Genomic DNA, 55,989 nt, shown 5'->3' with positions numbered 1-55,989 from the left:
AAATGATTGCTTCTAAGAGACGAACAATAGCTGTTCCCATCTCTTTAGTTTGTCTGAACACGTTCGTTCCATTGCGCTACGGCCACTCGCTTTCCGCGGGGAGGAACCTGAGCTTCCTCGCTGCGCTGCGGGATCTCCGTTTTCCCTCTCTTTCCCGCAGGAGTCGAGTGTCCTACGCTCCATTCCACCCTGTTTCCAACATTGTTTTCACAATCAACCAAAAAACCTGAACGATTAAAAGTGAGAAACTCTCAATCGTTCAGGTTTATCATTGGCTGAATTACTTATGTCCCAGCCTCTTTTACATATTTATCGTTGAATCTTCTTTTTTGGATTGATAAAGCCTAATCTTATAAATAATTAAAATAAGCGCTGCCACAACTAACCCTTCTGCTACCGGCAAAAAGATACCTAAAAACGTAAGCACAGTACAGCCGAACCCTAGGAACAGATAAATAATAATGGATTTTAAAAGCGGCAATTTTTTCGCAAACCCCAGCTTATATACAACAATTGACAGCAATAAAATTGTAAGATAAAGCATCCACATTCCGACATCCGAGTTTTTATCAACACGATATAGAGCTGCAAAAAAAGACAGACGATCTTCTACGTTCACCCTATGTTTCCTCCTTTATGTAATCCCACTGACTTCTCTCTTATGAAGTAGGCTTCTTTTTACTTATCAACATATACAATATTCGACAATGAGCTTCCTTTTACCTCTATAAAAAACAAAAAAGTTGCTAGAGCATAGCGCTTTAGCAACTTCTTTACTGCTTATTTCATATCAGCATATTTTTTCTTTTTCGCGATTTTTTCACGCTCGTTTTTATCTAGAATCTTTTTACGTAAACGAATCGATTCTGGCGTAATTTCGCAATACTCGTCATCGTTTAAGTATTCAAGAGATTGTTCTAGAGACATGATACGCGGCTTTTTCATACCTGTTGTTTGGTCTTTGTTAGCTGAACGCATGTTTGTCATTTGTTTCATTTTACAAATGTTAACAACAAGATCATTTTCACGCGTATGCTCACCAACGATCATTCCTTCATACACTTCCGTACCAGGCTCTAAGAAGATTGTACCGCGGTCTTCTACACCTTGGATTCCGTAAGTCGATGATTTTCCTGTCTCCATTGATACAAGCACACCTTGACGACGTCCGCCTACTTGACCAGCTTGCATTGGCTGATAGCTATCAAATGAGTGGTTGATGATACCAAAACCACGAGTTAATGATAAGAACTCTGTTGTATATCCAATTAATCCACGAGCCGGCACCATGAAAATAAGGCGAACTTGACCGTTTCCATTGTTGATCATATCAACCATTTCACCTTTACGAGCACCCATAGATTCCATAATAGAACCAGTATGCTCTTCTGGCACGTCAATTTGAACGCGCTCTACAGGCTCACAGCGTACACCGTCAATTTCACGTACGATTACTTCTGGTTTTGACACCTGAATTTCATAGCCTTCACGACGCATATTTTCAATTAAGATAGATAAGTGAAGCTCACCGCGTCCTGATACAACCCATACGTCAGGAGAATCAGTGTTTTCAACACGAAGACTTACGTCTGTTTCAAGTTCAGACATTAAGCGCTCTTCAATTTTACGAGATGTAACAAACTTACCTTCACGTCCTGCAAATGGTGAATTGTTTACTAGGAACGTCATTTGTAATGTTGGCTCATCGATACGTAATACAGGAAGTGCTTCTTGGTGTTCTGACGGACAAACCGTTTCACCCACGTTAATGTCTTCCATTCCTGATACGGCAATTAGGTCTCCTGCTTTTGCTTCTTCGATTTCTACACGCTTTAGCCCTAAGAAACCGAACATCTTCGTTACGCGGAATTGCTTAACTGAACCGTCAAGCTTCATTAAAGCAACTTGCTGTCCTACTTTCATTGTTCCGCGGAACACGCGTCCCACTCCAATACGACCAACGTAATCGTTATAGTCAAGCATTGCTACTTGGAATTGAAGCGGTTCTTCACTGTTGTCAATTGGTGCTGGAATGTGCTCAATAATAGAATCAAATAATGCTTCCATGTTGTCATCTTGCTTCTCAGGATCTACGCTTGCAGTTCCGTTGATTGCTGATGCGTATACAACCGGGAATTCAATTTGCTCTTCTGTTGCACCTAACTCAATAAATAAGTCAATTACTTCATCAACAACTTCAGTTGGACGAGCAAAGTCACGGTCAATTTTGTTTACAACAACGATTGGTGTTAACTTTTGTTCTAAAGCTTTCTTTAATACAAAACGTGTTTGAGGCATACAACCTTCATATGCGTCAACAACAAGTAGAACACCATCTACCATTTTCATAATACGTTCAACTTCTCCACCGAAGTCGGCATGTCCTGGCGTATCCATGATATTGATACGCGTATCTTTATAATTAATAGCTGTATTTTTAGCTAAAATTGTAATTCCACGCTCACGCTCTAGGTCATTTGAGTCCATCGCACGCTCTTCCACGTGCTCGTTTGTACGGAAAGTTCCGGACTGATGTAATAATTTATCTACTAACGTTGTTTTCCCATGGTCTACATGGGCAATAATGGCAATATTACGTAAATCTTTACGAATGTTCACGCATTTCACTCCTATGCTTGTAATAACTAAGCTATTATATCACACTAAATCTAGAATTGCTGAATGATTTTGTTGTACACTATACTTATTGAATAAATTTGGGAGGAATCAACATGAAAAACATTAAGTGGGTATTTGTTTTATATGCAATGCTAGCAACTTTTTCAATTATGGCAATTGGTATATTTATCGGGGAAGGAAGCGCTACCGGTGTTATTGGATCCATCGTTGCCCTCGTTGCAATTATGGGCTTCGGATTCACAACAAAAAAGAAAATGAGAGAAAAAAATCAACTGTAATTTTTTTCTGAAATAGCACAAAAACGAAACGAGGTTGAGACATAAGTGTTTCAGTCAATGATCTATCCGAACCATTGAGAGTTAACGACTCTTTTATAGTTCGGATTTTTTCTTGATTGGGAAACCAATTTTAGAGAATTAGTGGAATGGAGCGTAAGACACGTGACTCCTGCGGGAGATAGAGGAAAGGCTGAGACCCCGCAGCGTAGCGAGGAGGCTCAGATTCCTTCCCGCGGAAAGCGAGTGTCTGTAGCGCAATGGAACGAACCGGTTAGTATAACCTAACGACTTTAAAAAAGGCATCATTCGTCCTTTAGAAAGGAACATTTTGTTTTGTCCCAGACTCGTCTTTTTTCAGCCTTTATACTTAGAAAGATACGTAGACAAAATTTCTTCGTGTAAACCTGGCTTGGCAACGAATACGCTGCTTCTGTCTAAAATATCTAAAGGCTTCCCTTCTAAGTCTGTTACGACGCCTCCAAGCTCTTCAATTAAAACTTTCCCTGCCGCAAAGTCCCACGGTGCTAAGCGCATCGTAATATAAGCATCTAACCTTCCTGCTGCAACATATGCAAGCTCAATGGCTGCGGACCCATATGACCTTGTTCCTCTCACACGCGTTACTAGAGGTGAAAGCACCGATGGATCAATTCTTCTATTTTCCGTTACCCACGTTGCGTTTAAGCTGACAATAGACTCTTCAATGCTAACTTGCTTTAAAGGTGGCAGCTGTTGGTCATTAATATATGCTCCCTTCCCTTTTCTAGCATGGTACAGCTCATCATGTACAACATCATATATGAATCCAGCTTGTCCAACTCCATTTTCAAAAATACCTACGGAAATAGCAAAATTTCGCTGTTGATGAACAAAGTTCATTGTTCCATCAATTGGATCAATTACCCAAATAACACCTTCAGATGTTTCAATTTTTTCGCCATACCCTTCTTCACCTAAAATCCGGTGGCCTGGAAATACTTCTTTAATCTTTGAAATAAAGAACTGTTCAATATCTTTATCCATATTGGTTACTAAATCGTTAGGGTTTGATTTTGTTTCAATCACGAGCTCTCTACTAAAAGAAGCTTTAATTCGATCACCTGCTTCTTTAATCCATTGCTTTGCATATGTATCAACCTGATTCCAAAAATCCCTCATTTAGTGTTCCCCCTTTTTTGAAAGTCCTGTATTAAGCTTAAAAAAACGACTGCAAGATGTCAATTCACAGAACAAAGGAGAGAAGTATTTACGCTTCTCTCCATTCCCTTTACTCTTATATTCACCAGTTTTTTCTACTCTCATTCCAGCATCAGCTATCTTTATTGCAAGGAGATCATTTCTTGGCGAAGCTTCTCTAACTTTTGCTTGCACTGATTCTTTTTCTCTTCGTTATTTTCAACCATTGCTTCATACAGCGTAGCTAATTCGTAATCAAGCTCTAATCGAATAACTCCTAGTCTCTTTTGCCCATCATTCTTCTTATACATATTCACCACTTGTTTCATTGATGAAACACCCCTCTCAATAATAATGAATGGTCCTCAAAACGGCTTCAATAAAACTAAATTTTCAGAATTTTTTCGGTTAGAATAGTCTATGTTGAAGCTCAATTTCATGTAACTAAATTGTGTGATTACCTATAAAAAAATGATAGACGTGTTTTTGACAAGCATATGCGAATAAATTGGTGATTATGCCCTTTCTATGGTAAAATTACTACGAAATACGAGATGAATTATCTATTATTGGATATTGGAGGTATTGAATTTGTTTGAAGGATTTTCAGAAGCTGATTTTAACGTATTTACAATAGATGGTTTAGATGAACGAATGGAAGCAATAAAAACACAAATTCGTCCTAAATTCGAAGAGTTAAGCACGCACTTTGCTCCTACACTTTCCTCATTAGTGGGCGATGAAATCTTTGTCCATGTAGCAAAACATGCGCGTAGAACGGTAAATCCACCAAAAGATACATGGGTAGCGTTTGCTACTAACAAGCGTGGCTATAAGATGTTACCTCACTTCCAAATTGGTCTTTGGGGCACTCACGTTTTCGTTTGGTTTGCGGTTATTTATGAAGCACCGATTAAATCAGCGTACGGCAAAATACTAGCCGACCAGATAGACCACATTAAAGAGCAAATTCCTCAATCATTCGTTTGGTCAAAAGACCATACAAAACCTGCTGTCGAAAAAATGAGTTCCTTATCTACCACAGAACTTAAGGGATTATTTGAACGATTAGAACATGTTAAAAAAGCAGAGATTTTATGCGGAATTAATGTATCAAAAGAAGAAGCAGTTAAGATGACTGGCCAACAATGGATTGATTTAATTGATGATACATTTAAGACATTAGCTCCTTTATATGAACTTAGTAAAAAAGCGCACGCGTAAAAAGAGATGCTAAGAGATAAATATTTCAGCCACTAATATATCCGGACTATCAAAAGTTAACTACTTTTGATAGTCCGGATATTTTTTGTTGGTTCGGAAAACATGTTAAAGAATTTTCTTTACTTTTTCATGCGAATAATGTCACCAGATTGGCCAGCTTTTGCTTGTTGAATTGTTCGATAGGATGAATACCCACTTTGATCTTCAAAGTCATTGCAAATTGTTTTTTCTTCTGCTTTGCTTGGAACAATTTCTTTAAAACGACGATAGATACCCATTAGCTGTTCGCGCTCAATTCCTTTTTCATAAGCTTTTTCAATGCTTTCAAAAAATTTAACCACATCAATGATTTCTTCTGTACTCCAATCAAGGGAGATAGGATATTGATATTCCATCTAACTCCTCCGCTCACTTTTTATGTATTTGTTCTAAGACTTTCAAGTAATACTTTATCATATGAATTCAGCTTCACAAAACTTTATCGCTACGCGTAAGTTTAGATTGATTTCTTATAATGCGAATATGTTTAAAAAATCCCTTTGCAAACATATTAATAAGTGCTATAATTCATTTGTTTTATTGAATACATAACGAAGAAACTGTATGAAATTACATTTCTTCTTATTGTTTTTATTTTTATAAAACAGTTTACATGTCATGCACATTTAATCAGTGGAGAATGAATCTTCACTGATTCTTAGTTATAGCAATATAGCGCACGGGAGACCTTCGTACAAAAGCTGGCTCCGCTCATTATTTTTATTAAAGAGGTGTTTAGCAAAGTTGACTTCTCAATTCTCAACTCCATTATTCACAGGGTTAGTGGAACATGCAAAAAAAAATCCCATTCAGTTTCATATTCCTGGTCATAAAAAAGGAAATGGCATGGACCCTGAATTTAAAGATTTTATTGGCGACAACGCACTTTCAATTGATTTGATTAACATTGGACCACTTGATGATTTACATCAGCCAAAAGGTATTATTAAAGAAGCTCAGGACTTAGCTGCTGAAGCGTTCGGAGCAGATCATACTTTCTTTTCTGTCCAAGGAACAAGCGGGGCTATTATGGCAATGGTCATGACAACTTGTGGGCCTGGAGATAAAATCATCGTTCCTAGAAACGTTCATAAATCCGTTATGAGCGCCGTTGTCTTTTCTGGAGCTACGCCTGTTTTCATTCATCCTGAAATCGATGAAAACCTCGGTATTTCTCATGGAATTACGACTGATGCAGTTGAAAAAGCGCTAGCTCAGCATCCTGATGCAAAAGCGGTACTCGTTATTAATCCTACCTACTTTGGAATTTCAGGTGACTTACGTAAAATTGTTGAAGTTGCTCACTCTTATAGGGTACCTGTTTTGGTTGATGAGGCTCATGGTGTTCATATTCATTTTCACGATGAATTACCGCTATCAGCTATGCAAGCAGGCGCAGACATGGCCGCTACAAGTGTTCATAAGCTTGGGGGATCAATGACTCAAAGCTCTATTTTAAACGTTCGCGAAGGGCTTGTATCGCCACAGCGTGTTCAAGCAATCCTAAGTATGTTAACAACAACATCTACATCATATGTGCTACTAGCTTCTTTGGACGTAGCTCGTAAGCGATTAGCCACAGAAGGCGAAAAATTAGCTAATCAAGCTATTGCACTGGCTGAATATGCTCGTACAGAGCTTAACAAGATTGAGCATATTCACTGTATTGGTCGAGAGATTTTAGGGACAAAAGCAACGTACGACCTAGATCCTACAAAGCTTATTATTTCCGTATCAGACCTTGGTATTACAGGATATGACGTAGAGAAGTGGCTGCGCGAGACGTACAATATTGAAGTGGAAATGTCTGATTTATATAATGTTTTATGTATTGTAACACCAGGAGATAGTAAGGAAGACATCGATTGCTTACTTACCGCTTTACAGCAGCTGTCAAGAGAAGTTCATCACTTAGCTGAAAAAGCAACAAAACCAGCTATTTTACTACCTGATATTCCAGTCTTAGCAGTTACTCCTCGCGATGCTTTTTATGCTGAAACCGAAGTTGTGCCATTTCATGAATCAGCTGGCCGAATTATCGCTGAGTTTGTAATGGTATACCCACCGGGAATTCCAATCTTTATTCCTGGAGAAATTATTACGGAAGAGAATCTGAGTTATATTCAAACAAACCTAGAAGCTGGTCTACCCGTTCAAGGACCGGAAGATTTTGAGTTAAAAACATTACGTGTAATTAAAGAACATAAAGCAATTCAATAACAAAAAGGTGCGCTATAATGCGCACCTTTTTCTATTTATTAGTCTAAATCTTCATGGACTGCTTGACATTCTCCCTCTTTACATTTTGAATATAGCCGCGTCACTTTCTCATCTTCAAAATGTTCAATTGTGCAGTTGCAAGTTTGACATACAATAGTTCCCATGTGTAACTCCCCTTTGGTTTCAAAGATTTTTGAAAGCGTTTTATTCTTCTTGATATTATAATAGTATGTAACATTTATTCTGTCAATACTAAAATAGTATGTCACATTTAATTTTTCGACCGCCTTTTTTCGACATTCAAACGTAAAAAAAGAGTTTGGGATATAACAAAATGATTGCTTCTAAAAGACGAACACTAGCTGTTCCCATCTCTTTAGTTTGTCTGAACACATTCGTTCCATTGCGCTACGCTCCATTCCACCCTGTTTCCAAACTGGTTTTTCCCAATCAAAAAAAACCTGAGCGATTAAAAGTTGTGAACTCTCAATTGTTCAGGTATAGTAGGGGCTGAACTACTTATGTCTCAATCTCTTATAGGATGAGCTATTCGTTATTATTCAGTTGGCTAATTAATACATCTTTAACGTCTTCTTGTGATAACCCTTTCCAAAACAGGGTACCGTTAATCAACAAGTCTACATGCAAATGTAATTCTGTATTATCTTTTTGCACCTCTCCGCTTGTACCAGAATTTCCAACGTAGCCGATTAGCGTATCTTTTGTAATAGTATCACCCACGTTTAACTCTTCATCGACTTGATCTAGATGAGCAAATCGCGCCTGCATGCCATTGTCATACTGAATCCATACTTGTCTACCACGTAGCTTATCCAGGATATAAGCAGGAGTCTTTTGAACCTCTTTACAATATGCTAAATCTTTGTTTCGTTGCTCCACGGATTCATACGGCTTATAATTATGATCCACTCGTACCACTTTGCCTTTTCCCATTCCATACACTTCAGTTTCTTTATTGACAACTACGCCCGCTGAGTATGTATACCAGTCTAACCCTTCATGGAAACCATGGCGATATGTACGATCAGCTCCTGGCAAATGAGATGGAAACGTATCAGCTTTAGCGTTTTCTAGTGGTGGTGTTAACCCACTCATATACTGCATCACTTCTTCTCTTGTAAACTGCTTAGTACTAACTGCTTGAGCTGCTTTTTCGCTTGATTGAGATGACTTTAAAATAGCATACGCTGCTTTAAGTTTAACGTAGCTAGGTTCTTGTTTTTCTAAGAACGATGCTGATATAAACGCTCGATTGTTTTGAATGAAAAAATCTTGTTCAGCGAGTGGAAAAAGTTCATTATTAATTTGGACGACGGGAACATTTTCAATAAACATATAAACGTTATCCGCGACAACAAGCTGAAGCTGACGGTCGACCGGGCTGTATGTAGAATCATAAGCCGCCGATTGAATCGTCATATCTAAATAGGCCTTTCCTTCCCTGTATACATATCCTGCTTTTTCTTCCGTGCTTAACTTCATAAATAAAAAAGCGGTACATGCCATTAAAACAACTACCGTAAGCCACACTCTTTTTTTCATACGGACTCCCCTTTCTATTATTACGTCATTTTGTCCTCTTTGACATTGTCTTAAACGAAAGATGAATCGTACTGCACGAGGAAAGTGTAAAAATGGTTTCATGTATAGTAAAAAAGGTTAAAAGAGAAACTGTACATAAGAGGTTTTTTCACGAAAGGAGTGCGAGCTAATTGAAAAAGCTGACGCCAGTGTTTCTGTTTTCTGTGATTATTGCGGCTTTGTTTATTATTTGGGGAGTCATTCCAGAAAGCACGCTAGGAAATGCCGCTTTAACGCCTGTTACCAGTGCTATTCATCAATTTATTATTGAAAAATTCGGTTGGTATTACCTATTAGCCGCTACCCTATTTTTAGGCTTTACACTATTTTTAATTTTTTCACGGTATGGAAATATCAAATTAGGTAAGACAGAGGATGAACCTCAATATAGTTATATATCCTGGTTTGCCATGCTGTTTAGTGCAGGGATGGGGATCGGTTTAGTATTCTGGGGCGCTTCTGAACCTATTAACCATTTTCATACCCCACCTTCTGGAGATGGAAATACAGCAGAAGCCGCTCGAGCAGCAATGCGATATTCTTTTTTTCATTGGGGATTACATCCTTGGGCTATTTATTCAGTGCTTGCTTTGGCACTTGCGTACTTTCAATTTCGTAAGGGATATCCTTTTGTAATTAGCAATATTTTACGTCCTCTTTTAGGTAAGCGCGTAGACGGAGGGTTAGGTACTCTTGTTAACGTTATCTCCGTGTTTGCAACTGTGTTTGGCGTAGCCACATCACTTGGGTTAGGAGCCATTCAGATTACAGGTGGAATGGCTTACTTATCTCCAGCCATTGATAACAACTTTACTACACAGCTAATCGTCATTATTATTGTTACGGTACTATTTATGTTATCCGCTCAAACGGGTCTTAATAAAGGAATTAAATATTTAAGTAACATTAATATCCTATTAGCTATTCTTTTAATGCTTTTCTTACTATTTGCGGGTCCTACAAACTTTATAATGGACTTATTCGTCACAACAATCGGGTCTTACATTCAGTATTTACCATCTATGAGCTTCCGATTAAGTCCGTTTGATAACAACACGTGGGTTCAGGACTGGACGATTTTCTACTGGGCTTGGTGGATTGCTTGGGCTCCATTTGTTGGAACTTTTATAGCTCGCATTTCTCGCGGACGTACGATTCGAGAGTTTTTAATTGGTGTGTTAGCCGTCCCAACAATATTTGGTGGCCTATGGTTTTCTGTATTCGGTGGATCAGCCATTCATTTAGACTTCTTTAAAAACATACCAGTTATGGATGTCATTAACGAGCGAGGCTCAGAAGTAGCTCTGTTTTATGTATTAGAACAATTTCCATTAGGAACGGTTATGTCAATTATCGCTATTTGCTTGATTGCTACCTTCTTTATTACATCAGCCGACTCTGCAACATTTGTTCTCGGCATGCAAACGACGAATGGTGACTTAAACCCGTCAAATTCTGTGAAGTTTATTTGGGGTATGATTCAAACTTTAACTGCGGTTATCCTGCTTTGGACTGGTGGATTAGATGCGCTTCAGACAGCCGCCATTATTGCAGCATTACCATTTTCAATCGTACTGGTACTCACGGTCTTCTCACTCATCAAATCGTTTAGAGAAGAATTAAAAAAAGCAGATGTACATCCTAAAAAAATTTAAGAAAAGAAGCATTCCCGTTTTCGGAATGCTTCTTTTACTATGTTATAATTTCACATTAAACGAAATAGTCCTTTTATTATCATCTAATAAATAAAAAAATGACGGTGTAGCCTAGAAAAAAAACAAAGAGCGAGCTACACGTCACAAAGAACGCTTTTTTCTTCGAGTGTACATTCATTTTAGCAATTCCATATGCTAAATAGGCAAATACAAAGAAAAGAATAATTTTTGCTGTTAATTCATCACGTTTTGATAAAAGCTCAACTGTCGCATAGCCGCTCCAAATCATAAGCTGCAAGCTGTACAAAAAAGGTTTAACCATCGCTCATTCCTCACTTTTATAACGGCACTTACATCACTTATATGCAGCTTGACCACGTTTTACAACAAAAAAGCTCATGCCGGAGGCACGAGCTTTTTCATCTATTATTTTACAATGTGAATTGGGCTTCCGATTGCTACTTCAGCTGCTTCCATTGTAATCTCACCTAATGTTGGGTGAGCGTGAATTGTTAATGCAATATCTTCAGCAGTCATACCGCTCTCGATTGCAAGACCAAGTTCAGCGATCATGTCAGATGCACTTGGACCAGCAATTTGAGCACCGATTACAACGCCATCTTCTTTACGAGTGATTAGCTTTAAGAATCCTTCTGCAGCGTTAAGTGCAAGTGCACGTCCGTTAGCTGCGAATGGGAATTTAGAAGCTTGAATTGCTAAACCTTCTTCTTTCGCTTGTGCTTCTGTGTAACCCACGCTCGCAAGCTCAGGCTCAGAGAATACAACAGCTGGAATTCCTAAGTAATCAATTTCAGCTGGTTCACCAGCGATTGCTTCAGCAGCAATTTTACCTTCGTATGAAGCTTTGTGTGCAAGTGGTGGTCCAGAAACGATATCACCGATTGCATAGATGTTGCTTACAGATGTACGGCATTGTTTGTCAGTTTCGATTACACCGCGGTCAGTCATTTTTACGCCAACTTGCTCAAGACCAAGCTCGTCAGTGTTTGGACGACGACCAACTGTTACTAATACGTAATCAGCTTCAACTGTTTTTGCTTCTCCACCAACTTCAAACGTTACTTTAACGCCATCAGCAGTTTCTTCTACACCTTTAGCCATAGCTTTAGTGAAGATTTCAACGTTTCCTTTTTTCTTAAGGTTACGTTTTACAAGAGAGCTCATTTGTTTTTCGAAACCAGCTAAGATTTCATCAGCTGCTTCAACAAATGTTACTTCAGTTCCGAAATTAGCATAAGCAGTACCAAGCTCAGTACCGATGTAACCTCCACCGATTACAACTAATTTTTTAGGAACTTCTTTAAGCGCTAATGCACCTGTAGAGTTGATTACGCGCTCAGAGAATTTGAATCCTGGAATCTCGATTGGACGAGAACCAGTTGCAAGAATTGCGTTTTTGAACTTGTACGTTTGTGCAGAATTTTCATCCATTACACGTACAGTTTCGCTATCCACGAAGTAAGCTTCACCTTTTACGATATCTACTTTGTTACCTTTAAGTAAACCTTCAACACCGCCAGTAAGTTTGTTTACTACGCCGTTTTTGAACTCTTGAACTTTTGTGAAGTCAACAGTTACATTTTCAGCAAAAATACCCATATCTTCTGAGTGTTTTGCTTCTTCAAAACGGTGACCTGCTGCGATTAATGCTTTTGAAGGAATACAACCAACGTTTAAGCACACACCACCAAGGTTACCTTTTTCAACGATTGTTACTTTTTGTCCTAGTTGAGCTGCACGAATTGCTGCAACGTAACCACCAGGGCCAGCACCAATGACAAGAGTATCAGTTTCGATTGGGAAATCTCCTACTACCATTTATTACGCCTCCATTAATAATAATTCTGGATCATTTAATAAACGCTTGATTTGGTTAAGAGCGTTTTGGGCTGTTGCACCATCAATGATACGGTGGTCAAAGCTTAGAGATAATGCTAATACTGGAGCAATTACAATTTCACCGTCACGTACAACTGGTTTTTCAGCAATGCGTCCGATACCTAGAATTGCAACTTCTGGGTGGTTAATTACTGGAGTGAACCATTGTCCACCAGCAGAACCGATGTTTGTGATTGTACAAGAAGCGCCTTTCATTTCAGCAGGAGCTAATTTACCTTCACGTGCTTTTCCAGCAAGGTCATTAATTTGGTCAGAAATCTCAAATACAGACTTGCGGTCAGCATTTTTCACTACAGGTACTAAAAGACCTTTTTCAGTATCAGCCGCGATACCGATGTTGTAGTAGTGTTTTTGGATTACTTCATCAGTAGAATCATCAATAGATGTGTTAAGAGCTGGGAACTTCTTAAGTGCAGAAGTTAATGCTTTAACAACATAAGGTAAGAATGTTAATTTAATACCTTGGTCAGCTGCTACTGATTTGAACTTCTTACGGTGTGCAACAAGTGCTGTAACATCAATTTCGTCCATTAATGTTACGTGAGGAGCCGTTTGCTTAGAGTTAACCATTGCTTTTGCAATTGCACGACGAATACCGCTCATTTTCTCACGAGTTTCTGGTAAGTCACCTTCTGGAATTGCTGTAGCTGTAGCTTTTGGTGCTGCCTCAGTTGCCGCTGGAGCCTCTTCAGTTGCTGTTGAAGCTGCTGCAGTTGAACTACCAGATAAGAAGCTATCGATGTCTTCTTTTACGATACGGCCGTTTTTAGCTGATCCTGGAACTGCTTTAATGTCTACGCCTTTTTCACGAGCATATTTACGAACTGAAGGCATAGCAATAACTTTGCGGTTTGGATCTACTTCAGCTTGTGGTTGCGCGCTAGCTGCTGCTTTTTCTACGTCTTGTCCAGCTTCAGCTGTTGCTTGAACTTGCTCTTCTTCTTTTGGAGCTTCTTGTTTTGGCGCGTCGTCATGATCGTCGCCTTTGAATTTTAGATCTTCGTAACCAGGAGCATCAAAAGTTACGATAACTTGACCTACAGTTGCTACTGTACCTTCGTCAACCTTAACTTCTAATACTTTACCTTTTACAGGAGATGGGATTTCAACAACAGCTTTGTCGTTTTGTACTTCGGCAAGTACATCATCCTCATCGATTTCATCTCCAGCTTTTACGAACCATTTTACGATTTCACCTTCGTGGATACCTTCACCGATATCCGGCAGTTTAAATTCAAATGCCACGTGTCTTCAACCTCCTAGTTAGTTGCAATATGTTTAGTTGGTTTTTATACCTTATTTACAATAGAAATCAGCATTTTGCTGATTTCTATAGAGTAACAATCAATTAAAATTCAAGAACTTTTTTAGCAGTTGCTACAATATCCTTGTGGTCTGGTAACCAAACGCCCTCTGCTTGAGAGAATGGGAATACTGTATCTGGAGCAGCTACGCGTAATACTGGAGCTTCTAAGCTTAAGATTGCGCGGTCATTGATTTCAGCTACAACGTTTGAAGCGATACCAGCTTGCTTTTGAGCTTCTTGAACAACAATTGCACGACCAGTTTTTTCAACTGATGCGATGATTGTTTCGATATCTAAAGGCTGAACTGTACGTAAGTCAACAACTTCTACAGATACGCCTTCTTTTTCTAATTCTTCAGCTGCTTTTAATGATGAATGAACCATTGCACCATAAGCGAAGATTGAAACGTCAGTACCTTCACGTTTTACATCAGCTTTACCAATTTCAATTGTATAAGCTTCTTCAGGTACTTCTTGACGGAATGAGCGGTATAATTTCATGTGCTCTAAGTAAACAACAGGATCGTTGTCACGAATTGCTGAAATTAAAAGACCTTTTGCATCGTATGGAGTTGAAGGAATTACAACTTTCAAACCAGGTTGAGATGCTACTAAACCTTCTAAGCTATCAGCGTGAAGTTCTGGTGTGTGTACGCCGCCACCGAATGGTGAACGGAACGTGATTGGTGCGTTCCAACGACCGCCAGAACGATAACGCATACGAGCTGCTTGACCAGAAATTGAATCAAGAACTTCAAATACGAAACCGAAGAATTGAATTTCAGGTACTGGACGGAAACCTTGAGTCGATAGACCAACAGCAAGACCGCCGATACCAGATTCAGCAAGTGGTGTATCGAAAACGCGATCTTCACCGAATTCTTGTTGAAGACCTTCAGTTGCACGGAATACTCCACCGTTTACGCCAACGTCTTCACCAAAAACTAATACGTTTTCGTCGTTTTTCATTTCTGTGCGTAACGCATCAGTGATTGCTTGAATCAATGTCATTTGCGCCATGGCTTACTTCGACTCCTTCTCTTTGTAGATTTCATACTGCTCTTTCAAGTTGAAAGGCATTTCTTCATACATGATATCCATTAAGTCTGTAACTTTTTGTTTTGGATAGTCATCTGCTTTTTTGATTGCATTTTTAATATCTTCTTTAGCTTGCTCGATTACTTTGTTTTCTTCTTCTTCATTCCAGATGCCTTTAGCTTCTAAGAATTTACGGAAACGTACTAGTGGATCTTTCTTTTCCCACTCAGTATCAAGCTCTGCTGTACGATAACGTGTTGGGTCATCTCCAGCCATTGTATGTGGACCATAACGGTAAGTTAATGTTTCAACTAATGTTGGACCTTCGCCGTTTACTGCGCGCTCACGAGCTTCGCTTACAGCAACATAAACTGCTAATGGATCCATTCCATCCACTTGTACCCCTGGGATACCTACTGCAGCTGCTTTTTGAGCAATTGTTTTAGCAGCAGATTGCTTTTCAACTGGTGTTGAAATCGCAAAGCGGTTGTTTTGAACAACAAAAATTGCTGGAGCTTTGAACGCACCTGCAAAGTTCATACCTTCGTAGAAGTCACCTTGTGAAGCTCCACCGTCACCAGTGTAAGTGATTGCTACTGCTTTTTTACCACGTTTTTTAAGACCTAATGCAACACCCGCTGCTTGAACGATTTGTGCACCGATGATAATTTGTGGTGAAAGTGCGCCTAAATCCTCTGGCATTTGGTTACCGTGGAAGTGACCACGAGAGAATAAGAACGCTTGGTATAATGGAAGACCGTGCCAGATTAATTGTGGTACATCACGGTATCCAGGTAAAATGAAGTCTTCTTTCTCTAATGCAAAATGAGATGCAATTTGAGAAGCTTCTTGACCAGCTGTTGGTGCATAGAAACCTAAACGACCTTGACGGTTCAATGAAATTGAACGTTGATCAAGAATACGTGTGTACACCATACGAGTCATTAGTTCTTTTAATTGTTCATCAGATAAATCTGGCATTGCTGATTTATTTACTACTTCGCCCTCTTCATTAAGAATTTGGAACGTTTGGTACTGCTCAGCAATTTTATCAAGTTGCTTTGATACATCAATAATAGCTTTTTTAGTTTTAGCAGCCATCTAAGTCACCTCTTCCTTTCATTTAAGCCTTACTTTTCAATGTGCTAATCAAACAAAAAAATACACATTGCTAGGATACCCAAAACAAGCACCTAAAAGTCATTTTTTGTCGACTAGAATTCCATTTGAGTCCGCTACGTATTTCAACATGTTTTATGTATTCCCGGGCGCACTCGATTCAAACATTTAAGTAAAAGGAAAGTTTAAGCGAAACTTTCATTCCGTTAAACTGTATTAATTATTTCAACAAAATGATTAATACAACACTTACTACGCTAAATAGTGTACACCACATTAAAACGGTTCGTCAATCTATTTACGCTTATAAATTTAAGCTTTTTGCCTTATTACACTTTTAAAAAATGTTAAATCCATCTGTGCTATTACACAAACATATCCTGTACTACTTGTCTTATAATAACCGTTTAAAAACCTGCTTAATATCACCGTTTAATTTCTTACAAACTCTTTGAATGAAAGCGTTTTACAGACTATTTAATTCATGTCGAATACTGTTGTATATCAAATCAAAAAACAGCCAATGCTTATTACTTTGAGTGTTTCCTGCTTTTATTCTTGATCTGATTTCACCTTTTTGTAGAAGTTCTTTTTTTCTTCATTATAAGCATCCGTTGCTTGATTAAACTTTTCACTATTCTCCTGCACCTTTTGGTACATCTCATTAATAGAAGAAATTTGGTTTTCTAAATCGTTTAGCTTCACGTTTGTTTTTTGAAACATTGTGTATAGCTCTCTGTCTAACTCCACCGATTCTTCATACGAAGCATACATCAAGTCGTATGCCTTATAGCGACTTTCCATTAAAGAAGCGAGTTTGTTGGCTTGCTTCTCTATGTCTTCATCTTTTACCAGTTCGATTTTCTCTTTGGCTTTTTCAAACTCTTCTTTTGAACGCTGCATACTTTCCTGTTCTTTTACTAAATGTTCTTCTCGTTCATCTAATAATTGGAGCGCTTCGCTTGCTTTTTCGTCAACTTTTTCTTTTTCTTTCATTCCAATTGATAAGATTTCTTCATATAGAACATTTTCTTTTTCTTCGAGTGCCGTCATCGGTTGCTGCTCTTTTATAAACTGCTTCTCTTGATCAGCGACTTTCTCAAGCGCTTTATAAACTTCTAGTTCGTCTCCGCTTTCTGCTGAACATCCTGCTAAAAGCATCATACTTATACCTATTGCACTTACTATTTTTTTAGTCTTCATACCTGGTAAATCCTCCCTTATACCAGCACTATTTTATCTTTATTGCCCGAATTAAGCAATTCATCTACACCATTTTATTATCTTTTAATATATTATACTAACCCATCAAGAAAAAACGGTTAAATCGTTTGTGTTTTTTGGGATTCTGTCTGTTCGGGAGTGTGTTAGTTATGTATTACGGAGGATATGGATACGGATGTGGCGGTTCAAATAAAGAATTCGTTCTTTTAATTGTGCTATTTATTTTACTTGTTATTATTGGCTGCAGTTGGGGCGGCTGTTAATTAGTTAACAAAGAGAAAGTCAAGTGGCTTTCTCTTCTACATATAGCAACTCGGATGACTTTTCATATGTCTTTTGATACACTTTATAGTACTAAACTGACAAGTATATGTCATAACTATTAGTACCATATATCGTTAGGGAGATGTGAACAGTGATTACAATGGATAAAATTATTAGGGATGGCCACCCTACTCTGCGCAAAGTAGCACAAGAAGTAAAGCTTCCAGCAACATCTGAAGATAAAGAAACGCTTAGACAACTACTTGAGTATGTTCAAAACAGCCAAGACCCTGAAATTGCAGCCAAGTATAATTTACGTCCTGGAATTGGATTAGCTGCTCCTCAAATCAACGTATCAAAGCGAATGATTGCTATTCAAGCACCTGATGAGCGTGGAAACGTGCAAAGCTATGCCCTTTTCAACCCGAAAATTGTGAGCCACTCCGTTGAAAAAACGTATTTAACAAGCGGTGAGGGATGCTTATCCGTAGATGAAGAAATACCTGGATATGTCCCAAGGTATGCTCGTATTACTGTAAAAGGTACAACGCTAGAAGGAGAAGAGGTTAAAATCCGTTTGAAAGGCCTATTAGCTGTGGTCTTTCAGCATGAAATTGACCATCTTGATGGCGTTATGTTTTATGACCATATTAATAAAGCAGAGCCGTTTAAAGAACCTGAAAATGCAAGCCCTTATATGCGCTAAAAAAAGTAGGAACCCGTCCAGGTTCCTACTTTTCTGTTAAGACAGTAATCCTACAAGTTGAAGACCGTGTGCAATTCCGTTATCAGCTACGTCTTTTGTAATATAATTTGCCACTTCTTTTACTTCATCATGGGCATTTCCCATTGCTACGCCATTTCCTACGTACGAGAGCATTTCAATATCATTTAAGCCATCGCCAAATGCATACACATTTTCTTTCTTATAGCCTAACTTATTGATCATAACCTCAATTCCCTTTGCTTTTGATCCACCAGCAGGAAGCACATCCGTTGAGAATTCATGCCAACGAATATAATCAAATTTTTTAAATTTTTCTTCGTAAGGCTTCTCTTCACCATCCGTACAGAAAAGAAGCGCTTGATAGATTTCGCGGTTTTCATAGTACAAAGGGTCATGAATTGGATGTGTGATGCCAAGCTTTAGCGTGCTAATGCTTGCTTCAATATGTTCATGAAATTCAATATTAGACCTCATATCATCATGATCTAAATAAACGACTGGATGATTTTTTTGAGCAGCAAACGCGGTGAGCGCTTGAAGCTCTTGTACGTCTAATGGATTTTGATACAGAACTTCACCATTTAATACGATGTACTGACCATTAAAGCTAATATATGTATCGATACCAAGCTCATCTCGAAGCTCTTTAAACATAAACGGTGCTCGGCCTGTAGCAATGGCTACTTCATAACCTTTTTCCTTGAGCTGATTTACCGCTTGCTTTGTTGACTCAGGTAATTTTTTATCATGATCTAACAATGTACCATCAATATCAAAGAACACTATTTTTTTGTCCATTGTTTCACCTAACTTTTCTATTTTTTTTCGTTTCTCACGCCATTATAACAAACCACTTCTACTTTCTCCATCTTTCCATATATAACCACGCAAGTCTATGCGCTTTTTTCATATACTACAACTATAAACATAGACAGGCATTCATCAGATATAAAGGAGATGAGATTCATGCTAAAAGATTTTCGAAAGCGCCTTTTAAGACGTTGGAATGAATTATTACGAAAAAAATCAATTGCTTAATTAACGATTTAAGGGCTTTCTATCAATACATTTGCAGGGCGTGTGTCTGCATCGTAAAATAGAATAGCCCTTATTTTCTATTTAAATAAGCAGTCCAGTCAGTCAATTTTTTCACATAGTCATAATTTCATATTAGCTATTCGTATAATTTTTCAATAAAATTTAAGTTTATCGATAGAAATCGTCCCTATTTTGCATTTAACGAATTGACTTGTGTTATTTTGATGTCTAAAATGTAGTGAAAGCAAGTTTCTTTAGAAAATACATGAAATACATACACATTTTATATTATAATAAAATAAGTTATTTGAATTTCGGATTTAAGGAGAGAATGAAGTTATGATTTTTAAAGTATATTTTCAAGAAAAATTAACAGAAGTACCAGTTCGTGAAAACACACAAACTGTTTATGTAGAAGGAGAGTCTGAACGCGACGTTCGTAAAAAGTTAAAAGCGCGTTCAATTAACATTGAATTTGTTCAACTAGTGGACGGAGACTACTTAGAATATGAGCAACACAGCGAAGATTTTAAAGTATTGGAGATATGATAAAAATGAAATTTGTAAAAAATAATCAGACGGCGGTATTCGCTCTAGGTGGACTAGGTGAAATCGGTAAGAATACCTATGCCGTACAGTTTCAAGATGAAATTATTCTTATCGATGCCGGAATTAAGTTTCCAGAAGATGAACTATTAGGTATTGATTATGTAATTCCTGATTACAGCTATTTAGTTAAAAACGCAGACAAAATCCGTGGACTTTTCGTAACACATGGTCATGAGGATCACATCGGTGGAATTCCGTATCTTTTACGCGAATTAAACATTCCAATTTATGCTGGAAAGCTAGCGTTAGGTTTACTACGCAATAAGCTGGATGAGCACGGATTACTTAGAACTGCACAGCTTCATGAAATTACAGAAGACGACGTTATTAAGTTTCGCAAGACGTCGGTAACGTTTTTCCGTACAACACACAGCATTCCTGATTCATACGGTATTGTTGTAAAAACACCAAATGGACAAATTGTACATACAGGTGACTTTAAGTTTGACTTTACACCAGTTGGAGAACCAGCGAACTTAACAAAGATGGCTGAAATCGGTAAAGACGGCGTACTATGCCTACTATCAGATAGTACAAACAGTGAAATCCCTAACTTTACAATGTCTGAGCGTCGCGTTGGTGACAGCATTCATGACATTTTCCGAAAAGTTGAAGGCCGTATTATTTTCGCAACGTTTGCATCTAACATTCATCGTTTACAGCAAGTTGTTGAAGCTGCTGTATTAAACAATCGTAAAATTGCTGTGTTTGGTCGCAGTATGGAAGCAGCAATTGATATTGGTCAGGAGCTTGGCTATATCTCTTGTCCAAAAGATACGTTTATTGAACCATCTCAAATCAATCGTATTCCTGCTAACCGCGTAACAATTTTATGTACAGGTAGTCAAGGTGAACCGATGGCTGCTTTATCACGTATTGCAAACGGTACACACCGTCAAATTCAGATTATCCCTGGGGATACAGTTGTTTTCTCTTCATCACCAATTCCAGGTAACACAGTAAGTGTAAGCAAAACGATCGATATGTTATTCCGTGCTGGTGCTGAAGTTATTCATGGTAAACTGAATGACATCCATACGTCAGGTCACGGTGGACAAGAAGAACAAAAATTAATGCTTCGCTTAATGAAACCAAAGTACTTTATGCCAATTCATGGTGAGTACCGCATGCAAAAGATGCATATCAAGCTAGCAACTGACTGCGGTGTTCAAGAAGAAAACTGCTTCATTATGGATAACGGTGAAGTATTAGCACTAAGCGAGAACGAAGCATCCGTAGCGGGTAAAATCCCATCTGGTTCTGTTTATATTGACGGAAGCGGCATTGGTGATATTGGTAATATCGTACTGCGAGATCGTCGTATTCTATCTGAAGAAGGTCTTGTAATCGTCGTTGTTAGCATTAACATGAAAGACTTTAAAATTGCAGCGGGTCCAGATATTATCTCACGTGGATTTGTTTACATGCGCGAATCTGGCGATTTAATTAACGATGCACAATCATTAATTACAAAGCACTTAAATAAAGTAATGGAGCGCCGTACATCTCAGTGGTCTGAAATTAAAAATGAAATTACAGACACACTAGCTCCATTCCTCTATGAAAAAACAAAACGTCGTCCAATGATTTTACCAATCATTATGGAAGTATAAGAAAAAGGATTCGCTTACGCGAATCCTTTTTACGTATGTTTCTTCTCTAAAATATTAATTCCAAGAGCCATTAATACCACTGTAATAATGCATAATAATAGGCTTGAGTACGCAATTTTTTGCCATGCATAATCATAGACCACAACTTGCTTTAAAAGGTCCATTCCATATGTCAACGGTACGAACTTTGAAAGTGTCAGCATAACTGGAGATGTGACAATTTCAAGAGGCCAATATGCCCCTCCTATCATTGCCATACTCACTGCTAATAGAGGAATAAGCACTTGATACTGAGCAATGCTCTTGACCACTCCTGCTAGAAACATACATAGAGCAACAGTTGCCAATAGGTAAGGAATAACGATGAGTAAACTAAGTACAAATCGACCGTTAAAATCTACTCCAAGACCAAAATGGAATGTGCTAAAAATAACAATGACTTCTACATACGCAATTAAAAATGAATATACTAAGTTCCCTGTATAAAGGTCTACTTTTGAAAGTCTTGAAATAAGAAGGCGATCCCAGACTCCAATTTTCCGATCTTGCAAAATTTTGAGCACACTAAATCCAATGGTATATATGATAAAAAATAGCGTAAAGCCAAAGAGCGCCTGCATATTCTCTTGAAGCATAATTCCTTCTGTTTTTTGCATACTTTCTACATTAACCTTAAAGATAGGAGCTTCTTCAATTTTTTTGTTAATCATGCCTGCTTCTTTGGATGTAAACTGCTTCGCAAGTGATTGGGTTTGTATTCGCTGTTCGTAATGTGCTTTCACATGTTGATTTACTTTTTCTATAAGTGTTGTTTCTGATGTTAAGATTAACTTAAAATCATTTATCCCTGCTTCTAAAGCTACTTCTGCTTTACCTTCTTTTACTTGATCTCGCGCTTCATTTTCATTGCTTTCTTTAAATAGTAAGTGCTGGGTTTGGTTTAAATCGTGAATAAGAGATGTGACGTTTACTTGTTGATCTTTACTATATACAAGGATAGTAGTACTCGTTTGATCAACTTTTCCCATTAGGTACGCAAATACAATAACTAAAAAGAGTGACATCACTACCGCCCATGGACTTCTACGCAGCTGCTTAAATCGCCCAATTAAAACCGTATTCAACTTTTCCACACCTTCCTTCCAAGCAACCAGACGGTACTAAACATGACGACAGCCGTCATAAGCAACGTAAACAGTTCCCCGCTAATATTCAGAATAGATTCTCCTTGCAACACGCGTAAGTAAGCTTGCGTACCAGCTCCGTTTGGCACTATTTCACCAATTTTTGCAAGCTGGCTTGAAAGCTGTTCAGTAGGAAAAAAGCTACCTCCCAAAAATGCTAATATCGTAACAACTACATTTCGAAAGATGGAAACCATATCCTCTGAATTGCAGCGATGCACCACAGAAGATAGACATGCGCTAATTCCTCCTACAGCCATACTCACAGCAACAGTAATGGTTAAAAACGCCAGTAAGTTCGGCCATATAATTCCAAAGCATATTGCCACGAGACTATACAAAATAAGCAATTGACATAGAGCTAGTAAGAAACCTGTACAGAAAATACTAAAATAATAAAGAGTCGGCGATACGTTAGCAAGAATGATACGCGACAAGCTATGAGCTTCTTTTTCTACATAAGCGTTCTTAGCTAAGCTAGGAGCAAGATAGAGAACAAACATCATGCTCATGCCTATCGCATAGTAAGCAAGAGCTGAAAGCGGCTTTTCTTTGTTCGCCGTTTCTTTTTCTCCTAAAGAACCTACTATTTCGATATTACCTGCTTTTTCAGGATTTACTTGACTAGCATAAGTGTACAGAGATAACTTTTGTTGATAAGCTTCTATTATACTAGTTACCGTATCGGCACCAATTGATTTGTCTTCATTTTGAATAATTGTTAGCGGTGGATTCTCGATGTTTCTTTTTAAAAATTGATTTTGTAATACCCCGTATGAGAACCCTTCAGGAAACACCATAATTGCACTATATTCATTGCTTCGTTTGGCTTTTTCTAACCCAGTATCTGAAATCTGTTTCATCTTAATAAACTGCGTTACTTCTTTTTGTTGAAACGTATTTTGTAGTAAAAACTCTATTGGCTTCATATGATCAACAGTCGTAAACACCTGTTTCTTCGCTTCTTCAGGTAACGATTGCAGGGCTAATTCTTTTTTAAAGCGTTCTATTTCTTCTTCTTCATCCCCTTTCACAACTACCCCAACAGTGGCTTCAAAACCAGGCTTATCAGACATAATACTTCCAAGAGAAAATCCTAAGATTACAATTAAAACAAACGGCATTAACAATAAAATAATAAGTTCTTGAGGGCGTCTAATAAACTGTATGAACTGCTTTTTTAAAAGCGCAAAAAACATCCTTATTCCCCCTCATCAATCTCTTAACGTTCGACCAGTTAAATGTAAAAACACATCTTCAAGCGTTGGTGCTTCAATCTGGACAGCGGAAATCATCATCTCTTGTTCCTCAGCAAACTTAAACAAATCGGCTAATATATTCACATTTTTTGGAACAGAGAATTGAACAGATCCATCCGTATGCGTTAACTTTGATACAGATGGGTGAGACTGTAGTTTATGAATAAGTCCTTCTTTAATCCAATCTGCTTTAAAATGAATAATTTGTTCAGAAGATAAAATGCTTCGAAGCTCTTCTTTTGTACCAGAAGCAATAATGTTTCCTTTATCCATAATGTAAATACGGTTACAAAGCTGTTCTACTTCTTCCATATAATGACTTGTATAGATCACGCTAATACCATAGTGCTGATTTAAACGCTTAACCGACTCTAGAATGTGAAACCTAGATTGTGGATCAATTCCAACGGTCGGTTCGTCCATAATTAAAAGCTTTGGACTATGAAGAAGCGCAATACCGATGTTAAGTCGTCTTTTCATTCCTCCAGAAAAGATTTTTACACGATCATGCTGGCGGTCGGTTAAGCTAATCATGTTTAAAATCTCATCCACTTTTTCAGCTAGCTGTTTTCCTTTCATTCTTTGAGTTCTTCCAAAAAAGTCGAGATTTTCTCTTGCCGTTAATTCATCATATAAAGCTAGCTCTTGAGGAACAACGCCCAGTATTTGTCTCATATGAATTGGATCTTCTACGCTGCTTTTCCCGTTGATACGTATGTCACCGCTTGACGGTTTAATAAGAGAAGAAATCAAAGAAATGGTCGTTGACTTTCCTGCACCGTTTGGCCCTAATAATCCAATTGTTTCTCCACGTTCTAAAAACAAGCTGATGTTATTTACTACTTTCGCTTTTTTGTATGCTTTACTTAGTTCGATGACTTCTAGCATAAGGCTTCACTCCTTTATTTTCTTTCTTACTTCATCTTATAAATTCAACACTTCCTTCACCACTTACTTCCGTCACTTCTTCTATTCCAAACTATGACCTCCGTCACATGACAAAAAATCTTCTGACCTCTTGTCAGAAGATTTCTTCACGCTAAGTGATTTTTCACAGCATAAATAGCCAGCTGCGTGCGGTCACGCAGCTCTAGCTTATGTAGAATTTGCGTAAGATGATTTTTAACCGTTCCAATTGATAAATAAAGCTCTGCTGCAATTTCCTTGTTCGTTTTCCCTTCTCCTACAAGTTTGACTAACTCTCTTTCTCTTTTTGTTAGTTCAATCTGTATAGGGTCTGCTGCTTCTTTTCTTAATAACCTTGGCATAATTTTAGCCGTTACGTGATCATGAATACTTAAACCACCGTTCATACAACTATGAATGGATTGAATGAGATGCTCGGGGTCAGCCGTTTTTAGCATAAACCCATTTGCTCCATATTGAAGAGCCTGCATAGCATACTCTTTATCATTAAAGGTCGTTAGCATTAATACCCGTATTGTTGGCCACTGCGCTTTTATCTTCTGGGTCGATTCAATTCCGTTCATAATTGGCATTGATACGTCCATAATCACAAGATCAATCATATGACGCTCCAGCTGCTCTAACGCTTCTTTTCCATTACTCGCTTCTGCTCGCACGCACAGAGCAGCATCTTGTTCAATCATCATTTTAATTCCTGAACGAACAATGCTTTGATCTTCCACAAGTAAAATATGAATCAAGTAAACTCACCTTCTTTGTATCCCTTAATTTAGTTTAATGATGCCTTCTATAGAAAAATGTTCAGGTGTTTGCAAGTAGCTTACTTGTCCTCGGATACTTTCAATCCGCTGCTTTAATGCCTTTAACCCAAACCCTTCTTGAAAAGGAGGTGCATCAGGTGCAATGCTGTTTTTTATTTGGAAAGATAAATCTCCTACTGGTGATAGCATTAGAGTAATTGCTAATTCTCTTGAACTACCGTGACGCATTGCGTTTGTAAATCCCTCTTGAATAGCGCGATATAACGCGACGCTTTGAGTATTGGACAGCGTCAGTGATAATACTCGCTGCTTCACTGTAAACGAAACATTCATATGACTCTCTGATTCTAACTTTTTAATTAAATGAACAATGGATGCTACTCCCTGTAAGGTTGATTTATCCAACTCCTTTACAGCATGACGTGTTTCGGCTAAGCTTTCTTCTGCTAACCGTTTTAATTGGTCTAGCTGTACATTTTCTAACTCTTGACTCATCTTTAACACTTGAATATTTAGTAATAACGCCGTTAATTTATGGCCAACAGAATCGTGAATATCTCGAGCAATTCTTGTTCTTTCTTCATTTCGAGCCGCTTTATCTGCCTCCAAACTCATTCGTTTAAGAGAGCGATATTCACCTCTAAGCTCATCATATAAAAGCTGTTTTTGTTGCTTTTCTTCCCTGCTTACACCTAATTGATACAAAACAACCCCAATTAGCACAGTTATGATAATGGTTGGTAGTAATAAGGCCTCTAACTTAATCCAGGTTAAAAGTAAAAAAGCAATCAGTGTACATCCAGCATAAATTCGAAAAGAAAGTCCCTTCACTTCACTGGTTGCTTCAACACTAACATACAGAAAAAGAGCCATTAAAAGTGGGGAGAACGATAAGAAGAACCCTAAGCTTGTCAGCACCAACACTTGACACATTTGATTTCCTAGCTTCTGCCTCCACAGTGGTTTTGTAAAATAAATAAGCATGGACAGAAAACTTAAAAAAAGTAATCCAAGAGTATTTACGCTTTGATACATTGAAAAAAAAAGGGCAATCCATATCGCTAAAAACATAGTAGTTTGCACTAAAAAAGTTTTCATCTTGCATTCCTCCGCTTACTATTGTACTAGCAAACCACCAATAAAATCCATATTTTCTATAAATACATAGCAAAAACCTGCTTCCAATGCTGAAAGCAGGTTTTCATTACATATCTGCGAATTTATTCTCAAATCGATTAATATTTACATCTGCACCAATAACAATTAAAATGTCACCCTGTTTGATTGACTCTGATGCTTGTGGAGAGACAATAATATCTTGGCTTCTCTTAATTGCAACAATATTAATACCATATTTAGCACGAATATCTAAGTCGATAAGCGTATTTCCCGCCATTTTTTTACTCGCAACTAGCTCAACAATACTGTGCTCATCAGATAGCTCTAGATAGTCAAGTACGCTATTGGAAATCATACTATTGGCAATTCTTCTTCCCATATCACGTTCTGGATGCACAATAAAGTTAGCTCCAATTTTCGATAATACCTTAGCATGATAATCATTTTGCGCTTTTACCGTAATTTTCTTTACGCCTAGCTCCTTTAAAATCAGCGTGGTTAAAATGCTTGCTTGAATATTATCACCAATAGCTACTATGACATGATCAAAGTTACGAATGCCTAAACCTTTTAGTACACCTTCATCCGTAGAGTCTCCCACTACGGCATGTGAGGCAACGCTCGCATACTCATTTACTTTCTCTTCATCCGTATCAATAGCCAGTACTTCCATACCTTGATCACTTAATGTTTTACAAATGCTACCGCCAAATCTCCCTAATCCAACTACTGCAAATTCCTTTTTCATGAAAAATCCTCCATATAGTAACAAGTGAAGTCCATATACTACTTTATTTTACCATAATGTAAGACTTCTTTTCTCTATACATGTCAGCTTGCAGAAAAAAAGCTGCGGATTTCCACAGCTTTTAGATTTCCCTTTACTTTTTCTCTACAGCATGACCACCGAATTCATTTCGAAGAGCAGCTACAACTTTCCCGGTAAAGGTATCATCTTCTAATGAACGATAGCGCATCATTAGTGAAAGCGCAATAACCGGTGTTGGAACTTGTAAGTCTAAAGCTGATTCAACCGTCCATTTTCCCTCTCCAGAAGAATGCATCACGCCACGGATATCATCCAAACGAGGATCTTTTGAAAAGGCACGTTCCATCAGCTCAATTAACCACGAGCGGATAACAGAACCATTGTTCCATACTCTCGCAACAGCTTCATAGTCATAATCAAACTGACTTTTTTCCAACACATCAAACCCTTCTGCAATTGCTTGCATCATACCATATTCAATTCCATTATGTACCATTTTCAAGAAGTGGCCGCTTCCTGCATCTCCTGCATACAGATAGCCTTTTTCCACATTTATATCTTTAAAAATAGGTTCAATGTGAGCGAAAGCTTCCTTATCTCCACCAATCATCATGCAGGCTCCATTTCGTGCTCCTTCCATTCCACCGCTGGTTCCGACATCAAAAAAGTGAATCCCCTTTTGATGAGCTTTTTCAGCACGACGAACAGAATCTTGGTACTTTGAGTTTCCACCATCTATAATAATATCTCCTTCATCAAGCAGGCCTTGAAGCTCATTTATTACCTTTTCTGTAAGATCTCCCGCCGGTACCATCACCCAAGCTACTTTTGGCTTTTCTAATTTTTTAACTAATTCTTCTATTGAGTGAGCCCCCACAGCTCCTTGTTCTTCCAACGTTTTAACCGCTTCTTTATTCACGTCAAATGCTACAACTGCATGGTTGTGTTCCATCAAGTTTAGCGAAAGGTTCGCTCCCATTTTTCCCAGACCAATCATTCCAATTTGCATATAAATTCCTCCTTCAATACTAAATTATCGTTAGTATGATATAAATTCGTCATCTTCAAACGTATTTTCTACTTTCTAAACAAAACATAAAAAACACTGATGTCTACTTTTTAGAAACACCAGCATTTATATATTTTCACTTGGCTTTAACTAATTCTTCAGCCGAACTTTAGCTGTAAGAAAGCTTTTATCTTTGCCCTAAGCTTTTTTATAACGTAGCTTGTCCTGATTTCCAGTTTGCAGGACAAAGCTCCCCAGTTTGTAAAGCGTGTAATACGCGCAGCGTTTCATCTACATCTCGGCCAATGTTATTATGGTTGACAACAGCGTACATCAGTTCTCCTTGAGGATTAATAATAAATAAGCCACGTAAAGCTACGCCTTTTTCTTCAATTAAAACGCCATATTCACGTGAAACAATATGATTTGTATCTGCAGCTAAAGGATAGTTAACTGGTCCTAATCCGTTGTCTCGTCGATCTGATTTAATCCAAGCTAAATGCGTATGAATAGTATCTGTTGAGACGCCAATTACTTCTGCCTCTAACTTTTTAAACTCATCGTATCGATCTGATAAAGCCGTAATCTCAGTTGGACACACTTTTGTAAAATCCATAGGATAAAAGAACAGAACTGTCCATTTATCTTGTTTCATATTTTCTTCTAAGCTTACTTTTCCAAACTCTTTATTCGGCAATACTGCTTCCATTTCAAAGCGTGGGGCCTGCTTGGCTACCATGCGTTCTGGCATGAATCATCCCTCCAACATAATAATAAACTCAGGTTTATTCTGCTCTTCATTTAAATATAGTAAATTATACCTATTAATTCGTTACAAACTACATGAAATAGGACGATATACATATTATGCCCTATTTTTATCTAAGATAAACGAACTTTTTTTGCTCATTTCTAGAAAAAATAACGTTAATGACTTGCAAAAAGGGACAAATTAAGTTTAGCATGTCTAATAGCGGGAATAAATTAATGTACTGAAAGAGCCAGAAACTAAGCAAGTTTTTACATTACATATGGTTATCTTCTTCACTTATTTCCAGTTAAGGATTTATGTTTAGAAAGGATGAATTTTTTATGTTGAATTTTTCAGAAGTCAATTGGGAACAACTTCTGACAGTTGCAGGGGTAGTTGCGTTAAAACTTATCCTCATCTTAATTGGTTTCTTAATCGTACGTTCCATTGGAACTCGTATTATTGATCGTTCTTTCAACCGTATGATGGAACGTGATAGCGTGTCAAAAGGTAGAGCACTTACGCTTAAAAGCTTAATGGTAAATGTATTTTCATACGTTCTTATCTTTATTGTTATTGTAATGTTACTTGAAACTGTTGGTGTGCAGGCAACAGCGCTTCTTGCCGGTGCTGGAGTCGTGGGATTAGCAATTGGTTTTGGCGCGCAAGGACTTGTGAGCGATATTGTTACAGGATTTTTCTTACTACTTGAGAAACAAATTGATGTGGACGATTATGTAACAACAGGGAGCTTTTCAGGCATTGTTGAATCTGTAGGACTTCGTACAACTCAAATTCGCGGATTTGACGGAACATTGCACTATGTGCCAAATCGTGAGATTACAAGCCTAAGCAACCACTCTCGTGGAAATATGCGTGCGCTTGTAGACATTGGCATCTCATATGATGACGATATTGATCGCGCAGTTTCTATTTTACAAGAAGTATGTGATCGTATTGCACAAGAAGATGAAAACATTGTAGATGGACCAAACGTTCTTGGTGTTCAGGGGCTAGGTGCATCAGACGTTGTACTACGAGTAGTTGGAAAAACGAAAAATGGCGAGCAATGGGGAGTAGAACGTAAGCTTCGTAAAGCGTTTAAAGAAGCATTTGACGCGCATGGAATTGAAATTCCTTTCCCACACCAAGTATACGTTGAAAAGCCGACTGGTGAATCACCACAGCCCGCTAAAGATAACGGATAACGAAAAAACCCTGGAAGTTTAGCTTCCGGGGTTTTCTTATGCAATGCCTTTCATTTCGAAATAGCGAGTAATAAGAGAAATGGCTACCTCAATTGCCTTCTCATCAGGCTGAAGCTTTGAATGATGAAGACCATAAGGAGAATTTACTCCAAGCCAAAACATAAAGCCAGGAATCTCTTTTAACATGTAACCAAAATCCTCTCCCGTCATCGCTTTTTGACACTCAATAACCTCAACTTCTTCTTGAGCTCTAGCAAATGTCATAAATTCCTTTGTCATATCATGATTGTTGTAAACTTGATGATACATACAACCATAATCAATGACTGTCTCACACTGATAACCTACTTCCACACCTTTTACAATAGCCTCAATCCGCTCTTTAACACGTGCCATTGACTCAGGAGATAGCGTACGAATGGTTCCTTCAATGCGAGCGCGCTCAGCAATAATATTTTGAACCGTTCCAGCAGTAATTTTGCCAACGGTAATAACAGCACTATCTAATGGATCAACGTTTCTAGCAACGATTGTTTGTAGCTGTGAAACCAATTGACAAGCGGCTACCACCATATCATTTGTGTTATGTGGGTATGCTGCATGTCCTCCTTTTCCTTTTAAATCAATAAACAGTTCAGATGTGTTCGCAAATAAAATGCCTTCTTTCACCGCAATTGATCCTACTGGATATTCAGGAGCAATGTGTAGCGCAACAATTTGATCAGGCTTCCACTCTTCCATAATCTCGCTTTCAAGCATTGGCTGAGCTCCCCCCGGCCCCTCTTCAGCGGGTTGAAAGATAAACAGCAAGTTATCATCAATTGGATGGTTTGCAAAGTGTGTTAGAATGCCTAAACCAATACTCATGTGAAAATCATGACCACAAGCATGCATTAAACCTTCATGAGTGGACGAAAACTCATACTCAGTTTCTTCCGTAATTGGGAGACCATCAATGTCAGCTCGATAGCCGATTGTTTTCGTTGGTTTTTTCCCTTTCACTTTCACAAAGATGCCGGTTTTCCACGTTTTAATTTCAAGGTGTTCTTGAGGAAGACTTTCAATATAGCGTAGTAAAAACGCTTGCGTTTTTACTTCTTGAAAGCCTAGCTCAGGTATTTTATGTAATTCTCTGCGCAAAGCAGCAAATTGAGAAATGTCCACGTACCAAAAATCCTCCTTATAGTTAAGAAAGCGTGGTTGCCCACGCTTTCTGTGTCTTTCGCTTATTAGTCGTTTAGTTGACGAAGCTCTTGTTTGATTTCAGTTTTTGATTTTGTTTTTTCGTCAATTTCTTTAATAACACGAGCTGGTGTACCTGCTACTACCGTATATGGTGGTACATCTTCAACTACGATTGCACCAGCGGCAACAACTGCACCTTTACCTACTGTTACACCTTCTAGAACAACTGCGTTTGCACCAATTACAACATCGTCTTCAACAACAACTGGTTTTGCAGAAGGTGGCTCAATTACGCCAGCTAATACTGAACCTGCACCGATGTGACAGTTTTTACCTACTGTTGCACGTCCACCCATTACAACGTTCATATCGATCATTGTACCTTCACCGATTACAGAACCGATGTTGATTGAAGCACCCATCATAATAACAGCATTGTCTCCAATTTCAACTTGATCACGAATGATTGCACCTGGCTCAATGCGCGCTTTGATATTTTTCATATCTAAAAGCGGAATTGCAGAGTTACGACGATCGTTTTCGATAACGTAATCTTCTACTTTTCCTTCGTTTGCTTCAATTACAGCTTGAATTTCTTTCCATTCACCGAATACAACACCTGTGTTGCCAGTTACGAATGTTTTAGAAGAAGCGCCGAAGTCGATTCCTTCTAAATCACCTTTTACATATACTTTTACAGGTGTTGATTTTGTGCTGTTTTGAATAAATGAAATAATTTCGTTTGCATCCATCATTTTCATATTATGTATTCCTCCTAAGTTAGCATTTGCTTCATTTTACTAATGTAACAAAATGAGTTCCACATGACAAGTTAGAAGTCACGTAATTTTCTCATTTTTTCACATAATGCGTAGATGTATTATGATAGCTCTTTTTCTTGCTGTTCTTTGATATACTCTTTGACAATTTCCATAAATGCACGCACTTGTTTCAGCTTAAACGCTGACTCATATCCTACTAACCAAGTATCTCTAGTAATCGGCTCTTTATTTTCTTTTAATAGTGGAATGCGATGTAAGTGCTGCGCATCTTTCACAGCAATTGACGGTAAAATGGCAAAACCCAGACCGTTTAAAGCCATTTGTTTACACGTCTCAATTTGGTCTACAACAATCGTTCGCTTTGGAGTTGTATGAAACTCCCTGTGCCACCAATCGAGTATTTCTTGATAATAGGTGGAATCACTTTTAAATTGAATAAACGGTCGATCATTATTTGGTACCTCAGAGGCATCTTCAATTTCAGTATCTACTAAATATAAAGGGTCGGTAAAGAGATGTTCCTTTACACCTTTCCATTCGGGATTTCCTCGAATAATTCCGATATGAACTTCATCTTCGTAAATATAGCGAAGCATTTCGCTGCTCCATCCCGTTACAAGGGAAATCTTTGCATGGGGGTATTTATCCATATACTTTTTTAAAACCGCTGGCAGCCAATGCTGGCCGATAATGGAGGCTACAGCGAGCTTTAACGTACCGTATACTTCGGTGTCTAAATGATGAAGATCTTCTTTTACTTGGTCTTCTTTTTCAACAACTTCCTTTGCAAACTGCACAATTTTTTCACCAGCTGGTGTTAAAGAAAGACCTTTTTGGGAACGGATAAAGATTTGAGTATCCCATGCCCGCTCAATTGTTTGCAGGCGCTGTGATAAAGCTGGCTGCGATACAAATAAGCGCTCAGCTGCTTTTCTCATATTTAATTCTTGGGCCAATACGACAAGCATGCGACATTCTACTAATTGCATTTTGCTATTCCTCTCAACACATTGTTTTACTTTTTCACCTTCTAATCATATAAAAAAATGCTTCAGAAAGATAGACAAAAGTTATTTATTGTCAAGATTCTTTTTAACTTTTTATATAAAATGAAGGACGTTTAGTATATCAGTTATTTTTGACATATAAAAAGCCTTGGATACACGTAAATGTGCACCCAAGGCTTTAATTCGAATCATCGACAATTTACAGATCTAAGCTGATTAATGGCTTCATTAATGAATTAATTCAAAAATCTCAATTGCAATCATGTCAATATTATCAAATTGATAAACGCTTGGCTTCTCGCCATCTTGATATACTTCAAGTTCAAACGTTTCAGTTTTCGCATGATATTTCACGCTACAAATTCGTTTTCCATCTACTTCGAAGAAGCGTTGTGGTGCTTCACTTCCACTTGCTTGCTCACGGAGATTCACAAGACGAGTTAAAATACCTTGTAATTGTGACATATAATCTCTCCTTTCAACGATTACATCATTACTTACCCTATTTAAGGCTTGTTTATTCATTCTCATTTCTTCAGCATGAATCCTCATGCATAAAAGACACCATTTCACTATATGCCACATACAGAAAAAACACAAGTACTTTACATGAATTTTCGTAAGAAATTGGCTTATTATGGCGCAGTTTGTCGTTTTTGATTATAATATCATATTATACAATAAGGAGTTTTAAGATGAAAAACGTAGAGTTATATACACAACCAGCTTGTCCACCGTGTGAAATTGTTAAACTGTTTTTAAAACACAATAATATTTCATATAAAGAATATGACGTTTCCAAAGATATAGCAGCTAGAAATCGTATGATTGACGTATTTCAATCGTATTCAACACCAACTGTTAAAGTCAATAATGATGTGGTAAAAGGTTTTGATTTACAAACACTAGAAAAACTTTTAGATCTTTCTTAAGTTAAACACTTTATGAGAAAAGGTTAGCTCGGCTTTTGATTACTATATGTAAATCCTGACACTTTCCATTTTCCTTCATGGCGAGTCAACGTCAGCATCTCATAATGCCCAACGTAAGATACGGGGCCATCTTTTACAGCCGGAAAATATTCGAAGACGTAAGCTTTTTGCATAGATGGATGAACCGCTACCTTTGTCTGTTCATCATATGAAAAATACGGGATATAATGAAGAGCAAAATCAGAACCGTATACGGTATACCCCTGAGCTTCTTGAACCATATTGTCATCTAGAAATTTCTCTGCATAACTTTTTTCAAAATATGGAAGCAGTGTATTCATTGCTTTTTCCTTTGAATAATGCTCGTTCGTTAAACGAAGCTGTGCTTGAAATGCTTCATGTAGCGCAGTAAAGATTTCATTGCGCGTATCTCCGTCGACTTCAGCCTGGGCGGGCGTATACAAACACACTACACATAAAAATATGATTATGGATGCTACTACTTTTTTCATAAACGATCATCCCTTTCGTTTTAATTAGTAATAGCTTTCCTTCTTTTTAACCCCATATTCTTTCATTTTTAGAAATAAAAAAAAGCATGCCCCCAACTAAGAGTGGGCATGTTTTTTTATAATGCGTCTTTCTCATATAAAAAGGCGTATGAAATATCAATAAATAGATAATGACCGTTTTCAATTGGGTACGAAAAGGTTCGGATGTTCTCTCCTGTTTCAATATCGTTATATAAGTCCGATAAAATCCCACGTTGCTCATGATTCATTCGGATGATATTTTCGAGAAAATACGGACGCCAGCTCCAGTTTTTGTGAAGGTAATCTGGCTCAGCAATCCATTCATGTTCTTTCTTTAAGAAGTTTGATGAGCGCTGAAACCCATTCTCGTCGCATATATATACTCGAAAGCATGCGATTGAAAGCTCACTCGCAATATACTGAAGCATCTCGTCATAGCCTTCCATCTTGCGACATTGACTCATTAACTGCTGCATTTTCACTTCGAAACTCTCCGTTAATTCATAAATAGCCTGTAATTTTTTCTTTTCATGAGCAATAAACATTTCAAATTGATTTTTCAATTTATCTTTTAACAGAAACGGGTCAACCAACTCAGCTGATGGTTTATGTAAATAGAAACCTTGAAAGTACCTCCCACCGTTACGCCATGCATATTGCAGCTGGTAAGAAGCCTCAATGTCTTCATACAGCAGGGTAGCTCCCATTTTACGCGCTAGCAATGATAACGAGTACAAAACGTCTTGATAAGACTGCGTCATAGCGGTTTGTCGTAAAATATGCAAATCTACTTTTAAGATATCTGGTGAAAGCAAACCAATACGATCTAAGTTACTGCTTTCTTTACCGATATTATCAATTGCCACCTTAATGCCATACGTTTGATAATATTTCAACAAATGCTGAAGAGATTCAATATCACCATTAAAATTGTGCTCAGTAATTTCTAAAACAACTCGATTAAGTGATAACCCCTTTGTTTCAAAATACTGCAATAGTTCTAACAGTGATTCTCCATGGTCATTCATCAATAAATTGGGATTTTGATTAATAAAGATTAAAAACTCTTCTTTCTGCTCTAAAATGTGATTCAATGCTTTTGTTAAAACGGCATAATCCACTTCAATTCGATATTCATCCGGAATCGCATCATCGTGAAAAAAAGCTCCTAAACTTTCAATCTCGTCATCTTGTTTAATCCTTGCTAACACTTCATACCCAACAATCTTGTGTTCATCCGCACTAAAAATTGCTTGATAATATGGAAGGGTGTTCTCTATGTTTGTTAACACATCTAAAGGATCCATGACGTTCCCCCTTATCATATAGATTCAATTCAATCCTCTTTCCAGACCTTTTGATCTACTTTCATTGGTTTACGTAAGCGCAATGAATATTCAAGCTTTTTTGTAGCATTCAATGTGCTCAATTACTATATATACATTTTTAGTAAGTATAATATGAAAATCCTGTTTTTGCTAGTCTTTGCAATGAAGTAACGCTTTCATAAAGTTCAAAAAAGCAGACATTCGACTGTCTGCTTTTTTCCTTCATTTAAAAAGGATATTGGTTTAACCATTGACCTCCATCCATTGTTATGCATTCACCATTAATATAAGAGGCTTCATCCGAAAATAAGAATGCAGCTAGTCCTGCAATTTCTTCTGGTGTACCAAATCGTCTAAGTGGTACCGAATTAAGTGTACGCGCTTTCATCTTTTCAGATTGAAATAATTTATCTGCTCCACCAGTACGCTCAATTGGTCCAGGAGCGATTGCATTCACTCGAATACCATATTTACTTGCCCATTCAACAGCTAATGTTCTTGTCATTGTTAACACGCCAGCTTTAGCTGAAGCTGAATGAATAACTCCAGCACCTGCATTCCAGGCATATGTAGCTACAATATTCGTAATGGCTCCTTTAATCTTGTGGTCAATCCAATACTTTCCTACTTCGGAGCTACAGTAAAATGTACCGTTTAACACAATATCAATAACACTTTTCCAACCGTTTACTGAAAGCTCTTCTGCAGGGCATATAAAATTCCCTGCGGCATTGTTAATAAGGTAGTCGATTCGCCCAAACTGCTTATCAGTTTCACTTACCATCCGCTTTACATCTTCAGGGTTTCGTACATCCATCTGCACAGGTAATACTTGATTTTCAAATGTTTCAATCTCCGCCTTCGTTTCTTCTAACCTCTCTAGAGACCTTCCAGTAATTACGACATACGCTCCGTCGCTAGCAAAACGCTTCGCCATATGTTTGCCCATCCCACTTGAACCACCTGTTACAATCACTACTTTCTCCTTCATTCTGTTATCCCCCTTTTATTAAAACTCTTACTCTTTTATTCTACCTTTTTTTATCTAAAAGAGAAATGAATAGTTATTCACTTTTCTCGAAAATAAGTTTTTTTTACTAGTTATTTAGGTAAATAAGGGTTTTAAGTTTTATCCTTTTTTCAGAGGTGCTATAATTAAACTTTAGCCATTATAAGTAGAATGGCAATATGAAAGAGAATAGGTTGATTTTAAAATGAAAAAGACGTATACACGACGCTCTTTTTTAAAAGGTTTACTTTCTTTATCGTTAGGAACTGTATTAACGACTTCCTTTGGTTATACATATGCGAAGTATATTGAGCCAAGGCGACTCCAGATAACGCGTAAAAACATCTTTTCAAACAATATTCCAACCGGCTTTCACAATCGGACAATTTTACAATTTAGTGATACTCACCTTGGGCTTTCTTATAATCTTCAGCAGCTAGAAGAGCTTGTTAGTAAGATTAACAGCCTCAAACCTGATGTCATTTTGTTTACAGGAGATTTAATGGATGCACCGAATGAATATGCTTATCCGCATCGAATTCCTCCTATTTTACACCGATTAAAGTCGCCTCTTGGAAAGTACGCAATTTACGGAAATCATGATCATGGAGGATATGGTACGACGCTTTATCAAGATGTAATTCAAGAATCAAACTTCCAACTTCTAGTCAATGACGTACGCACCATTACACTTGATAGCGGCGAATATATCCAGATTTGTGGGTTAGATGATGTGATGTTAGGAGATCCTCAATATGAACAAACACTTAGTCGATTAGAGCCTTCTACTTTTTCAATCGCTATGATTCATGAACCTGACGTAGCAGTTAAAGCTGCGGCATTTCCCGTTGATTTACAGCTATCAGGGCATAGTCACGGAGGACAAATTCAGCTTCCATTTTTCGGGCCGTTAATCACTCCTCCTTTTGGTACAGTTTATCCAGAAGGATTTTACGAGGTTGGAGAAAGCAAAATGCAGCTATATGTGAACCGCGGCATCGGCACAACGCGCATTCCTTTTAGATTTTTAGCTACACCTGAAATTACATTATTCACACTGAAGAAAACGTCTAGTTAGACGTTTTTTTGTGATTACACTAGAAACATATAGTAAGACAGACTCATAATGAAACCTACCACCATACACTACATAGACAACATTGAAGGAGGTTGAATTATGTATCATCAATATTATCCGTATGGCGTATATCGTACCGCTCCTAACGGTGAACAGCGCTTTTTTGCTTTGCCATTCGTAGCTGGCCTAGCTGGTGGCTTACTTGGAGGACTAGCAGTGAGCGGATTCGGTGGACGCCCGGTTTGTTGCCCTCCGTTCTACCCATATCCACCTACTCCATACTATGGAGGTCCACATGTTTACAACACTTTCTATGGAGCTCCAGGCACACCAGGATTTGGCCCCATTCCTCGATAACAAGTGCAAAAGCCGATTTCTATCGGCTTTTTTGTTTACTCTTCATCTTCCATGACTTGATATGCTAGTTGCCTAAAAACTTTTTGGCTATCAACAGCTTCTTGTTGCCCCTGCGGCAGGTAATAGTAATTTCCGCTCGCATCCTGCTCTCTAGCTTTTATGTTATCTTCAAGCATAAGGTTTAACCATTTTAGCGTTCTGTTTTTTAACGATTTTTCGAGAATTGGAAATAGAATTTCAACGCGCTTTACCATATTTCTTGTCATCATATCAGCAGATGAGAAATACACCTTTTTTTCTCCATTGTGATGAAATGTATAGATGCGACTATGCTCTAAAAACCTCCCTATAATACTCCTCACTCGAATATGTTCGCTAATCCCTTCCACTTTGGGACGCAGACAACACGTACCGCGGACAATTAAATCAATGGACACACCAGCCTGCGAAGCTTCATATAACTTCATAATTAATGCCTTATCTGTCAGGGAATTCATCTTAGCAATAATTCGGCCATTGCCGTGTTTTTTATGACATGCTATTTCTTTATCAATTAACGCAAGGAAATCATCTCGAATATCAAACGGCGCAACTGATAAGTGGTGATAAGCTGGCTTTTGCGTATAACCACTTAAGTAATTAAAGAAATTAGTTGCATCAATACCAAACTGGCGCTTTGATGTTAAGTAACTAATATCCGTATAGATTTTAGCCGTTGCGTCATTATAATTGCCTGTGCCAAGATGAACAAATCGCTCAATTCGATTGTGGCGCTTCCTGACAACAAGCGTAATTTTGCTATGCGTTTTTAAGTGTGTCATCCCATAGATAACGTGACAACCCGCTTTTTCTAATTTTTTTGCCCATTGAACGTTCTTCTCTTCATCAAACCGTGCTTTTAATTCAACCAATACGGTAACCTGTTTTCCATTTTCAGCAGCTCTTTGCAGCGCTTTTATGACGGGTGAATCTCCGCTTACACGATATAAAGTTTGTTTAATGGCTAATACATCAGGATCTTCTGCAGCATCGGCTACAAAGTCAACAACCGGCTCAAACGACTCGTAGGGATGATGAAACAACAAATCCTGCTCTAACAATTTTTCAAAGATATCTTCATCCGATGCTAAATCTTGCGGAGGCTGCGGGATAAACATTTCAACACCTAAATGCTCATGCGTCACTTTAATCTTGTCACAAAACGAAAACAGCATGGTTAAATCAAGAGGTGAGTCAACTACGTACACATCTTTCGTGTGGATATCCAACACTCTTTTTAAATAGACTAGAACCTGTTCATCATAATAAGAGGCTTTTACTTCTAAACGCACAGCAGCGCCCCATTTTCGTTTTTTCAGCTCTTTCTCAATTTCTTTTAAAAGGTCTCGAGCTCCTTCTTCATGAATGGTCATATCCGCATTTCGCGTAATGCGAAACTGCGTCACAGATGTTACTTCATAACCGCTAAACAATTGCTGAATAAAGTGGGCAATCACTTCTTCTAATAAAACGAATGAGCGTTCCAATGAATCCGTTGGGAGTTCAATATACCGTTCTAAAACCGCAGGCACCTGCACAATGGCAAGTCTTCCTTTTATCCCCATAACTTGCTGCTCTTCGTTATCTTCTTTTAATACCACAGCTAAATTTAAACTTTTATTGAGAAGTATCGGAAACGGTCGGTATGCATCAACTGCCATTGGAGTTAAAACAGGAAACACTTGATCTATAAAATAAGATTTTAAAAACTCTTTCTGATGCGTCGTTAATTCCTTGATTGAAACAAAGTTGATTTGTTCTTGTTTTAACAATGGCAATAAAGTATGCATATAGGTTTCAGATTGAACTTTAATGAGCTCATGATTTTTAATCGCGATTGCTGAAAGCTGCTGTTTTGGGGTCAGTCCCGCTTTATTCTCAGGCTTATTAAATCCTGCTTTTACTTGATCTTTTATTCCTGCTACTCTTACCATAAAAAATTCGTCTAAATTAGAGCTGAAAATCGCTAGAAATTTTAATCGTTCTAAAAGAGCATTCCGTTTATCAATCGCCTCTTCTAGTACGCGCTGATTAAATGCCAACCAGCTTAGTTCCCGGTTATTATAATAAGAAGGGTTTGTCAGTTCATTTTCTTTATCCAGTCTATATATTTTATCCACATCCACCATCTACATTTCCCCCCAAATGCTCTCCTTTTTTAATTAATATCTAATTATGAACTAATTATAAAGATAAGATGAACGACATGTATATTTTTTATTTCTTATTTTGTACAGGAATAGTATTACCTTTTAATTCGTAATGTATTTAAAATTCAACGCAATAGGTTTTTTCAACACTTTTTCTAAATGCTTTTTTTGTTTTTCAGCTTGGTATTCTTCCGCTTTATAATTACCATTACACACGAGCGTAAAAGTTAACATTGCATCCGTAATCTTGACTTCTATATGTGTTACCACATTTCGCTTAGTTGCATTTAAGCTTGTTGCCAATTTTAATAGAGCTCCTACTAATAAGAGTTTTCTCTGTTCTTCTTTTGAAATCCATTCACGAAACGGCTCAATATATTGTCTAAACGTAGATTTCCCTTTATAAGAAGCAACTAATGCTAACTTTAGGCGTTCTAAATGCGTTAACCCGTCAATTGTACGATTTGCTAATAAATAAAACGTATGCTGACTGCTGGATTCTGAATCAATATATTCTCCCAAATGAAACACTTGAGCCCCTTTTCTTAACAATTCGAGGTCATCATCTGTTAAGGTTGGTAAAGCATTCACTCGCAGGTGCTGAAACAGCATTGTAGCGGTACGCGTTACTTGTTGAACGTAAATTGGATTAATTTCAAAGTCATCGACAAGTTCTTGAAAACTACGTTCCACTACGTCGGGATACATTGTTCCCTGGCTTTGCTCATGTGCTTCTTTATATAGCACTCCTTCTCTAAGCCCTTTACGACTGAGAATAAATGAAGGCGCGTTTACGACCTCACACAGGGCTTGAAACACTTCAATAGCAGGCATAATGGTGTCTGCTCGATCTTTGGATAGCCCTTCTAATTTTTGAAGTTCAGCGTAGGAGTAGGGGGTAATAATTGTTTTCACTTGTGCAATGTCCCTAGGTGCCATTTTATATTGATGCACCCCAGCAAGCGGATACTGAATAAAACTTTGATGGAGCTGTACAAGATTTCTCGCACTTCCACCGATTGCTACAATTGGTACATAGCGTTTTTTAAGCCAAGATAGCGTTTGAAATTCACTTCGTACAAAATCACGGATTTTGCCTCTTTCTTCATTGGTCGGTACATGGTCTTTCACATACTGCAAACGTAAGGAGAGCGCACCAAAAGGAAAGCTATGATATTCAACAAGTTCTCTATTTCGAAAGTAAGTAAGTTCTGTGCTCCCTCCTCCTATGTCAATTGTTACAGCTTCTTCTATTGAAGTTGAATTCGTCACGGCAAAAAAACCATAAAAGGCCTCTTCATATTCCGATAAGATCTTCATTGAGAAGTCAGTGTTTTCTTTAACCAGCTGGACAATGTACTCTTTATTTTTAGCTTGTCTAACCGTAGCAGTCGCTATGCAGCTAACGTGTGTTAATTCGTGATGACGCGTAATAATTTGAAACGTTTGTAGCGTTTGAAGCAAAACATGAATGCCTTCTTCGTTTAACAAACTGTCATTATCTAAATAATTACGTAATCTGGCTACTACTTTGAGGTTTTCAATTTGCTTGAAGCCTTTCCGTTCTCTATTTTCATAAATCACTAGTCGCATTGTATTCGACCCAATGTCAATCATTCCGTGCTTCATTTTCATTTTTGTTCAACACCTTCTAATTTCGTATATATGAAACCTTTACTCTATTGCTCACTTTCTCCTCACGCTGTTCATATAGTAACAAATAATCCTATAGATTTATATAATAACGAAAAATTCTGTTAATTTTAAAAAGATTTATGATTAAGGAGGGAAAGTCATGCTCCATGTTGTGAAACAAGGTGAAACATTGTATCAAATTTCACTTGATTATCGAAGGCCTTTCAGTATGATTCTTGCAGCCAATCCAGGGTTAAACCCAAACATCATCGTACCAGGGCAAGTAATTCTTATTCCTGACCTACCAGATAAAACAACCATTCCATATTCCATTCATGTCTTTATCGCGGAGAGAGAGTTGGAGCTAAGAGAAAATAATGTTGTGAAAGCAACTTACCCAATTGCTGTTGGGCAGATGCTTAGCACAACACCTGTTGGAGACTTTGTCATTGTGAATAGAGAGCCAAATCCCGGTGGACCATTTGGTACAATGTGGCTAAGCCTTTCAAAACAATCCTATGGCATTCATGGAACAAATGACCCTAGTTCGATTGGAAAAGCCGTTTCAAAAGGCTGTATTCGAATGAAAAACGAACAAGTAAACGAACTTGCTTCCATTGTGCCAAATGGTACCGGTGTGTATATTCGTCCTTCTAGAAGAATGAATTAACCTTTTCCTGCTTGAAAACTTGGATATAGGGTCATTCCACCATCAGCATACAGCGTGATGCCCGTAACATATCTAGCTTCGTTCGATGCTAACCATGCCGCGACGCTTGCAATTTCTTCTGGTTCTCCAATCTTAGCCATTGGAATCAGCTTTTCCACATCGGCTTTGGTTGATGGATCTGAGAATTTTTCAGCATTGATTGGCGTATTAATCGCACCTGGACCAATTGAATTTACGCGAATTCCTCTTGGCGCATATTCTAATGCTAACGTTTCTGTCATCATTTTAATGCCGCCTTTACTTGATGCATAATGAACAAAATGTGGCCACGGGATAATATCGTGTACGCTTGACATGTTGATGACCGTACCTTTGATATTATGTTCAAGCATGTAATTAATTGCTTCTCTACACCCCATAAACGTCCCTGATAAGTTAACAGAAATGACTTTGTTCCATTCTTCAAGCGACATTTCATGAGAGGGAATTTCTTTTTGAACTCCAGCATTATTCATCATGACATCTAGCGATCCAAATGTCGTATGAGCTGATTCAATCAATCGCTTCACATCTTCTTCTTTTGATACATCAGCTTGTACAGCGATTGCCTCTCCACCATTTTGCTTAATTTCTTCCACTACTTTTTGAGCATCTTCACTTTTTGAACGATAGTTCACAACCACTTTCATTTTTTCTTGTCCAAATCTTATTGCAATTGATTTTCCAAGTCCAGTTGCCGCTCCTGTCACGATTGCTACTTTTCCTTCTAAATCTTTATACACAGTAATCGCTCCTTTTTTTTTCTGGTTTCGTTTTTTATGAGAGTTTTATTTATTTTTTCGTAAATCCAAGCAGTACCCCACCTACGATGATTAGAATACAGCCGATGATGACAAACGTAATTTGTTTTTTCGATTTCTTTTCACCAAGTAGGAAAATACCACCTAACGTTGAGATAATAATTCCCATTTGTGAGAATGAAAAACTTGTTGCTACTCCGACACGAGGAGCTGCTACTAATAGACCAATATTACCTGTTGCCCAAACAAATCCTGTTAAGATGTTGCGTGTAGCATATTTGTTAAATGGCTTATGACGGAAAGTAAGAAGCAATGCACCTGATAGCATACCCAAAGACTGTGGTAAAATCGCAGACCAGCCTTCTACTCCAAACCATTGAACGACGATAAAATAACCTATGTAACCTAATGTTGAAATGAAAAGTGTAAACATCCCTTTACCAAATTGACTTTTCCCATCAGCTTCTTTGTTATTTTTATCATTTAATGACGTAAACACTACACCTACAATAATAAACGCAAGAGCAGCAATTCCAATTAGTAGCTTTGTTTGAGTTGACCATTCACCAAACAGTAAGACACCAAATAACGATGTCCCGACTAGCTGCATACCTGTGGAAATAGGCTGTGTTTTTGATACACCTAAATATTCAACGGCTGAGAATTGGTTCATTTGACCAACTGACCAGAATAAACCTGAAACAAAACCTACAATAAAGATTTTCCATGTAAGTTCAGGTGAGACAATAAAAAATGCTACAATCGAGAATAAAAGCGCTCCTCCAGTTAAACCAATTGTTTGGCTATAAGCTTTGCCTCCGAGCTTCGAACTTACAAGTAAAATACTCCCCCACATGACAGCGGGAATTAATGCAATTAAAATATCCACTTCATTCAACACCTTCTTATGCTTTCAAACTTTTGTTGTATTATTTGTATAACCTCTCATTTTTAAACGAAACCTAAAAGAAAAATATTTTTGAATTTATCCAATCTCTGTGTAATTATTTTCAAATTGGACAAGACACGCTATAATAAAAGAACTAAGCCTTATGAAACAGCATTTGCTTCATGAAGCGACTAATGAAAGGGAGTGAATTTATTTATGCCTCATTCAACCAACCAAGAAACGTTCAATCCATCTACTGCTGAGATTGCACAAGCTATTTTCACGGTAAACAGGCACGCTAAAGCAGCCCCTGATCCGAAGCAGCTTTATACGTTAAAAAAGCTTGCGCTTGAGCAACTGATTTCAGAAGGAAAAGCAAAAAAAGAAGGACTTCATTTTTCACCTAACCCAGGTAAAAGTCAGCAAAAATCAGATGTGCTGGTATCCGTTGGAGATTACTTTTTCCATATGCCTCCTAAAAAAGAGGACTTCAAAGAACTAACACACCTCGGTCACTTAAACCATCAATATCGAAATCCCAAAACGACAATGTCACTATCTTATGCAAAACGATTATTATCCAAATATACTGGCTTTTTATTATCAGCACCTAACCCTGTTCAGCCTTCTAATGTTCGCAAACGGCAGGCGCCTGTTTTTAAGCCACTAGGTAAAAGCTATTGGTAAGTAAATAAAAAAGTGCCTCAAAGAAACAATTGAGGCACTTTTTTCATTAACTTGATATTGCTCACAACTACTTTATAAAATAAATTCATCAATCATTTGCACTAGTTCACCAATTTGCGGTTTACTTACTTGTGCTTGTGCACCAACCATTTTTCCTTTATGACGTAAATCTTCTGTGATTAGAGATGAAAAAATAATAACAGGGAGTGCAGATAAACGATCATCTTCTTTTATTTTCTTGGTAAGATGATGTCCATCCATTTGTGGCATTTCAATATCTGTAATAACTAGTTGTACCTCATCTTCAATGGCATGGCCTGACTCTACGAGTGATTGTAGATAAAGTAACGCATCATACCCGTTTTCAAAAAACTCTGTATTGGCATAGCCTGCTGTTTCCAATGTATCTGAAATCATTTTGCGTAATAACGGTGAGTCTTCAGCAACTACTAATCGCTTGCTTGATCGCTGACGCTGACCTAATCGCTTAATTTTAGACTGATCAATTCCAGCTTCAGGATTAACGTCGGTGACAAGTTTTTCAAAGTCCAGTAATAAAATCATATCGCTTTCATCTTTTACTACACCCGTGATTTGAGTTTCTAGCCCTTGGTATAAATCTGAAGGCTTTTCAATTTCCATCCACGATATGCGATGAATTTGCGTGACTTGATGAACGTGAAAAACAATTTTTTGTTGATTAAATTCTGTGACAATAAATTTATCCTTAGCAGGTTGATTCGATGCTGGGCGCTTTAGTGCCTTCGCAACGTCAACAACAGGCAGAACTTCTCCTCTCAGCTCAATGATTCCTTCTATGTAAGAATGGGAATTAGGAACCGGTGTAATGGTTACTGGGTTAATGATTTCTCGAACTTTAATAACATTGATTCCAAAACGAATAGTATCGACTGAGAATTCAACAATTTCTAGCTCATTTGTTCCGCTTTCTAATAGGATTCCTTTATCGTGCTGCATAAATTTTCGCCCTTCCATAGTAAAGTGTACTTATGTAGTGGTCGTCCTTTATTATAGTAATGAAACTTTATAGTCGTAAAGTAAAACCACCTAAAAAATAAATGTTTTTAACATAAAACGTTTTCATCTCTGTATTAGTAATTATCGGCTGAAAGTGCGAGAGGTTTAATAACAAATTCTTATCTTCTAGGATATAACTCGTTCACAAAATGTTAACGAAAATCTTTGTAATACCTGTGGACGATTGAATTGAAACCCTTTATACTACACATGATAAACCACAATTACTTAAAGAAGGTGTATGTTTAATGAAAGGTTCCGTCATTCTTTTTAATGATGAAAATGAAATGACTATTATTGAAGATGTAGAAGAAGAGATTTACGAGAATATTAAAGAGCAAGCTGGCACAGATCACTGTATCGTGACATTAGACAACCAAACGGTGGACTTCGGTCATGTATCTCCTGTGTACTGGCGCGAAGGAAACATACACACTGACTGATTCTAACTATAAACATAATGCATAATTGCTTTGAAAGGCTTAGCAACTTTTGTTGTTAAGCCTTTTTTGTGTGTAACTATGAGGGGGCTAACACTAGCTTCTGTTCTTCGATTGGCGTGATTTCCACTACCCTTACGAAGCTGTTACATACATAATAATTTTAAGTAGACTACCTCTCACTGTATTTCAACTAAATACATACATTTAAATAAAACTCCCCCTCTCGTTTAGCAATAAAATCATAAAAACACAGTGTCTATTTATGATTTTTAGAAAACGGAGGGTTACATGCGCCATAAGAGGGTATAGATTAGTAAGTATAATTAAAGGGGTTGTTGAGTGATGAACGATTATCGAAAAAATAAAAATTTCGCCACATCTACTTCATTTAGACCTGTCCAACCATACTATTCAAAAGAAGCAAGTCTATTGTTGAAAAAGTTATCAACGGATTTTAACAAAAAGCATGTAAGAGAATTAATTGACGAAGCGCTTGATAACAGAGATGAAGAACTTTTTTACAAATTAATAGCTCGCTATTCTCACCTTTTATAAAGTGAATGATTAAAACCACTATCTTCTCAATCTGCATTGAGAAGATAGTGGTTTTTTACATGTATACATTATGATAAAATGAGTGAAACACTGTGGAAGGATGGAACGACTAGTATGGAACATTTAATTAACAAACGAGTAAAAGGCATTGAACTGTCGGGTATTCGCAAATTTTATAATATGGTAGCTCAGTATGATAACGTATTGTCATTAACAATTGGACAACCTGATTTTCTAACGCCGCCTCATGTGAAAGAAGCTGCTAAAACGGCTATTGATGAAAACGCTACGTCTTACACACATAATGCAGGAACAATTGAGCTAAGAAAAGCAGCCGCTGAGTTTGTACATACAAAGTATCAATTATCCTACGATCCATCATCTGAGATCATTGTTACGATTGGAGCGAGTCAAGCCATTGATATTGCGATGCGAACAATTTTAGAAGAAGGCTCAGAGGTACTTTTACCAGGTCCAGTCTATCCTGGATACGAACCGCTCATTAAATTAAACGGTGCTATTCCTGTACATATTGATACAACACAAACTGGATTTCGTTTAACTGCTGATTTAATTGAGCAGCACCTAACGGATAAAACAAGATGTGTTATCTTACCTTACCCTTCAAATCCAACCGGCGTAACGCTGTCCAAAGAAGAGCTTCAAGAGATTGCTGACTTGTTAAAGGATAAAGAGGTTTTTGTCTTATCTGACGAAATTTATAGTGAACTTGTATTTGAAGGTAACCATCATTCGATTGCAGCCATTCCTTCAATGCGTGATAAAGCCATTGTGGTAAACGGCGTATCTAAGTCTCATTCGATGACAGGTTGGCGCATCGGGTTATTATTTGCGCCAGCATACTTAACAAAGCATATTTTAAAAGTGCATCAATACAACGTCAGCTGCGCATCATCCATTTCGCAAGCTGCGGCTCTTAACGCTTTAACAGCAGGTAAAAATGATGCTGTAGACATGAAAAAAGAATACGAAAGACGATTGAATTATGTTTACGAGCGTCTTGTTAAGATGGGCTTTGATGTGGAAAAGCCTAACGGTGCTTTTTATATTTTCCCATCGATTCAATCACTTAACATGTCGTCGTTTGACTTTGCACTTGAGTTAGTAAAAGAAGCAGGCGTAGCTCTTGTTCCCGGTAGTGCATTTTCAGACCTAGGTGAAGGCTATGTTAGACTTTCTTATGCTTATGCAATGGAGACGTTGGTTGAAGCAATGGACCGTATGGAATCCTATTTGCAAACAAAAAAAGGCTAAAAATGACTTAACGAGCTTTGTTTAGCTATGATTTCTATACGTATCCTATCTAACCTCCTACTAATGATATATTAATAAAAAAGCGTGAGTTCTCATGGAAACTCACGCTTTTTTATTAATGTACTTTTTTACAACCTTAACTAGAACTTTATTCTTTTTTATATAGCTTATATAAAGCCTGAGTTCCGCTATCTTGTTCTCCTTCTGCAGCTAACTGTTCATATAGATGATTCGCAAGAGCTAACCCTGGTGTTTCCATTCCTAGCTCTTTTGCTTCCTTTAAAGCAATCTGCATGTCTTTTATAAAATGCTTAATATAAAAGCCAGGTTCGAAATCTTCTTTTATCATACGCGGAGCTAAATTGCTCAGCGACCAACTTCCCGCCGCTCCTGCAGAAATTGAGCTTAATACCTTCTCCGGATCAAGGCCTGCTTTCTCAGCATAAACAAGTGCTTCAGCAACGCCCATCATATTGGAAGCAATCGTAATTTGGTTACACATTTTTGTGTGTTGACCAGCTCCTGCATCACCTTGTAAAATAACGTTTGTTCCTAAGAGCGAAAAGACATCTTTACACGCTTCAAATGCTTTCTTGTCTCCTCCGACCATAATTGTTAATGTTCCATTTTTAGCCCCTACATCTCCACCTGATACGGGAGCATCTAACGCATGAATCCTTAACTCTTTCGCTTGTTGGTATATTTCAACAGCTAAGCTTGGCTCCGAAGTGGTCATGTCAATAACATATGAACCAGCCTTCGCATTATGTAAAATTCCCTCTTTCCCAAAATAAATTTCTCTCACATCAGCTGGATAACCTACCATGGTAATAATGATGTCAGATTCGCTTGCTACGGTCGCTGGACTATCGTTCCACATAGCTCCTTTAGCAATAACCTCTTTTGCTTTTTCTTTTGTACGCGTATATACATTCACAGAATAACCTGCCTTTAGTAAATGCATAATCATGCTGCTTCCCATAACACCGCTACCGATAAATCCAATTTTCATAAAGTCTCCTCTTTTCTTTTCAAGCTCAATGTTTGTGATGACAACCCCTTAGGCATACTAAAGCATATATCTTGACGTTCATCCTATAAACAGGATAGAATGTGCATCAATTCCATCATTTTCACATTTATTTATTGGAGGTTTTTTAGTATGTCTAAAAATTTTTTTGATGTTGTAAGCGAGCGTACATCAATTCGCCACTATGACACATCTGTAAAATTAAGTAAAGAAGAATTAACTGAGCTACTAGACGCAACAGTGAAATCACCTTCTGCATGGAACTTACAGCACTGGCACTTCGTTGTCATTACAGACGAAGCTGCAAAAGAACGCTTGCTTCCAATTGCATACAATCAAAAACAGATTGTTGAAGCAGGTGCAGTCATCGCAATCTTAGGTGACTTAGAAGCAAACAAAAACACAGATGCTGTATATAACCCATTAGTTGACACTGGTCACATGACTGCGGAAGTAAAAGACATTTTAGCTGGTCAAATTAACGGTGCTTATAAAAATGCAACGTTTGCACGTGATGCAGCATTTACAAACGCTTCTTTAGCTGCCATGACGTTCATGCTAGCTGCTAAAGCAAAAGGATATGATACATGCTCAATGGGTGGCTTTAACGCTCAAAAATTTGTTGAAGAATTTAAAATTGAAGATCGCTACATCCCAGTAATGTTAATCTCTGTTGGAAAAGCTGCAAAACCTGCTCATGCTAGTGATCGTTTACCATTAGACCAAGTAACAACATGGATCTAATAATAGAAAACACGCAAACACATCGTTTGCGTGTTTTCTATTAAATAGACTTCACTAAGCCTCCATCTACTAAAAAGGACTGCCCCGTCATATACGAATTTGCTCCTGAAGCAACAAACGTGACGACTTTAGCAAACTCCTCAGGATTCCCATAGCGTCCGAGAGCAATCTGACTTGCCATTTCTGTTTGTACTTCTTCTTTCGTTATCCCTAACTTATTAGCCCGAATTGAATCTAATTCTCCTACTCGATCCGTTGCAATTCTTCCTGGAGCAACGGTATTAATTAAAATACCATAAGCTGCTAACTCTTCAGCAAGCGTTTTAGTTAAGCCAACAATTCCTGTTCGAAACGTATTTGACAGAACAAGACCAGGTATTGGCTCTTTAATAGAAGACGAGGCAATATTAATTATTTTGCCACCGCTTTTCTTCATAATCGGAACGACAGTCCGAGTCATTCGAATACAGCTCATTAAGTTATTTTCAAACGCCGTATACCAGTCTTCATCAGTCATCTCTAGAAAGTTACCTGCCTTTGGTCCCCCCGCGTTGTTTACTAAAATGTCGATTGTGCCAAACTCTTCTTCCGTAAACCGAACGGCTTGTTCAATATCTTGTAGGCTTGCTACATCAGCTTTGATATAACGTACATTATGTAATTCTATTTTGTTCAATTCGCTTACTACTCTTTGAAGCTTGTCTTCAGAACGACTAGCTATTACAACATTCGCTCCTTCTTTAGCAAACTGTGTTGCAATTGCTTTGCCAAGCCCTTGACTCGCTGCAAAAACTAAAGCTGTTTTCTCCTTTAAATTCAACTCCACTTTGACACCGCCTATCGTCTATTAACTATCTGAATCTTTTTAATAGTATCACAAAATCCAGATATGACTCAAATAAAAAAAGAGCATCTCTTCAATGCTCTTTTCCTAAACTTCTTCTAGGGTCCACTCTGCTTCTTTTTTGTTAAAAATCAAATAAGCTCTTAATTTACTCTCTTCTTGATTATTAAAACGCTCGTTATACATATCCTCCATATCCGTAAATCGACCGATCGTATAGACTGGAATATGCAGATCTTTACGTGACTGAGCCTGTTGTTCAAAATCAAAGAGCAAGCCGTCCTGCGTCAACATTAAAAGCGTATTAGCTACTACAAGTGGTAAAGCAGGATATTCAGATTTTTTTCGTCGAAACCCAAAACCTTTTTGCTTCAAAGAAGATGCTTTCAACGGAATCACACGACTTATCATATGCTTAATATCGTATACATCTCGATAATACGTTTTATTATAATAGCCATCTTCACCAGCTAAATAAACAAACTGATTGCTTAATTTATTCACAAAAGGTGAATGTAAGGGCTTTTTCATGTGCCCTAAATACAAGAGAGAAGCAACATCTTGTGGCTCCAATAAATCAAGTGAAGACACATCATCTACATCTATCCAACAAAAATCACCGTAATCTGATACCTCTTCGTCTACTAATAAAGAAACCTGTTCCTCTTCAAGATAGTCCATATGAGTAGAGTAATGGTAATCGCTATCTTCAAATTGATGTTTTAATAACAAAAGGTTCGTGAGAGGATTACGCAATGACTGATAGAACTCTTTAAACGTAATGCCATGCGTGACAAAGCACTTCTCATTTACATTTCCATTTATATAAACGACATCTTTCATTCCTTCTGCTTTACTCAACCTTCCTAACCACCTTACCAATTCATTTCAAAGAGTAAATACGTTCCTTCAATTCATTTATTATATCTCTAAAATAAAGAAGGTGTAAATATATATATGCAGTAATTTTTCTGAGAACTTTCCATTTTAATCATTAAAAATTCCCGAATATGATGCTACAATATTCCATAGTCTAAAAACAAATTTTAATTGGAGTGAATGCTTTCATGGATGTACGTCATCTACATTATTTTACTGAGGTTGCTAAGCATAAAAATTTCACGCGTGCTTCAGAAGCTTTACATATCTCACAACCTTCACTAAGTAAGATGGTGAAGTCTTTAGAGGAAGAGCTTGGAACTCCACTATTAGATCGTTCCTTTAAAAAAGTAGAACTAACTGATGCGGGAGCCATTGTGTATGAACAAGCTGAAAGCATCATCGCTTCTTTACGCGACCTATCTAATTCTTTATATGACTTAATGCATTTAAAACGAGGAATCATTAAGATTGGCATTCCTCCCATTATCGGTACATTGTTTTTCCCACGTATTATTAAATCATTTCGAGAGCAATATCCTGACGTTCAAATTCAAATGATTGAGTACGGAGCAAAAAAGATGGAGAAAATCGTAGAACAAGGAGACGTAGACGTAGGAGTTGTGCTACTGCCAGTAAACGAGGACATGTTTTCCTTTACCCTATTAGCAAAAGAAACCTTGCAGCTCATTGTTCATAAAAACCACCCTCTTGCTCGTCATAAAAGCATTTCGTTGCAAGAATTAAAAAATGAGACCTTTATTTCGTTTCACGAAGACTTTACGATGTATGAGATGGTTTACAATGAGTGTTTAAAAAGCGGCTTTGAGCCTACTATTGGCTATAAAAGCTCACAGTGGGATTTTATTAGCGAAATGGTCGCCGCTAACTTAGGAATTGCGCTGTTTCCTTATTCTTTGTGTGAAAAAATTGATTTAGAACAGCTCACAGTTGTTGAGTTAGAAAACGGGATTCCTTGGGAACTAGCTCTTATTACAAAACAAGATCGCTATATTTCATACGCCACTCAAGCATTTATTGATCATATTAAACAAACTGTATAATCGCACGCGCTGCAAGCTAAACTTTTGAAAAAATAGAAATATAAGAAGTATAATAAAAGGTACTGAGTAATGGAACAAAAATGAGGTGAACCAATTGAGTCAGCTAAATAAAGAATTTAATTGTGAGAAAGAATTGACGCTCGCTATCATCGGCGGAAAGTGGAAAATGCTCATTCTATGGCATTTAGGTCATGAAGGGACAAAGCGCTTTGGTGAATTAAAAGCCTTAATCCCTGACATCACGCCTCGCATGCTGGCAAATCAGCTACGAGAGCTAGAAGATGATGTAATCGTCCACCGAGAGGTATACCCTGTCGTTCCTCCAAAGGTTGAGTATTCGCTAACTGAACATGGTCAAAGCCTGATACCAGTCTTAACTGCTATGTATAGCTGGGGACAAAGTTACCGTGAAACTGTACTAGTAAATCAAGAAAAAAGTGAAGCAATCACCAAATAAGAATTGTGAAATAAATTTTTTTAGAGATGATGCATTATGCATCATCTCTATTTTCCCAAGTAAATAAAGCGATTACATAGCTGTTATCACCAAAAGTATACTCTAGTATACTATCAAATTCTATAGTAGTTGTTTACAAAGTGCGTACTTTTAGCAGCAAATAAAACTGGGTATACTACTTTTACACCTGTTGCTTTGTTACATAACAGTGAATAGATAGAATTTCTAAGGAGTGAAGAAAGCATGGAACTACAATTAGCATTAGATTTAGTAAACATCGCTGAAGCAAAAGAGGTTATTAAAGAAGTTGAAGATCATATTGATATCGTAGAAATCGGGACGCCCGTTGTCATTAACGAAGGCTTGCGTGCTGTAAAAGAGGTTAAAGAAGCATTTCCAAACTTAAAAGTATTAGCTGACCTTAAAATTATGGATGCTGCCGGTTACGAAGTACAGCAAGCATCAAAAGCTGGCGCTGACATTGTGACGATTTTAGGTGTTGCTGAAGATATGTCAATTAAAGGTGCTGTGGAAGAAGCAAAAAAACAAAACAAAAAAATCCTTGTTGATATGATTGGTGTTAAAGATATTAAAGGTCGTGCTCAAGAATTAGATGAGCTTGGCGTTGATTATATTTGTGTTCATACTGGTTACGATTTACAAGCTGTTGGCCAAAACTCATTTGAAGACTTAGTAACGATCAAAAGCGTTGTTAAAAATGCAAAAACCGCTGTTGCTGGTGGCATTAAGTTAGAAACGTTACCAGAAGTAGTAAAAGCTCAGCCAGACCTTGTTATTGTTGGTGGCGGTATTACAGGTCAAGACGATAAAAAAGCGACAGCTGCTAAAATGAAAGAACTTATTTCAAACTGAGGAACGAATCGTGAATATTAACAGCCATTTACGTCAAATTGTAGACGAACTGACACAGACTACAGAGCGTGTTTCATCTAGTGAAGCTGAGCAGCTTGTTAATGCCATCATTGAAGCAAAGCGCGTTTTCGTAACAGGCTCTGGTCGTTCAGGCTTCATGGGAAAATCATTTGCCATGAGAATGATGCATATGGGTATTGATGCTTATGTTATCGGCGAAACCGTTACCTCAACATTTACCAAAGATGACCTGCTTATCTTAGGATCTGGATCTGGTGAAACAAAAATGCTTATTCCAGTTGTGGAAAAAGCAAAAGAAATTGGTGGTAAAGTTAGCGTTGTTACCATCTCTCCTAAATCGACGCTTGGAACGTTAGCTGATTTTACTGTCAAACTTCCAGGTGCAAAAAAAGACCAAACAAATAGTGACTATCAAACTGTACAGCCAATGGGGTCTCTATTTGAACAAACGCTCTTGCTTTTTTACGATGCGCTTATTCTGCGCTTTATGGAAAAGAAAGGTTTAGACACGCACAAAATGTACGGTAAACATGCTAATTTAGAATAGCAAAAAAGCCACCTCTTTTATAAGATGGTGGCTTTTTTCATTCCACTTTAGCTATAGTTAAAAGGCATAGTAATTATAGTTATTATATATTTTACGTTATAGCTAAATTTAGGTAAGATAAGTTTGTAGCATTCATCTTCTCAATTTATACCTCATCGGTATAAGCCAAAAATACTTTCTTTTTCCCCCAATAGAGTCGCCGATTAGGCGGCTCTATTATTATGAATAAGCTAAAGGAGGAACATCATAATGAAGGTTTTAACATTATTTGTTCAAATTCTTTTTTTCATATTAATCTTTTTTGTTGGTCAACAGATTTCTCAAGCGCTGAACCTTCCTATTCCAGGAAGCATTGTTGGATTTGGTTTGCTGTTTTTGTTGCTTCATTTGAAGGTCATTAAATTAAATTGGGTAGAGCGAGCTGGCAATTTGCTTGTTGGTGAACTATTACTCTTTTTT

General features: G+C 37.6%; 62 protein-coding genes. 24 read left to right on the top strand and 38 right to left on the bottom strand.

The genetic code is table 11. The annotated features are described in order from the left end of the window. Nucleotides 1–44: 44 nt before the first annotated feature. From AS180_RS22510 to typA, 3 genes are all read right to left on the bottom strand, one after another. The gene (locus tag AS180_RS22510; RefSeq protein WP_156413473.1) at nt 45–188 is read right to left on the bottom strand and encodes a hypothetical protein; all 144 of its coding nucleotides are present in this window, start codon (nt 186–188) and stop codon (nt 45–47) included. 113 nt (nt 189–301) lie between these two features. Next, the gene (locus AS180_RS10145; RefSeq protein ID WP_025909114.1) at nt 302–619 is read right to left on the bottom strand and encodes a YlaH-like family protein; all 318 of its coding nucleotides are present in this window, start codon (nt 617–619) and stop codon (nt 302–304) included. Nucleotides 620–780: 161 nt separating this feature from the next. Then, a complete protein-coding gene (typA, locus tag AS180_RS10140) occupies nt 781–2,619 on the bottom strand; it encodes a translational GTPase TypA (protein ID WP_025909115.1) in 1,839 nt (612 codons plus the stop codon). A gap of 113 nt (nt 2,620–2,732) precedes the next feature. Between typA and AS180_RS10135 the strand changes: the two genes are divergently transcribed. Both AS180_RS10135 and AS180_RS22505 read left to right on the top strand, forming a co-directional pair. Beyond that, complete coding sequence (locus tag AS180_RS10135) at nt 2,733–2,918, top strand: YlaF family protein (protein ID WP_025909116.1); 186 nt, start codon at nt 2,733–2,735, stop codon at nt 2,916–2,918. A 141-nt stretch (nt 2,919–3,059) separates the two neighbouring features. Then, nucleotides 3,060–3,203 (top strand): hypothetical protein, encoded by a 144-nt coding sequence (locus tag AS180_RS22505; RefSeq protein ID WP_156413472.1) that lies wholly within the window; start codon nt 3,060–3,062, stop codon nt 3,201–3,203. A gap of 69 nt (nt 3,204–3,272) precedes the next feature. Here the strand turns inward: AS180_RS22505 and AS180_RS10130 are convergent, their stop codons facing one another. After that, nucleotides 3,273–4,076: an inositol monophosphatase family protein gene (locus AS180_RS10130; protein ID WP_025909117.1), complete on the bottom strand. Its 804-nt coding sequence runs from the start codon at nt 4,074–4,076 to the stop codon at nt 3,273–3,275. 161 nt (nt 4,077–4,237) lie between these two features. After that, nucleotides 4,238–4,423 (bottom strand): hypothetical protein, encoded by a 186-nt coding sequence (locus tag AS180_RS10125; protein ID WP_025909118.1) that lies wholly within the window; start codon nt 4,421–4,423, stop codon nt 4,238–4,240. Nucleotides 4,424–4,685: 262 nt separating this feature from the next. Here AS180_RS10125 and AS180_RS10120 point away from each other — a divergent pair, with 262 nt between their 5' ends. Then, nucleotides 4,686–5,318, top strand: coding sequence for a YktB family protein (locus tag AS180_RS10120; RefSeq protein WP_025909119.1), 633 nt, complete (start codon nt 4,686–4,688; stop codon nt 5,316–5,318). A 119-nt stretch (nt 5,319–5,437) separates the two neighbouring features. Here the strand turns inward: AS180_RS10120 and AS180_RS10115 are convergent, their stop codons facing one another. Next, the gene (locus AS180_RS10115; protein ID WP_025909120.1) at nt 5,438–5,713 is read right to left on the bottom strand and encodes a UPF0223 family protein; all 276 of its coding nucleotides are present in this window, start codon (nt 5,711–5,713) and stop codon (nt 5,438–5,440) included. 388 nt (nt 5,714–6,101) lie between these two features. On the opposite strand from AS180_RS10115, the gene AS180_RS10110 reads away from it, so the two are divergent. Beyond that, complete coding sequence (locus AS180_RS10110) at nt 6,102–7,577, top strand: aminotransferase class I/II-fold pyridoxal phosphate-dependent enzyme (RefSeq protein WP_025909121.1); 1,476 nt, start codon at nt 6,102–6,104, stop codon at nt 7,575–7,577. Nucleotides 7,578–7,615: 38 nt separating this feature from the next. Here AS180_RS10110 and AS180_RS21655 read toward each other — a convergent pair whose 3' ends face one another. Both AS180_RS21655 and AS180_RS10105 read right to left on the bottom strand, forming a co-directional pair. Next, a complete protein-coding gene (locus AS180_RS21655) occupies nt 7,616–7,741 on the bottom strand; it encodes a GapA-binding peptide SR1P (RefSeq protein WP_076513032.1) in 126 nt (41 codons plus the stop codon). A 382-nt stretch (nt 7,742–8,123) separates the two neighbouring features. Beyond that, on the bottom strand, nt 8,124–9,140 hold the full coding sequence (locus AS180_RS10105; protein ID WP_062686760.1) for a M23 family metallopeptidase: 1,017 nt from the start codon (nt 9,138–9,140) through the stop codon (nt 8,124–8,126). Nucleotides 9,141–9,310: 170 nt separating this feature from the next. Between AS180_RS10105 and AS180_RS10100 the strand changes: the two genes are divergently transcribed. Next, on the top strand, nt 9,311–10,834 hold the full coding sequence (locus tag AS180_RS10100) for a glycine betaine uptake BCCT transporter (RefSeq protein ID WP_025909123.1): 1,524 nt from the start codon (nt 9,311–9,313) through the stop codon (nt 10,832–10,834). 79 nt (nt 10,835–10,913) lie between these two features. On the opposite strand, the gene AS180_RS10095 is transcribed toward AS180_RS10100, so the two are convergent. The 6 genes from AS180_RS10095 to AS180_RS10070 form a co-directional block, all read right to left on the bottom strand. Beyond that, nucleotides 10,914–11,156 (bottom strand): hypothetical protein, encoded by a 243-nt coding sequence (locus AS180_RS10095; RefSeq protein WP_025909124.1) that lies wholly within the window; start codon nt 11,154–11,156, stop codon nt 10,914–10,916. Between the two features lie 104 nt (nt 11,157–11,260). Beyond that, complete coding sequence (gene lpdA / locus AS180_RS10090; protein ID WP_025909125.1) at nt 11,261–12,673, bottom strand: dihydrolipoyl dehydrogenase; 1,413 nt, start codon at nt 12,671–12,673, stop codon at nt 11,261–11,263. A 3-nt stretch (nt 12,674–12,676) separates the two neighbouring features. Beyond that, nucleotides 12,677–13,999 carry a dihydrolipoamide acetyltransferase family protein gene (locus AS180_RS10085; protein WP_025909126.1) on the bottom strand — a complete coding sequence of 441 codons (1,323 nt, stop codon included), beginning with the start codon at nt 13,997–13,999 and terminating at the stop codon, nt 12,677–12,679. A 103-nt stretch (nt 14,000–14,102) separates the two neighbouring features. Then, nucleotides 14,103–15,080, bottom strand: a complete 978-nt coding sequence (locus tag AS180_RS10080) for an alpha-ketoacid dehydrogenase subunit beta (protein ID WP_025909127.1) — start codon at nt 15,078–15,080, stop codon at nt 14,103–14,105. Nucleotides 15,081–15,083: 3 nt separating this feature from the next. Then, the gene (pdhA, locus tag AS180_RS10075; protein ID WP_025909128.1) at nt 15,084–16,199 is read right to left on the bottom strand and encodes a pyruvate dehydrogenase (acetyl-transferring) E1 component subunit alpha; all 1,116 of its coding nucleotides are present in this window, start codon (nt 16,197–16,199) and stop codon (nt 15,084–15,086) included. A gap of 570 nt (nt 16,200–16,769) precedes the next feature. Further along, nucleotides 16,770–17,420 (bottom strand): YkyA family protein, encoded by a 651-nt coding sequence (locus AS180_RS10070; RefSeq protein WP_025909129.1) that lies wholly within the window; start codon nt 17,418–17,420, stop codon nt 16,770–16,772. Between the two features lie 170 nt (nt 17,421–17,590). Between AS180_RS10070 and AS180_RS21650 the strand changes: the two genes are divergently transcribed. Then, the gene (locus tag AS180_RS21650) at nt 17,591–17,704 is read left to right on the top strand and encodes a YjcZ family sporulation protein (protein ID WP_076513034.1); all 114 of its coding nucleotides are present in this window, start codon (nt 17,591–17,593) and stop codon (nt 17,702–17,704) included. A gap of 152 nt (nt 17,705–17,856) precedes the next feature. Beyond that, nucleotides 17,857–18,411, top strand: a complete 555-nt coding sequence (gene def, locus AS180_RS10065; RefSeq protein WP_062686759.1) for a peptide deformylase — start codon at nt 17,857–17,859, stop codon at nt 18,409–18,411. Between the two features lie 36 nt (nt 18,412–18,447). Here def and AS180_RS10060 read toward each other — a convergent pair whose 3' ends face one another. Further along, nucleotides 18,448–19,230: a Cof-type HAD-IIB family hydrolase gene (locus AS180_RS10060; protein WP_025909131.1), complete on the bottom strand. Its 783-nt coding sequence runs from the start codon at nt 19,228–19,230 to the stop codon at nt 18,448–18,450. A gap of 579 nt (nt 19,231–19,809) precedes the next feature. Between AS180_RS10060 and AS180_RS10055 the strand changes: the two genes are divergently transcribed. Both AS180_RS10055 and rnjA read left to right on the top strand, forming a co-directional pair. Further along, complete coding sequence (locus AS180_RS10055; protein WP_025909132.1) at nt 19,810–20,019, top strand: DNA-dependent RNA polymerase subunit epsilon; 210 nt, start codon at nt 19,810–19,812, stop codon at nt 20,017–20,019. A gap of 5 nt (nt 20,020–20,024) precedes the next feature. After that, on the top strand, nt 20,025–21,692 hold the full coding sequence (gene rnjA, locus AS180_RS10050) for a ribonuclease J1 (protein WP_025909133.1): 1,668 nt from the start codon (nt 20,025–20,027) through the stop codon (nt 21,690–21,692). A gap of 29 nt (nt 21,693–21,721) precedes the next feature. Here the strand turns inward: rnjA and AS180_RS10045 are convergent, their stop codons facing one another. The 8 genes from AS180_RS10045 to AS180_RS10010 all read right to left on the bottom strand — a co-directional run bounded on the left by AS180_RS10045 (nt 21,722) and on the right by AS180_RS10010 (nt 29,471). After that, nucleotides 21,722–22,825 carry an ABC transporter permease gene (locus AS180_RS10045; RefSeq protein WP_156413471.1) on the bottom strand — a complete coding sequence of 368 codons (1,104 nt, stop codon included), beginning with the start codon at nt 22,823–22,825 and terminating at the stop codon, nt 21,722–21,724. Beyond that, on the bottom strand, nt 22,813–24,075 hold the full coding sequence (locus AS180_RS10040; protein WP_025909135.1) for an ABC transporter permease: 1,263 nt from the start codon (nt 24,073–24,075) through the stop codon (nt 22,813–22,815). Before AS180_RS10040 ends, AS180_RS10045 begins: the two co-directional genes overlap by 13 nt. A gap of 15 nt (nt 24,076–24,090) precedes the next feature. Further along, nucleotides 24,091–25,023, bottom strand: a complete 933-nt coding sequence (locus AS180_RS10035) for an ABC transporter ATP-binding protein (protein WP_025909136.1) — start codon at nt 25,021–25,023, stop codon at nt 24,091–24,093. Nucleotides 25,024–25,169: 146 nt separating this feature from the next. After that, a complete protein-coding gene (locus AS180_RS10030; RefSeq protein ID WP_062686758.1) occupies nt 25,170–25,802 on the bottom strand; it encodes a response regulator in 633 nt (210 codons plus the stop codon). 24 nt (nt 25,803–25,826) lie between these two features. Further along, a complete protein-coding gene (locus tag AS180_RS10025; protein ID WP_025909138.1) occupies nt 25,827–26,921 on the bottom strand; it encodes a sensor histidine kinase in 1,095 nt (364 codons plus the stop codon). A 106-nt stretch (nt 26,922–27,027) separates the two neighbouring features. Then, entirely contained in the window at nt 27,028–27,690 is a 663-nt protein-coding gene (locus AS180_RS10020) for a potassium channel family protein (protein ID WP_062686757.1), read from the bottom strand. A gap of 133 nt (nt 27,691–27,823) precedes the next feature. Next, nucleotides 27,824–28,720, bottom strand: coding sequence for a phosphogluconate dehydrogenase (NAD(+)-dependent, decarboxylating) (gene gnd / locus AS180_RS10015; protein WP_025909140.1), 897 nt, complete (start codon nt 28,718–28,720; stop codon nt 27,824–27,826). A 208-nt stretch (nt 28,721–28,928) separates the two neighbouring features. Then, nucleotides 28,929–29,471, bottom strand: coding sequence for a peroxiredoxin (locus AS180_RS10010; protein WP_025909141.1), 543 nt, complete (start codon nt 29,469–29,471; stop codon nt 28,929–28,931). Between the two features lie 341 nt (nt 29,472–29,812). Between AS180_RS10010 and AS180_RS10005 the strand changes: the two genes are divergently transcribed. After that, on the top strand, nt 29,813–30,679 hold the full coding sequence (locus AS180_RS10005; protein ID WP_025909142.1) for a mechanosensitive ion channel family protein: 867 nt from the start codon (nt 29,813–29,815) through the stop codon (nt 30,677–30,679). Between the two features lie 36 nt (nt 30,680–30,715). On the opposite strand, the gene AS180_RS10000 is transcribed toward AS180_RS10005, so the two are convergent. The 4 genes from AS180_RS10000 to AS180_RS09985 all read right to left on the bottom strand — a co-directional run bounded on the left by AS180_RS10000 (nt 30,716) and on the right by AS180_RS09985 (nt 34,118). Further along, nucleotides 30,716–31,843, bottom strand: coding sequence for an N-acetyldiaminopimelate deacetylase (locus AS180_RS10000; RefSeq protein WP_025909143.1), 1,128 nt, complete (start codon nt 31,841–31,843; stop codon nt 30,716–30,718). Nucleotides 31,844–31,908: 65 nt separating this feature from the next. Further along, a complete protein-coding gene (dapD, locus tag AS180_RS09995) occupies nt 31,909–32,625 on the bottom strand; it encodes a 2,3,4,5-tetrahydropyridine-2,6-dicarboxylate N-acetyltransferase (RefSeq protein ID WP_025909144.1) in 717 nt (238 codons plus the stop codon). Nucleotides 32,626–32,744: 119 nt separating this feature from the next. Continuing rightward, nucleotides 32,745–33,635, bottom strand: a complete 891-nt coding sequence (locus AS180_RS09990) for a LysR family transcriptional regulator (protein WP_025909145.1) — start codon at nt 33,633–33,635, stop codon at nt 32,745–32,747. A 246-nt stretch (nt 33,636–33,881) separates the two neighbouring features. Next, complete coding sequence (locus AS180_RS09985; RefSeq protein ID WP_025909146.1) at nt 33,882–34,118, bottom strand: YkuJ family protein; 237 nt, start codon at nt 34,116–34,118, stop codon at nt 33,882–33,884. A gap of 230 nt (nt 34,119–34,348) precedes the next feature. On the opposite strand from AS180_RS09985, the gene AS180_RS09980 reads away from it, so the two are divergent. After that, nucleotides 34,349–34,585, top strand: a complete 237-nt coding sequence (locus AS180_RS09980) for a glutaredoxin domain-containing protein (protein ID WP_025909147.1) — start codon at nt 34,349–34,351, stop codon at nt 34,583–34,585. 23 nt (nt 34,586–34,608) lie between these two features. On the opposite strand, the gene AS180_RS09975 is transcribed toward AS180_RS09980, so the two are convergent. The 3 genes from AS180_RS09975 to fadH all read right to left on the bottom strand — a co-directional run bounded on the left by AS180_RS09975 (nt 34,609) and on the right by fadH (nt 37,437). Beyond that, complete coding sequence (locus AS180_RS09975) at nt 34,609–35,097, bottom strand: DUF3993 domain-containing protein (RefSeq protein WP_025909148.1); 489 nt, start codon at nt 35,095–35,097, stop codon at nt 34,609–34,611. Nucleotides 35,098–35,213: 116 nt separating this feature from the next. Continuing rightward, nucleotides 35,214–36,425: an EAL domain-containing protein gene (locus AS180_RS09970; RefSeq protein ID WP_025909149.1), complete on the bottom strand. Its 1,212-nt coding sequence runs from the start codon at nt 36,423–36,425 to the stop codon at nt 35,214–35,216. Nucleotides 36,426–36,672: 247 nt separating this feature from the next. Beyond that, entirely contained in the window at nt 36,673–37,437 is a 765-nt protein-coding gene (fadH, locus tag AS180_RS09965; RefSeq protein ID WP_025909150.1) for a 2,4-dienoyl-CoA reductase, read from the bottom strand. 223 nt (nt 37,438–37,660) lie between these two features. On the opposite strand from fadH, the gene AS180_RS09960 reads away from it, so the two are divergent. Together AS180_RS09960 and AS180_RS09955 are read left to right on the top strand one after the other, a co-directional pair. Next, nucleotides 37,661–38,533 carry a metallophosphoesterase gene (locus tag AS180_RS09960; protein ID WP_025909151.1) on the top strand — a complete coding sequence of 291 codons (873 nt, stop codon included), beginning with the start codon at nt 37,661–37,663 and terminating at the stop codon, nt 38,531–38,533. 99 nt (nt 38,534–38,632) lie between these two features. After that, nucleotides 38,633–38,890, top strand: coding sequence for a hypothetical protein (locus AS180_RS09955; RefSeq protein WP_025909152.1), 258 nt, complete (start codon nt 38,633–38,635; stop codon nt 38,888–38,890). Nucleotides 38,891–38,925: 35 nt separating this feature from the next. Here the strand turns inward: AS180_RS09955 and AS180_RS09950 are convergent, their stop codons facing one another. Both AS180_RS09950 and AS180_RS09945 read right to left on the bottom strand, forming a co-directional pair. Beyond that, a complete protein-coding gene (locus AS180_RS09950; RefSeq protein WP_025909207.1) occupies nt 38,926–41,058 on the bottom strand; it encodes an RNA degradosome polyphosphate kinase in 2,133 nt (710 codons plus the stop codon). A 123-nt stretch (nt 41,059–41,181) separates the two neighbouring features. After that, nucleotides 41,182–42,714, bottom strand: a complete 1,533-nt coding sequence (locus tag AS180_RS09945; RefSeq protein WP_035320394.1) for a Ppx/GppA family phosphatase — start codon at nt 42,712–42,714, stop codon at nt 41,182–41,184. Nucleotides 42,715–42,874: 160 nt separating this feature from the next. On the opposite strand from AS180_RS09945, the gene AS180_RS09940 reads away from it, so the two are divergent. Beyond that, on the top strand, nt 42,875–43,384 hold the full coding sequence (locus AS180_RS09940) for a L,D-transpeptidase family protein (RefSeq protein ID WP_025909205.1): 510 nt from the start codon (nt 42,875–42,877) through the stop codon (nt 43,382–43,384). Here the strand turns inward: AS180_RS09940 and AS180_RS09935 are convergent. Together AS180_RS09935 and AS180_RS09930 are read right to left on the bottom strand one after the other, a co-directional pair. Then, entirely contained in the window at nt 43,381–44,166 is a 786-nt protein-coding gene (locus tag AS180_RS09935) for a glucose-1-dehydrogenase (RefSeq protein ID WP_025909204.1), read from the bottom strand. The two genes, AS180_RS09940 and AS180_RS09935, sit on opposite strands and share 4 nt — an antisense overlap. A gap of 49 nt (nt 44,167–44,215) precedes the next feature. Beyond that, a complete protein-coding gene (locus tag AS180_RS09930) occupies nt 44,216–45,073 on the bottom strand; it encodes a GRP family sugar transporter (protein ID WP_025909203.1) in 858 nt (285 codons plus the stop codon). Between the two features lie 216 nt (nt 45,074–45,289). On the opposite strand from AS180_RS09930, the gene AS180_RS09925 reads away from it, so the two are divergent. After that, complete coding sequence (locus AS180_RS09925; RefSeq protein ID WP_025909202.1) at nt 45,290–45,760, top strand: YkyB family protein; 471 nt, start codon at nt 45,290–45,292, stop codon at nt 45,758–45,760. 72 nt (nt 45,761–45,832) lie between these two features. Here AS180_RS09925 and AS180_RS09920 read toward each other — a convergent pair whose 3' ends face one another. After that, a complete protein-coding gene (locus AS180_RS09920; protein WP_025909201.1) occupies nt 45,833–46,738 on the bottom strand; it encodes a chemotaxis protein in 906 nt (301 codons plus the stop codon). A 308-nt stretch (nt 46,739–47,046) separates the two neighbouring features. Here AS180_RS09920 and AS180_RS09915 point away from each other — a divergent pair, with 308 nt between their 5' ends. The 3 genes from AS180_RS09915 (at nt 47,047) to AS180_RS09905 (ending at nt 49,071) form a co-directional block, all read left to right on the top strand. Beyond that, complete coding sequence (locus tag AS180_RS09915; RefSeq protein ID WP_025909200.1) at nt 47,047–47,241, top strand: hypothetical protein; 195 nt, start codon at nt 47,047–47,049, stop codon at nt 47,239–47,241. A 342-nt stretch (nt 47,242–47,583) separates the two neighbouring features. After that, a complete protein-coding gene (locus tag AS180_RS09910; RefSeq protein WP_025909199.1) occupies nt 47,584–47,796 on the top strand; it encodes an IDEAL domain-containing protein in 213 nt (70 codons plus the stop codon). A gap of 114 nt (nt 47,797–47,910) precedes the next feature. Then, complete coding sequence (locus AS180_RS09905; protein WP_025909198.1) at nt 47,911–49,071, top strand: aminotransferase A; 1,161 nt, start codon at nt 47,911–47,913, stop codon at nt 49,069–49,071. 148 nt (nt 49,072–49,219) lie between these two features. Here the strand turns inward: AS180_RS09905 and AS180_RS09900 are convergent, their stop codons facing one another. Continuing rightward, nucleotides 49,220–50,083, bottom strand: coding sequence for an NAD(P)-dependent oxidoreductase (locus tag AS180_RS09900; RefSeq protein ID WP_025909197.1), 864 nt, complete (start codon nt 50,081–50,083; stop codon nt 49,220–49,222). 150 nt (nt 50,084–50,233) lie between these two features. Here AS180_RS09900 and AS180_RS09895 point away from each other — a divergent pair, with 150 nt between their 5' ends. Further along, nucleotides 50,234–50,845, top strand: coding sequence for a nitroreductase family protein (locus AS180_RS09895; protein WP_025909196.1), 612 nt, complete (start codon nt 50,234–50,236; stop codon nt 50,843–50,845). Between the two features lie 40 nt (nt 50,846–50,885). Here the strand turns inward: AS180_RS09895 and AS180_RS09890 are convergent, their stop codons facing one another. Then, nucleotides 50,886–51,671 (bottom strand): SDR family oxidoreductase, encoded by a 786-nt coding sequence (locus AS180_RS09890; RefSeq protein WP_035320403.1) that lies wholly within the window; start codon nt 51,669–51,671, stop codon nt 50,886–50,888. A gap of 105 nt (nt 51,672–51,776) precedes the next feature. Further along, the gene (locus tag AS180_RS09885) at nt 51,777–52,550 is read right to left on the bottom strand and encodes a hypothetical protein (protein WP_025909194.1); all 774 of its coding nucleotides are present in this window, start codon (nt 52,548–52,550) and stop codon (nt 51,777–51,779) included. Nucleotides 52,551–52,756: 206 nt separating this feature from the next. Here AS180_RS09885 and AS180_RS09880 point away from each other — a divergent pair, with 206 nt between their 5' ends. The 5 genes from AS180_RS09880 to AS180_RS09860 form a co-directional block, all read left to right on the top strand. Then, nucleotides 52,757–53,632 carry a LysR substrate-binding domain-containing protein gene (locus AS180_RS09880; protein WP_062686756.1) on the top strand — a complete coding sequence of 292 codons (876 nt, stop codon included), beginning with the start codon at nt 52,757–52,759 and terminating at the stop codon, nt 53,630–53,632. 94 nt (nt 53,633–53,726) lie between these two features. Beyond that, the gene (locus AS180_RS09875) at nt 53,727–54,089 is read left to right on the top strand and encodes a winged helix-turn-helix transcriptional regulator (RefSeq protein WP_061784986.1); all 363 of its coding nucleotides are present in this window, start codon (nt 53,727–53,729) and stop codon (nt 54,087–54,089) included. Nucleotides 54,090–54,332: 243 nt separating this feature from the next. Then, nucleotides 54,333–54,962: a 3-hexulose-6-phosphate synthase gene (gene hxlA, locus AS180_RS09870; protein WP_025909191.1), complete on the top strand. Its 630-nt coding sequence runs from the start codon at nt 54,333–54,335 to the stop codon at nt 54,960–54,962. A gap of 16 nt (nt 54,963–54,978) precedes the next feature. Next, nucleotides 54,979–55,530: a 6-phospho-3-hexuloisomerase gene (gene hxlB, locus AS180_RS09865; RefSeq protein WP_373688707.1), complete on the top strand. Its 552-nt coding sequence runs from the start codon at nt 54,979–54,981 to the stop codon at nt 55,528–55,530. 249 nt (nt 55,531–55,779) lie between these two features. After that, the coding region (locus AS180_RS09860) for a CidA/LrgA family protein (protein WP_175384197.1) at nt 55,780–55,989 on the top strand (210 nt) is incomplete at its 3' end.

It is taken from the genome of Priestia veravalensis (assembly GCF_001457055.1).
Taxonomy (GTDB): Bacteria; Bacillota; Bacilli; order Bacillales; family Bacillaceae_H; genus Priestia; species Priestia flexa.
This window is presented reverse-complemented; position numbering and strand designations above follow the sequence as displayed.

Bases quoted from the DNA above. Each gene is read 5' to 3' on its own strand.
- AS180_RS10130 (WP_025909117.1), bottom strand. From the start codon at position 4,076: ATGAGGGATTTTTGGAATCAGGTTGATACATATGCAAAGCAATGGATT.
- AS180_RS10105 (WP_062686760.1), bottom strand. From the start codon at position 9,140: ATGAAAAAAAGAGTGTGGCTTACGGTAGTTGTTTTAATGGCATGTACC.
- AS180_RS10135 (WP_025909116.1), top strand. From the start codon at position 2,733: ATGAAAAACATTAAGTGGGTATTTGTTTTATATGCAATGCTAGCAACT.
- AS180_RS10080 (WP_025909127.1), bottom strand. From the start codon at position 15,080: ATGGCGCAAATGACATTGATTCAAGCAATCACTGATGCGTTACGCACA.
- AS180_RS09970 (WP_025909149.1), bottom strand. From the start codon at position 36,425: ATGGATCCTTTAGATGTGTTAACAAACATAGAGAACACCCTTCCATAT.
- AS180_RS10020 (WP_062686757.1), bottom strand. From the start codon at position 27,690: ATGAAAAAGGAATTTGCAGTAGTTGGATTAGGGAGATTTGGCGGTAGC.
- AS180_RS09990 (WP_025909145.1), bottom strand. From the start codon at position 33,635: ATGCAATTAGTAGAATGTCGCATGCTTGTCGTATTGGCCCAAGAATTA.
- dapD (WP_025909144.1), bottom strand. From the start codon at position 32,625: ATGAAAATGATGGATGCAAACGAAATTATTTCATTTATTCAAAACAGC.
- AS180_RS10055 (WP_025909132.1), top strand. From the start codon at position 19,810: ATGATTTTTAAAGTATATTTTCAAGAAAAATTAACAGAAGTACCAGTT.
- rnjA (WP_025909133.1), top strand. From the start codon at position 20,025: ATGAAATTTGTAAAAAATAATCAGACGGCGGTATTCGCTCTAGGTGGA.
- AS180_RS09895 (WP_025909196.1), top strand. From the start codon at position 50,234: ATGTCTAAAAATTTTTTTGATGTTGTAAGCGAGCGTACATCAATTCGC.
- AS180_RS09945 (WP_035320394.1), bottom strand. From the start codon at position 42,714: ATGAAAATGAAGCACGGAATGATTGACATTGGGTCGAATACAATGCGA.
- pdhA (WP_025909128.1), bottom strand. From the start codon at position 16,199: ATGGCTGCTAAAACTAAAAAAGCTATTATTGATGTATCAAAGCAACTT.
- AS180_RS10125 (WP_025909118.1), bottom strand. From the start codon at position 4,423: ATGAAACAAGTGGTGAATATGTATAAGAAGAATGATGGGCAAAAGAGA.
- AS180_RS10010 (WP_025909141.1), bottom strand. From the start codon at position 29,471: ATGCCAGAACGCATGGTAGCCAAGCAGGCCCCACGCTTTGAAATGGAA.
- AS180_RS10005 (WP_025909142.1), top strand. From the start codon at position 29,813: ATGTTGAATTTTTCAGAAGTCAATTGGGAACAACTTCTGACAGTTGCA.
- AS180_RS09980 (WP_025909147.1), top strand. From the start codon at position 34,349: ATGAAAAACGTAGAGTTATATACACAACCAGCTTGTCCACCGTGTGAA.
- gnd (WP_025909140.1), bottom strand. From the start codon at position 28,720: ATGCAAATTGGAATGATTGGTCTGGGAAAAATGGGAGCGAACCTTTCG.
- AS180_RS09910 (WP_025909199.1), top strand. From the start codon at position 47,584: ATGAACGATTATCGAAAAAATAAAAATTTCGCCACATCTACTTCATTT.
- AS180_RS21650 (WP_076513034.1), top strand. From the start codon at position 17,591: ATGTATTACGGAGGATATGGATACGGATGTGGCGGTTCAAATAAAGAA.
- AS180_RS09940 (WP_025909205.1), top strand. From the start codon at position 42,875: ATGCTCCATGTTGTGAAACAAGGTGAAACATTGTATCAAATTTCACTT.
- AS180_RS09950 (WP_025909207.1), bottom strand. From the start codon at position 41,058: ATGGTGGATGTGGATAAAATATATAGACTGGATAAAGAAAATGAACTG.
- hxlA (WP_025909191.1), top strand. From the start codon at position 54,333: ATGGAACTACAATTAGCATTAGATTTAGTAAACATCGCTGAAGCAAAA.
- AS180_RS21655 (WP_076513032.1), bottom strand. From the start codon at position 7,741: ATGGGAACTATTGTATGTCAAACTTGCAACTGCACAATTGAACATTTT.
- AS180_RS09955 (WP_025909152.1), top strand. From the start codon at position 38,633: ATGTATCATCAATATTATCCGTATGGCGTATATCGTACCGCTCCTAAC.
- AS180_RS10040 (WP_025909135.1), bottom strand. From the start codon at position 24,075: ATGTTTTTTGCGCTTTTAAAAAAGCAGTTCATACAGTTTATTAGACGC.
- AS180_RS09900 (WP_025909197.1), bottom strand. From the start codon at position 50,083: ATGAAAATTGGATTTATCGGTAGCGGTGTTATGGGAAGCAGCATGATT.
- AS180_RS10025 (WP_025909138.1), bottom strand. From the start codon at position 26,921: ATGAAAACTTTTTTAGTGCAAACTACTATGTTTTTAGCGATATGGATT.
- AS180_RS10095 (WP_025909124.1), bottom strand. From the start codon at position 11,156: ATGGTTAAACCTTTTTTGTACAGCTTGCAGCTTATGATTTGGAGCGGC.
- AS180_RS09960 (WP_025909151.1), top strand. From the start codon at position 37,661: ATGAAAAAGACGTATACACGACGCTCTTTTTTAAAAGGTTTACTTTCT.
- lpdA (WP_025909125.1), bottom strand. From the start codon at position 12,673: ATGGTAGTAGGAGATTTCCCAATCGAAACTGATACTCTTGTCATTGGT.
- AS180_RS09880 (WP_062686756.1), top strand. From the start codon at position 52,757: ATGGATGTACGTCATCTACATTATTTTACTGAGGTTGCTAAGCATAAA.
- AS180_RS10115 (WP_025909120.1), bottom strand. From the start codon at position 5,713: ATGGAATATCAATATCCTATCTCCCTTGATTGGAGTACAGAAGAAATC.
- fadH (WP_025909150.1), bottom strand. From the start codon at position 37,437: ATGAAGGAGAAAGTAGTGATTGTAACAGGTGGTTCAAGTGGGATGGGC.
- AS180_RS10070 (WP_025909129.1), bottom strand. From the start codon at position 17,420: ATGAAGACTAAAAAAATAGTAAGTGCAATAGGTATAAGTATGATGCTT.
- AS180_RS09925 (WP_025909202.1), top strand. From the start codon at position 45,290: ATGCCTCATTCAACCAACCAAGAAACGTTCAATCCATCTACTGCTGAG.
- AS180_RS09915 (WP_025909200.1), top strand. From the start codon at position 47,047: ATGAAAGGTTCCGTCATTCTTTTTAATGATGAAAATGAAATGACTATT.
- AS180_RS09905 (WP_025909198.1), top strand. From the start codon at position 47,911: ATGGAACATTTAATTAACAAACGAGTAAAAGGCATTGAACTGTCGGGT.
- AS180_RS10060 (WP_025909131.1), bottom strand. From the start codon at position 19,230: ATGGACAAAAAAATAGTGTTCTTTGATATTGATGGTACATTGTTAGAT.
- AS180_RS10035 (WP_025909136.1), bottom strand. From the start codon at position 25,023: ATGCTAGAAGTCATCGAACTAAGTAAAGCATACAAAAAAGCGAAAGTA.
- AS180_RS09975 (WP_025909148.1), bottom strand. From the start codon at position 35,097: ATGAAAAAAGTAGTAGCATCCATAATCATATTTTTATGTGTAGTGTGT.
- AS180_RS09985 (WP_025909146.1), bottom strand. From the start codon at position 34,118: ATGTCACAATTACAAGGTATTTTAACTCGTCTTGTGAATCTCCGTGAG.
- AS180_RS09920 (WP_025909201.1), bottom strand. From the start codon at position 46,738: ATGCAGCACGATAAAGGAATCCTATTAGAAAGCGGAACAAATGAGCTA.